Origin of the sequence: Sphingomonas sp. DC1600-2 (assembly GCF_049897605.1) — a bacterium.
Classification (GTDB): Bacteria; Pseudomonadota; Alphaproteobacteria; order Sphingomonadales; family Sphingomonadaceae; genus Sphingomonas.
Map to the genome: position 1 here is coordinate 1 of NZ_JAFCWO010000010.1, position 57,671 is coordinate 57,671.

The following is a 57,671-nucleotide window of genomic DNA, read 5'->3' on the forward strand; positions in this document are numbered from 1 at the left end:
GATCATCACCAAGGCGGTCATTCGAAGCCGTCTGATTATGCCGAACTTCCGCATGGCTGATCCACGGAAAACCACCATTCTGAACGGCCATGCGGCATAACCCTGCGTTCGGCATAATGCCCCAGTTCGTGCAGGGCCGTGCGATGCCAGTTGATGGGTTCGAAATAGGCCTGCGGCGGCGGGACCATGACGAAATCGGGCCCCGGCGCGTAGAAGGCGCGGTTGCCGCCGATACGGAAGTCGATGCCGGTTGCGCGGATGAGCGCCTCGACTCTGGGCTCGATCAATCCGGGCGGCGGAGGCGGCGCAGCAACGGCAACGTCATCGGCGAGGTTTTCGCACTGGGCGGCGTTGAACACCGTGAACCGCTTCAGGAACGGGATCGCCTGGGCTTCCTCGCCGGTTTCACGTGCGCGGCGTTTTTCATCGTCGGGCACGAAGCGGTCAGCGTAGACGACGGTCGTGCCGTGCTCGCCCTTGCGGACATTGCCGCCTAGTGCGAGCGCCTGGCGGAAGGTGAGCCAGGTCTGTGCGGCATAACCGTGTTCGATCACGGCGCCCCAAAGGATCAGCACATTGATGCCTGAGTATTGCCGGCCGGTGGCGGCATTCCTCGGCATGGCGAGCGGCGCCTTTACCGCCGCCGTCCCCCAAGGCTGCACCCATGGGACGCGGCCGGCTTCTAGCTCGGCGACGATTTTGTCGGTGATCTCGTCATAGAGGTTCGCCCGGTCTGAGCCGGCGCGAGCGCTTGCGGTCTTTCTGGACATCGCGGGTCTCCGCGACGGGCGCCGGAGGCCTCTCCTCCAGCCCTCAACCCGTCACGGCAAACCTGTCCGCACTCTTACTCTAAAGGGGGCGTTGCGGGGATCTCCCCGCAGAAGGGGGTGTGCCGGCGACCAAGGCGCCGGCCGGGGGGAAGGCATTCCCCCTCAACCCGTCTTTCCGTATTGCCGCAATTGAGACTTTCCGGCTGAGCACAGAGCCGCTGAGCTAGAATCAACCCGCGTGAGATCCGCGTGGATCAGATTTGGCGAACGGCGCGATCACTACAGGAGGGCTCGTGGCGGAGCTCGGCACTTCGTTTTTGCCACCCCTGATACTGGCGATGGCCACCACGCATCCATCGGGGATCGCGCAGCCAGATTCCCACCGAATGGGTGGAAGATCGATTTGAGCATCTTCAACAATCACCGCGCCAAGGCGCCGCGCCCAGCCGTCCGAAGCGGAGGGCGGCGAGGCGAGGCGACCTATGCCGTGGCCGCCGAATAGCGGCCCCGGACTTCCTGCATCCCGAGAATTTGGCCGCGCACAAGCGCGCGGAAATCGGACGCCGAATGAGTTTAACCGCAGGAAACGGGTGGCCGAGATATCTGGCGAATGTCTATGCTAGAATTATGGATGCACAAACACCGGCACTTCGCGCTCTGATGCGTTTCTATGAGGCGGAAGCCCGTTACTCTGCTTCGGGATTGCCAGCCGATAGAGCTGCACTGCTCGAAACGTTGCATCCCGACATCGTTCTACACCAGCCGGATTCCCTGCCCTATGGAGGCCAATGGAGAGGCCGCGAAGAGTTCGGGCGCTGGATCGACTCGTTCGTCGAGACTTGGGTCGATATCAAACCGACAGACCCCGTCTTCCACACATGCGGCGACGATATCGTCGTCTGCACCGTAACAATGCGGGCCACCGCAAGATCGACCGGAGCGCTGATTGACATGCCGATGTGTCAGGTGATCCGGATCGCGGCAGACCAACCCGTTGAGTGGCGAAACTTCGCCTGGGATACCGCAATAATGCTGAAGGCGCTGGGCGGTTCGGTGTAGGCGATCACTTCTACACGCGCGCGGCGACGCCCGACATTCCCTTGCACACCGATCGATATCGACCGGCTTGGCGAGAAGCATAATTATGCGGCTTTCTCCTGCCGGGCCCGGATATCTGCAATCCACTTCTCCAGTGCATCAATCTCAGCTTCGATGGCCGTCGGTTCGGGTAGCCGCGGATTGAGCTCTCCCGGCTGGCTGTGAAGAAGGGCGGAACAACGCCCAAACGCTAACCGCATCGCGGTGCAGTCGCCATCCGTTAGTACGGTGAGTTTGATCAGTCCCGTGGTGTCGACCTTGCGTGACAAGCGGCGGATCACCGGCCCGACGGCCTCCTCGACGGCGCGCTCCCACGTGGTTCGAAGTTGATCCTGGAACGACGTGACCTCGCGCAGCCATCTCGCCTGGTCGCCGCGTTCATGGTGGATCTTGACGTTTGCGAGGTGCGCTCTCATGCCGTCAATGACCTTGTCGAGCGGCATGACGTTGGCCGGGGGATCCTGATGGCAGTAACCAGCATTTTCGGTGCCGCGGCTGATCAGGCGATACGCCACAGGCGTCGCTTCTCGATCCTTTGTCGTCCGGCAGGCTTCGTCGAGCAAGAGCAGAAACGCCATGTCGTGGGTGAAGACGATCACCTGGCGAGTCTGGCCAGCTTCTGCCAGACGGGCGGCGACCTTGTCTCGATGCAAGTGATCGAGTGACGACACCGGATCGTCGAACACGATCGCCGATTGCGCATCGATGGTCGATAGCTCGGCGAGAAAGGCGGCGAGCGCGACGCAGCGATGCTCGCCTTCGCTGAGGACCTTTCCCACTGGTTCGTTCGGCTTGTTGATCAGCCTGACCTGGAAGAAGGGAACGCCGGCGGTGGTCTTGGCTTGCTGAAGCTCGATCGCGAGGCCGGCGACGCCGAGCTTGTCGACTTCGATTGCGAACCGTCCGCGCAGGCGGTTGGTAACGAGCGCCTGGGCAATACGGGCGCTCTGGGTGGTGATCTTGTTCGTCGCCGTGTCCTTGCTGGCCTTGTCGATCGCTTCGATGGCTTTGAGGCGATCGATTTGGGCGAGCACATCGGTCTTCACAACGCCGAGCCATTTGCGGTCGCTGAGGCCGTCACGTTCAGTGATGAGCATGGCGCGCTCCGGTGAACTGGCGTCGGATTGCAGGGCCTGAATGCGCCCGGCGATGCCGGCCAGCACTGCGCGTAGCGGATCAAGAGAGAGGGCGGCAGCAGGAGGAAGGGCCGGCGGTGTCGCGAGAACGTGGGTGCGCAGGACTGCTCGCAACCGCCATGCGAGGTGGAGCATGTCGCGGCGCAAAGCGCTTGCGAGATCCTCGCGACCGATATCGTCTCGTATCAATGAGACGATTGCAGCGAGATCTTTCATCGAGACTGCCGCGGCCGAGACGCCCTGCAGGGCGTCGTCATAGGAGTCCGCCGCCTCCTGCTCGCGACGTTTGCTTTCGTCCTGCACAAAGGCCTCGAAGCTGCTGAGCCGTCTCGAGGCCTCCTCGCTGAGCGGCTGTTGACATAGGACGCAGTGCGCTTTGCTACCGGTCACCGGGAAAGGCTGTTTGGGATAGGCCGCCGCGCGCGAATAGTCGCGGGCGGCTTCCCACAGGATCTTCCAGACATCCGAGCCGATGTCCGGCAACGGTTCCTTGGAGAACAGGTTGGCGGACGCTGCGGCGGCGGCCATGCGCGCATTCGCAAGGTTCGTGTGGGCATCGCGAAGGGCCGTGCGATTGTCATCCGTGGCGGATGCGGCCAGGCGCTCGAGCTGCGTTATGATGCCGGTGATGCGCGTCTCTTGGCCCTGAAGCTGGCGGATTGTGCGAGCCGGATCGCTCGACAAATCGGCGGTGAGCGTTTGAAGGCGCGTCTCGTCCTCGGCGGTGAGGCCGGCGAGTTTCTCGACGGTTTCTGGCTTCGTCTTGCCCGAGAGACCGGCGATCAGCTTGCCGACCGGAGTGTTCTGCTTGCAGTCCGGCGTCGTCAGGATGGTGGGCGTTTGCTCCTGGAGGGCCTTGATTTCGGCGGCCAGCTTGCTCTTCACGTCCTGGCAGACTTGCGCGAGGCCCGCGAGGATGCGTAGCGGCAGCGGCGTATACGCGAGGTCGTTGGTGTTCTCGACATGGATATTGGCCGTGCGCGAGTCGAAGACGCTGACGGCGGACAGCATGGCGTCTGGCGAGCTGCCCTGCGTCCAAGCGGCATTGCGTTTTTGGGCGCCGATGAAGAACTCGACGCTGGCGGCTGGCGCGCCGCTCGTGGCGGCGTAGATGTTTGGCAGGATCGCGTCGCCCTTTGGCGAGCGCGCCCGGCAGAGCTGCTTCAGGACGCGGGCATAGCCGGATTTGCCGGCTCCGTTGTCGCCGTAGATGATGGTGAGGCCCGCTTTGCCGAAGGACAGCCGTTCGCCGGGAGCGAGGGCGTTGACGTTGGACAGACCGTAAAGGGCGCCGAGCGTCACCACGGCATGGCTCGCGGCGGGATCGCGGATATGGCTGGCGTCGAGTGGGGTGCCCTGATCGAGGCCCTTGCAGATCGCGGCCAACTCCACGACATCCGTGGCTTCCAGTTTAGGTTGGTTACAGAGGCGGCGCAGCGTGTCGCGCTGCCAGGCTGGCAGATCCGCGGACCACTTCAGGATGTCTGCGAGCGCCGTTGCTTCATTCGAAAGATCATCTTCTTGCTTATTCATTTGTGTCCCCCACTTGCCACCCGTCCTAGCGTCATAGGATCAACGCCCGCTTGAGGTCGTCGTGCTCGAAGGCGCTGGCCATACGGGTGATCTCGGTGGCGCGGGCGCACACCGCCTTGGCGGTGTCCCGCCATGTCGCGGTCACGGTCGCAACCTCTTTGATGATCGCGCGCGCCTGCGGCAGTGTGAGCGCGAAATACTCGGAGGCGGCCTCCAGCAGTTCGAGCGAGCACGTGCCTTCGTCGAGATCGATGTTCGTCGTCAGCACCCGCGCCTTGAGATCGGTCGGGACGGGATTGAGATCGTAGGCCGGTGAGAGCGACCAGCCTGCCTTGCCCAGCCACAGGAAGCCGTGATTGCGAAGGTGATCGTCGACATTGGAGATCAGGACGTTGAAGACCACGCGCCGATAAAGGGCATGGGCATCCGTCTTGCCCTGGGCGCCATGTTCGGCAAGAGCGTCGACAATCTCCGGGTAGCTGCCGCGCTCGCCATCCTTCGCGCCCATCATCGCCATTGCCGAAAGGAACGGAATTCGGATGGCGCCCTCGCGATCAAAGCGTCGCGAAAGCATGACGGCCTTACCGGCTACGCTGATCAGCTCGTGTTGAGGAGTCGTGATGCCGGCACGGCCAGCCAGCCGCAGAGCAATCTCCTCCCAGGTCTCCATGCTATAATCGTCCGTCTCCTTCGGGAATTTGGCGATGGAGAGGTGACCGTGCTGGTCGATTACTGATGCTTTGGGGCGTGCGCCGCCGAGGGAGGAGCCGGGAGCGAAGATGAGCTGGAGATCTTCGTCCGTCTCCTCGTCGCGCAGGATGCGCTCGGTGATCTGGAGAAGTCGGCCAAGTTCGATCAAAGCTGGAACGCCGGCGCGGATTGGCGCCTGGAACGCGTCTTCGCCGACCCAGCGGAAGCGAAGCGCGCCGAGCCGGGTTTCGTCGGCGACACCGAGCAAATAATCGCTTTCGACAAGAGTGCGGACGGCACGGCCTTCGCGATCAGCAAGGCGGCGCTCAGCGCGCTGCATGAGGCGGCGTCCCCATGTGTCGGGTGCGGAATCGCCTATCGAGCCGAAGGTGGCAAGGCCGGCTGGCGGCGCGAAGGCGCCGCGGGTCAGCGCCAGAGCGGGCTCCAACGAGAAGCGCTCCGGGTCTTCCAGCCAAGCACCTTCATACTCAAAGAGGATGGTCTCGGCGCCTCGCACACGATTGCTTCTCGCCAATCCGATCAGGCGGGTGCGGCCGTTAAGGTCGATATGAACCTCGAAGTCAGCCATCGCGGGACGATCCCGCCGACCGCTTCAAGTGGATGTGCTTGGGCAGCTCGGCGCTGGCGAGCGCCTGGCCGACGCTGTCGTTGCTGATGTCGGCGATCCGGGTCAGACCGTCGAGCAGGCCGAGGGCTTGAAGCACGCCGGCATAAATGCCGACGCTAACGTTGGTGTCGCCTGCCTCGACCTTCTGCAGGGTCGAGCGCGACGTGAAAGCCCGCTCGGCCACGACCGCCATGGGCAGCTTGCGGCGACGGCGAGCGTCATGGATGTCCGCGCCGAGCTTGCGCAGGGCGCGCCGCACGGCTGCTGGAGGGTTATGGGGAGTGGGCATTTGACACCTTCACACTACATATTGAGCAGATATGTAGCAGGAAGATTACAATTTTCCTAGCTCCCAGCCGCAGGATGCGGCAGTCATCCTACCAGACCGCTTGGAGGCGGGCCGTCCGAAGCCTGAAGACCAAGGCTCCACCTGCAAATGAGTATTATAAGCGCAAGTATCTGATGGGTATCGACTTTTAGATTTTGACTTTGCCGATGTCGCTTCCTATCTCTTCCGCATCGGGGAGTAGCCACCGCTCAGACAGCGGGATCACGCCAACAGGCTCGCGCCATGCGCGTGGTGTGATCAGCCGGTTTTTCACCGGCCCGGCAAGACCGTGGTGAAACTCGCCTTTGTCGGACAGGTGAGGGCCACCCGGTTCAATGTCCGTTTGGTTATCCTGCTATGTCCCCTTTTGCAGTCGTCCTGCTTGCTTTCAGCATGTCCGTCGATGCCTTTGCGGTTTCCGTGGGTAGAGGCGCAGCCCTTGGCCGCCCGCGATATTCAGAAGCGCTACGCAGCGGTGCGGTCTTTGGTGTAGTCGAGGCGATCACGCCTGTTATCGGTTGGGTTGCCGGCGTTGCCGCGAGCAGCTTCGTCCAGGCTGTTGATCACTGGCTCGCCTTTGGCCTGCTCGCTGCGGTTGGTCTTCATATGCTCTATGCGGCCGTATGGAAGAAAGCCGACGCCAAGCCAGTGGGCCGATCGTTTACAGTCTTGATGGCAACCGCAATCGGCACGAGCCTCGATGCAATGGCCGTCGGCGTCTCTTTGGCCTTTCTGAACGTCAACATTGTTGTGGTTGCGACCGCGATTGGCCTTGCGACGTTCCTCATGTCGTCGGGGGGCATGCTTATCGGTCGGCTGATCGGCGAGCACTTCGGCCGCATTGCGGAGGCTGTCGCTGGGATCGCGCTTTTCGGTCTGGGATTGTCAATCCTTATAGAGCACCTGACGGCTTAGAGCGATTTTGCGGACGCCTCTCAGGCTGCATGTTGGGTGGCGCCTTCAACGCCCGAACGGATATTCGGTCTAGATGTCTCTCTTGCCGGCTTGGGGCGCTTCTTGGTTAGCATCGCTCGGACGAATGCATTCCACTTCTTCATGGCTGCCCGCTTCTCGGGCATGTAACTCCAACGATCGTAGCTCTTCGAACTGACATCCTGGAGCGTGTGGTTCTGTATGCGGTCGCGAATTTCTTTGGAGAGGCCGGCCTGACCTGCGAGCGTCTTCCAGGTTCTGCGCAGATCGCGGTTGGTCACGACAGGGATCACCTCGCGCTCGCGCTGACGCCACATGAAAGAGTACAGCGTGCCGTGGCTGACGGGCTTGGTTGGGTCGGTCGCGGAGGGGAAAAACCAGCCGTGTGCGTTGGGCTTGATCGATTCGATTAACTCCGCCGCCACTTCCGGGACCGGAATGGCGTGTGGCTTGCCATTCTTGGTCTTTGACCAGTCGATGATCCGCTCCTTCGCGTCCCACTGATCGACATGCAGGCGGGCGATTTCCTCCACGCGCTGCCCCGTGAGCATGAGAATGCGAACGGCCCGTGTGTAAGGCGGATGCACGGGCGCGTCCGGACATTCAAGCCAACGGTACAGGCGTAGGAATTCTTCTTCATCAAGCCAGCGAGTGCCGACTTTCTTGGGCTCTGTGGGGATGCCGGCGGCGGGATTGTAGACCAGCCGGAAACGCCGCTGCGACGCGTTGCGGTAGTCGTGTTCCGATTTCAGACCCCAGCTATATGCGGATCGGATGTAACTGCGGACGTGATCTGCCATGGAGCGCTTACCGCGGTCATAGATCGGTCGGATGAGATCGGTGATTTCGTCGGGCTCGATGTCGCGAGCGGGCCGATTGCGGCCGAGGGTGTCGGCGATCTTGTTGAGGCCTTTCTCAGCCTCTTTCCAAGATGACTTTTCGGATGCCTTCAGGTGAGCGACATAGGCTTCGAAGAGATCGGCCACGGTGCCGGGACGCGTGTCGCCGGCGATCTTGATGCTGCGGCCCTTCTGGATCATGTCGGCGAAATCGCGTGTGAAAACTTCGCGCGCTTTGCTGAGCGACATGGATGGGTATGAGCCCAGTTTCTTCTTGAAGCGCTTCTGATCGCGCCACTGCTGCGCCATCCAATCGGCGGTGACGCGCGTGGGCATGGGCTTCATGACCAGGACAAGGCGACCGGTGCCATGTCCTTCGCCATCGACCAGGCTTAGCTGTTTGCCGGTCTGCTCCACCTGCTTCAGCGCGCGGCGAATTTCTCCATCGGTAAGGCTTGGCACTGGGCTCTCCCATTGGCTTTCAAGTGGGGTCGCCAGACGGCTAGCAGGGGTCGGCGACTGGGGTCACAAGGGCGATCGATCCCCCTCAAAACCGACCCCAATATGCCACAACGTCCTGCGCTACGACAAGCCTAAAAGTTCAAGTGATTCAACGGTTAGGAGCGTGATCGAGCGTGATGGAAATAGGTTGAGTGGGATGGTTGTGGACCAGAATGATCGCGGCGGAGCCCAGGTCGATCGCACGCCGGATGACTTCGCGCACATACAGCGCTGCCTCGTCGATCGAGCCCTCGCTCATCGCCTCGTCGCGAATCAGCATGTTGCGCGTGTTGAGATGCAGCACGCGGACCCGTTCGTTGGTGCGGTGCGCCATGTCGGCGTGAAGATAGTCGATCAAGGCCTGCCAACTTGCCAGCACCGGCTGCGCGCTGGCCTGAACGCGCAGCAGCCGCAGCGCGGTCGCCTGCACGACCTTGATCGCTGCAACCGATGTATCGCCCATGCCGGGGACGCGCAGCAATGCCTCCGGATCGGCGCTGAACAGGCCGCCGACCCCGCCGAATTCGGCTAGCAGCGCTTTCGCCAGCGGCTTGGTGTCGCGCCGGGGAATCGCCAGCGCCAAAAGATATTCCACCAATTCATGGTCGAGCAGAGCGTCGCCGCCCTGTTCGATCAAGCGCTGGCGCAGTCGTGCGCGGTGTCCGGCATGATCGGGGAGGGGCGTGCTCATCGAAGTAAAGGAGTATCGCGCGCCGAGACGATAGGCAACGCAGAGGGCTGGGCAGAGGGGTGGGCAGCGGTCCGGATCGGCCACAAGAGTTGACACCCCCCGGTCACCTTCCTAAACGGCGCGTGAACGGGGCTCTTTCCCCACGATCCCCGATGTTCACCGTCGCGGTGCCAAAGGCACGGCGGCGTTTTCTTATCAGGATAAGCGCCCCTTGGCCGACGTACACCAGAAGAACGACCTGGATGCCCGCATCGCTTCGGCGAAGGCGGCTGGCCAGGTGCGTGCTGGTGGGGTGTTGCCCCCGGCGAAAGGCTATTCGCAGGGCGCGCGCGTATTGACGCTGCTGCTGGGGGCCTTGTTCGGTGGCGGAGTCATGGGCTGGGCGCTCGACCATTGGTTGGGAACCTCGCCCTGGGCGCTGCTGATCGTCTTGACGCTCGCGGTGATCGGGGCATTCCTTAACATCATCAAGATTTCGAAGGAGCGCGCGGAGTGAGCGCCGGCAAAATCGATCCGATGGAACAGTTCAAGGTCGAGCCCGTATTGGGCCGGCATCTGGACCTGTTCGGCTATGACGTATCCTTCACCAACTCGGCGCTGTTCATGATCGTCGTGTTCGTGTTGCTCGCTGTGTTCATGGCGGGTGGCCTGAAGCGCCAGCTCGTGCCCGGCCGCTGGCAGGTTGCGGCAGAAGATGCGGTCAGCTTCATCGACAATATGGTGACGGTGAACATCGGTTCGGGCGGCAAGAAATTTGCGCCCTACATCTTCTCGCTGTTCTTCTTTATCCTGTTCGCCAATCTCATCGGCGTGCTGCCGCTGGCGATCCTGCCGGGTCTGCATACCTTTGCGGTGACCAGCCACATTACGGTGACGGCGGTACTGGCGTTCCTCTCGTTCGGCATCGTGCTGGTGGTTGGCTTCGCGACGCATGGCCTGAAGTTCTTCAGCCTGTTCGTTCCGCACGGTGCGCCTGCCTGGCTGATGCCGGTCATCATCCCGGTCGAATTCGTCTCGTTCATGGTGCGCCCCTTCTCGCTCGGTCTGCGACTGTTCGTCGCGATGACGGCTGGGCACATCCTGCTCGAAGTGTTCGGCAGCTTCGTGGTGCAGGGCCTCAATGCGGGCGGCGCGCTTGGGCCTATCGTCAGCGTGCTCAGCTTCGTGATGATCGTCGGGGTCAGCGCGCTGGAGTTGCTGGTGTGTGCGATCCAGGCCTATGTGTTTGCGCTGTTGACGTCGCTGTACCTGCACGACGCGGTGCACCTGCACTAATCTTTTCAATACCCTCACTACGCAATTCTCAAGGAGCCTATCATGGATCATACTTCTGCAATGTACATCGGTGCCGGCCTCGCGGCGATCGGCGTTGGTCTGGCCGCGCTCGGCGTGGGCAACGTGTTCGGTTCGTTCCTCGAAGGCGCACTGCGCAACCCGGGTGCCGCAGACGGCCAACAGGGCCGCCTGTTCATCGGCTTCGCGGCTTCGGAACTTCTGGGTCTGATCGCGTTCGTCGTCGCGATTCTCATCCTCTTCGTCGTCAAGTAAGCAAGAGCGAGCGCCACCAATGCCGCAGATTTCCCAGATTGGCGAGATTTACGCCTCGCAGCTGTTCTGGCTCGCGATCGTATTCGCGCTGATCTATTTCGGGATCGGCAAGGCGATGGTCCCCAAGATCGAGGCGACGATCGAAGATCGTAACGGCCGGATTGCGGGGGACATCGCTGCGGCGGAGGCGGCGCGCGCTGCTGCGCTCACCTCCGAGCGCGATTATCAGGCGGGGCTCGAATCCGCGCGTGCCACGGCGGCCGTCGCCCTCGGCGAAGCCAAGGCGCGGGCGGTTGCCGGCACCGAGGCCAAGCTGAAGACCAGCGACGCCGCGCTGGCCGCGCAACTCGATGCCGCCACCGGTCGCATCGGTGCCGCAAAGGTGCAGGCGCTCGCCGAAATCGAGACCAATACGGTGGACGCGGTCGAACAGATTGTCGCCAAGCTTTCGGGCGTGGCGGTCGACCGCACGACCATCGAAACGCAGGTTAAGGCAGAGCTGGCACATGGCTGACGGTCAAGCAGTCAAGACGATGGAGCATACCGGGGCCACCGAGCTGCATCACGAAATGGCGTTCATGGGCATCACCCCGCCGATGTTCGTCGCGCTGTCGATGCTGGTCGTCATCGCGATCATGATCTGGCAAAAAGTGCCAAAGATGGTCGCGGGCATGCTCGACAGCCGTATTGCCACCATCCGTGGCCAGTTGGAGGAAGCCTCCAAGCTGCGCGCGGAAGCCGAGGCACAGCTTGCCGAGGCCAAGGCGCGTAACGCGGCGAGCGCCGGCGATGCCGCCGCTATCGTCGCCCATGCCGAAGCTGAAGCAGCCGCGATGCTGGCCAAGGCTGAGGCCGATCTCGCCGATTTGATCGCACGCCGCCAGACAATGGCCGAAGACAAGATTGCCGGTGCCGAACGCACCGCCATCGCCGAGGTCCGCGCTCGCGCCGCTGACGCGGCCACCCGCGCCGCCGCGACGATCATCGCGCAGCGTCACGGTGCCGATGCCGACAAGGCGCTGGTCGACCGGACCATTGCCGGGCTGGGCAAGCTCAACTGACGGAAATGCGCCTGTTATCGCGGGTGCATTTCGTTTCGCCACTGATCGGGGTATCGTCAGCCTTGCGGTGATTCGCGCCGCTTACCTTTCGAAAGAGGCTGTCCCCATGAAGTCTGTCGTTATCGCCGCGGCCGTCGCCTTTATTGCAGCGCCGCTCGCCGCCCAGACGGCGCCTGCGCCGGCCCCCGCATCGGCTCCCGCCGTCGCTGCACCCGCAACGACCGCAACCGCAACCGGGGCCGCAAAGTTCGATCTCGACACGCCGATCGAGACGATTGCTGCCAACACGGCCGGCAAGACCGTGCTCGACACCGACCTGCAGAACATCACCGCGCACCCGATGTACGATTCGTTCAAGGGTATGTCGCTCAACCAAGTCGCACCGTTGTCGCAGGGCGCGCTGACCGACGCCGCGCTGGCCAAGGTCAAGGCCGATCTCGCCGCGATCAAGTAACCTACTCTAGCGCCTCTATCGGCGGCGGTGGGGCAACCCACCGCCGCTTTTTCGTGTGTGGTGGCGTGCGCAGCAACGAAGCCGTGGCATCCCGGCGCGCGAATGCCTAGATCATCGACAATGTCCGATCCCAACGCCCCGACACGCTTCAACGAAGACAAGGCCACCTTCACCGTCCGCGGCAGCGACACACCCGATCTCGATGCCGGGGTCGCCGCGATCCGCAACGTGCTGGCGACGCTCCCGGCGCGGCCTGGCGTCTATCGTATGCTCGATGCGCGGGGGGACGTGCTGTACGTCGGCAAGGCGCGCGCGCTCAAAAACCGCGTCACCAATTACACGCAGGTCGAGCGCCTTTCGCGGCGTTTGCAGCGCATGGTGGCGCAAACGCGCGCGATGACGATCGTCACGACCAATAACGAGGCGGAGGCGCTGCTGCTCGAGGCGCAACTCATCAAACGCTACCGCCCAGCCTACAACGTGCTGCTGCGCGATGATAAATCCTTTCCTTTCATCCTGTTACGTGCCGATCAGGATTTTCCGCGGATCCAGAAACATCGCGGCGCGCGGCGCGCCAAGGGCAATTATTACGGCCCCTTCGCCAGCGCCGGTGCGGTCAACAACACCTTGAACGCACTGCAAAAACTGTTCCTGCTGCGCAGCTGCACCGACGGTTTCTTCAAGAACCGCGACCGGCCGTGCCTGCTCTACCAGATCAAGCGCTGCTCCGCCCCCTGTGTCGGCCGTATCGATGCGGCGGGTTATGCCGAACTCGTCGGCGACGCCAAGGCGTTCCTCGCTGGCAAATCGACCGAAGTGCAGGCCAAACTCGGCGGCCAAATGCAGGAAGCCGCCGAGGCGATGGACTTTGAACTCGCCGCGATCCTGCGCGATCGTCTGCGCGCGCTGACCTTCATCCAGGGCAGCCAGGCGATCAATGCCGAGGGGCTGGGCGATGCCGATATCTTTGCGATGGCCAACAAGAATGGGGTGATCGGCATCCAGGCCTTCTTCATTCGCGGCGGGCAGAATTGGGGGCATCGCAGCTTCTTCCCTGCGCACACCGCCGATGTGCCCGAGGATGAAATCCTGGCCGGCTTCCTCGCGCAATTTTACGAAGAAGTCCCCCCGCCGCGCACCGTATTGCTCGACCGCGAGCTGGACGAGGCGGTGCTACTCGGCGAGGCGCTGGGCGGGCAGGCGGGGTTCAAGGTCACGCTGTCGATGCCGCAGCGGGGCACGCGCCGCAAATTGCTCGATCAGGCCAAGCGCAATGCCGAGGAAGCGCTCGACCGGCGGCTGGCCGAGAGCACCACGCAGGCGAAGCTGCTGCGCGAAGTGGCAGAACTTTTCGATTTGCCCGAGCCGCCCGACCGGATCGAGATTTACGACAACAGCCATATCCAAGGCACCAATGCACTCGGCGCGATGGTCGTCGCTGGCCCGGAGGGCTTCCGCAAGGGCCAGTATCGCAAGTTCAACATCAAGAACCCCGACACCATTCCGGGCGACGATTTCGGCATGATGCGCGAAGTGTTCGCACGGCGTTTCGCGCGCGCGCAGAATGAGGATCCCGATCGCGACGCGGGCGACTGGCCCGATTTGGTGCTGATCGACGGCGGGCGCGGGCAGCTCAATGCGGTGAAGGGCGTGCTGGAGGAATTGGGGATCGAGGACGTGTGTCTGGTCGGCATCGCCAAGGGCCCACACCATGGGCGCGACGGGCGCGAAGTGTTCCACATGCTCGATGGGCGCGAGTTTCAGCTCCCGGTCAATGCGCCGGTGCTATTCTACCTCCAGCGGCTGCGCGACGAAGTCCATCGCTTCGCGATCGGCGCGCATCGCGCCAAGCGGGCGAAAGCGATCGGTGCGTCACCGCTGGATGACGTGCCCGGCATCGGCCCGGCGCGGAAGAAGGCGTTGCTGATGCACTTCGGCACGGCTCGGGCGGTCCGCAACGCGAGCCTTGAAGATCTGCAAAAGGCCCCCGGCGTCAGCGCGGCGGTCGCGCAACAGCTTTACGACTTTTTTCACGCGCGCTGACGCTACGTCTCCCCGTTCGTTTCGAGCATCGTCGAGAAACCGGGCACAGCGGGTGTGGCTGTTTCCCGACTTCGCTCGAAACGAACGGAGCGGGGGATCTCGCGTGACGCGATCCCGATCAGCCCTCGGCAGGAGGTGCGAACGACAGCTCTTCGTCGGCGAGCGTCGCGGCGATGCTTCGGTTGGTGACGAGGCGGAAGATCCCGTAAAGCAGGACCAGAGCCGGGAGGATATTGAGGTAATCGGGCGCACTCACGATGTGCAAAGCCGAAAACAAGACAAGTGCGGCACCAACGATAAACGACCCAGCACGGTCCATCATCACTCTCCTCGATTTTTTATTCTTGACGACAAGCTGCAATGCACCGTGACGGTCGTCAATCGGAAAGTTGACGGGCGGCGCGCGCTGATGTCGAGCGGTGATGGACGTGTCGATTGCGATCCCTTGTGCAGCGTTGCGCACAACCGCAACATCGGTCGAGCGTCGCGCTTGGCTTGTCCGCTATTTCGGCTGGGCCACCCATAAGGACCAAGCAATGTCGAAGCGCCCAACCAATCCAGCACGCTATCATTCGCGGATGCAGCGGGTGCTGGCCTATATCGACCGTCATCTCGACGAAGATGTGGGATTGGAGACGTTGAGCGCCGTGGCGGCGTTCTCACCCTATCATTTCCATCGGCAGTTCAGTGCCATTTTCGGGTTGTCGCTGCATCGCTACGTGCAATTGGCGCGGATGAAACGGGCGTCTTGGCGGCTTGCCTATCGCAGCGCGGATTCGGTCACGGAGATTGCATTGGATGCTGGCTATGAGGCACCGGACAGCTTTGCCCGCGCCTTTCGCCAACGGATGGGGCAAGCGCCGACGGCATTTCGCGAGGATCCGGACTGGGCGGCATGGGCAGCGGCAATGGTGCCACTGGCCGAAGCACGGAGCCTGATGATGACGCAGAATTTCTCGATCGATACTGTGGTGGTGCGGGAGGAAGCCGACATTCCCGTGGCGTTCCTGACGCATAAGGGGGCACCGGAACGGCTGGGAGAGACGATCCGCCGCTTCATCGATTGGCGCAAGGCGAGTGGCGTGCGTGCTGCAAGCCATGCCACCTACACCATTTTCCACAATGACCCAGACAGCGTGGCACCAGAGGACTATCAGATCGACCTTGCCGCCGCCACCGACCGGACGATCACCGCTGCCGATGGTGGCATCGAGGCGGGGCTTATTCCGGCCGGGCGGTGCGCCGTATTGCGCATCGTCGGCGCAAGCGACAATCTGCGACCCGCCGCCGCGTTTCTCTATGGAACATGGCTACCGGCGAGCGGGGAAGAGCTCCGCGACTTTCCCCTTTATGCCCAGCGCGTTCGGTTTTTCCCCGATGTGCCCGAGCATGAAGCGATCACCGACCTGTTCTTGCCGCTTCAATAGCGCTTAAGACCACCGGAACGGGCACCGACAAGATCGTGGCTCGTTCCGGCGGGGATGAGCAAAGAGCGCTCAGGCCCAGCCTTCCAGCACCTGATCGGGCGGGCGGTGACCGTCGGCCCACATGCGGATGTTGGCGATAACTTTCTCGCCCGTCGCCAGCCGTCCCTCGAAGGTGGCGGAGCCCATGTGAGGAGTCATCACGACATTGGGCAAGGCGAGCAGGCGCGGGTCGATTTGCGGCTCGTGCTGCCATACATCGAGCCCGGCCCCGGCCAGCCGTCCGCCTTCCAGCGCCACGATCAGCGCGCCTTCGTCGACGATCCCGCCGCGTGAGGTGTTGATAACATAGACATGCGGCCGCAACAGCGCGATCCGGCCAGCGTCGATCAGCCCTTCGCTATCGGGGTTGCGCGGGGTGTGGATGGTCAGGATGTCGATCGCCGACAGCATCTCGTCGAGATTGGGGTGCCACTGCGCCTGCAGTTCAGCTTCTACCACCTTGGGCAGGCGGTGGCGATTGTGATAATGGATCGTCAGCCCAAAGGCGCGCGCCCGCCTTGCGACCGCCTGGCCGATTCGCCCCATGCCGAGAATCCCGAGCGCCTTGCCGCCAATGCGGTGGCCGAGCATCCCGCCCGGCGTCCAGCCCTTCCATTCGCCCGAACGCACCAGCTTCTCGCCCTCGGCCAGGCGGCGCGGCACCGACAGGATCAACGCCATCGTCATGTCGGCGGTGTCCTCGGTCAGTACGCCGGGGGTGTTGGTGACGATGATGCCGCGCGCCCGCGCCGCCTTCAGGTCGATATGGTTCACGCCCGCGCCGAAATTTGCGATCAGCTTCAACGCGGGACCCGCGCTTGCGATCAGCCCGGCATCGATTTCGTCGGTGACTGTGGGCACCAGCACATCGCATTCCGCCATGGCGGCGGCGAGTTCGTCGCGAGTAAGGGCGGCGGGGCCGCGGTGGATAGTGGTGTGGAACAATTGCTCCATGCGGTCCATTACCGCATCGGGCAATTCGCGGGTCACCCAAACCTTCGGGTTGGGCACTCTCGGGTTCGCGGCACGTGTCATTTCGGGCATGGCCAAGGCTTGGCGGAGGTGTCTGGCGGCGTCAACGGTGTTGAAGCGCGCCGTGCTTCCACTGTAAACGGCGACGGATTTTGTGGGGGATTGAGATGCGGTTGCGAGCCAGAGTTTTGCTGGCGGTGTTGGGGGGGGCGCTGGCGGTGCCGTCGGTGGCGGGGCTGGTGCAGAAGAAGCCGCCCTATTTCGCCTCGATCGGCGCGGGCAAGGCGCGGATGCGCACCGGCCCGGCACGCACCTATCCGTCGAGCTGGCTGTATCAGCGGGCCGATCTGCCGGTGAAGGTGCTCGACATTTATGGTCGTGGGCAATGGTATAAGGTCGAAGATCCGGACGGCACGCAAGGCTGGATGATGGGCACGTTGATCCGGGAGACGCGGACGGCGCTGGTGATGGGCACCGTCGCCGAGCTGCGCGATTCGCCGCGCGATGCCGGACGGGTGCTGTGGCGCGCGGCTCCGGGTGTGGTCGGACGGATCAGCAAATGCGCGCAGGGCTGGTGCTATTTTGATGTGCGCGGTCGCGGCGGTTTCGTCGAGGCGGTGCATTTGTGGGGCGTGGAGCCGGGCGAGACGCTGAATTGAGCGGCAGCGCGGCAGGCTGGCGGATCATCCGGGATGATCTTACGCATCCCGATGTCGTCGCGCTGGTCCAACTGCATTTGCGCGCGGCGCACGAAAATTCGCCGCCGGGCAGCGTCTTCGCGCTCGACCTCAGCGGGTTGCGCGATCCTCGGGTGACGCTGTGGACGGCATGGGAGAAAGAGACCCTGCTCGGCATGGCGGCGCTGAAGGAGCTCGATGCGACGCACGGCGAAGTGAAGTCGATGCGCACTGCGCCGGAGCAGGTGCGGCGAGGCGTCGCGGCCCACCTACTGGACCATGTGATCGAGGTCGCGCGACAGCGCGGTTATGGGCGATTGAGCCTGGAGACGGGCTCCAACGCTCCGTTTGCAGCGGCACGTGCGCTCTATGCACGCGCTGGCTTTACACCGTGCGGGCCGTTCAACGGGTATAGCGACGTCGCCTTCTCCACCTATTTCACCCGAGCGCTGTGAGCATGGAGTCCGGCGACCGGCGCGGGCGTCGAGGCCCGGCCACCGTGCCCGAATCCGCCACCTTCCCATGACCGACTGGCTTTGGCTTTTGGCATTGGCAGCCTTGGGCGCAATCGTCGGAAGCTTTCTGGCCACGATCGTTGTGCGCTGGCCGGAGGGGCGATCGGTCGCGCGTGGACGGTCGCGGTGCGATGCGTGCGGGGTCACGCTGGCCCCGCGCGATCTGATCCCGTTGCTGAGTGCGGCGCTGTCGCGAGGGCGGTGTCGCGCGTGTAGTGCCGCTATCGACCCGCGACACTGGCAGATCGAGCTGGGCTGTGTGGCGATCGGGCTGTTGGCGGGGCTCGCCGTGCCGGGGCCGACGGGGCTGGCCGGGGCGGTGTTTGGCTGGTTGCTGCTAACGCTGGCGGCACTCGACATTGCTGAATTCTGGTTGCCCGATGCGCTGACCGCGACGCTGGCAGGGGCGGGGCTTGCGACCGGCCTGTTGGGGGTTGAGCCGACGCTTACCGAACGCGTGATCGGTGGCGTCGGCGGATTTGCCGCCTTGTGGATGGTCGGGGCGGGTTACAAGGCGCTGCGCCACCGCGACGGGCTGGGTGGCGGCGACCCCAAGCTGCTCGGCGCGATCGGGCTGTGGCTTGGCTGGCGGATGTTGCCGGTGGTGGTGTTGCTCGCGGCGCTGACCGGGCTGACGGTGGTGTTGTTCGGGATGATGCGCGGGCGCGCCGCATCGCTTGGCGATCGGTTGCCGTTCGGCGCGCTGCTGGCGATCGCGGCTTACCCGGCGTGGCTGTTCCTGTTAGGTTTGGCCGCATGAAAGCGCTTCTCCCGCTCGCGCCGTTGCTGCTCGCTGCCGCTCCGCAAAGCGCGCCGACGCCGACTCCGCTGCCGTCCTCGATCGATGGTCTGCCGCTTGGGGCCATTCCTCGGCAGGATCTCCCGGCCAAGGGCTGCGCCGCCTATCTATGGACGGCGAGCGGCACGCGTGCGCTGGTGGCGATGGCGCAGGCCGATCCGGCGCGCCTGCGTCTGTCGATCGGCGGGACGATCACCGATCTCGATCGCAATGGCGAGACCGGGGCGGGCGGCTTCGGCTTTGGCGAGAGCAATGACTATGGTGCCGCCGGGATATCTGCGAAGCTGACGATGAAGATCGAGACGCGCGAATCGATCAGCGGTGGCGCGGTGGTGACCGAAGGCTTGTTGCAGCTCGATCGCGCCGGGCAGGATACGGTAGTGGTTCCGGTCGGAGGTTTGATCGGCTGCGCGACGTGATACGATAACACTCCAAAAGGGGATGAGGATGACGATGCAGGATGTGCTGGCGCGGCAACGCGCGGCGTTCATGGCCGAACTCCCGGTTGGTCTGGCGGTCCGCAAGGATCGCCTCGCGCGTGCGGCGGCGATGATCGCCGACAATGCCGCTGCCTTTTGCGATGCGCTGAGCGAGGATTTCGGGCATCGCAGCCGCGAGCAATCGATGCTGACCGATATCGCGGCATCGATCGCTCCGATCAAACACGCCATCAAATCGCTCGATCGCTGGACGCGGCGCGACAATCGCGCGGTGCAATTTCCGCTGGGGCTGCTCGGCGCGCGCGCCTGGGTCGAATATCAGCCCAAGGGCGTGGTCGGGGTGATCGCGCCATGGAATTTCCCGGTCAATCTGGTGATGGGGCCGATCGCTGGCATTTTCGCGGCCGGCAACCGCGCGATGGTCAAGACCAGCGAATTCACCGCGCGCACAGCGGCCTCGTTCGAAGAGGTGAGCCCCAAATATTTCGCGATCGAGGAACTGGCGTTCTTCAGCGGCGGGCCGGAGGTGGGCAAGGCTTTTTCCGAATTGCCCTTCGACCATCTGATCTTCACCGGCGCGACCGGGATCGGGCGGCATATCCTCCACGCCGCTGCCGACAATCTGACGCCGGTGACGCTGGAACTGGGCGGCAAATCGCCCGTTATCATTGGCAAGGACGCCGACATCGCGCGCGCAACCGAGCGCGTGGCGATCGGCAAGATGCTCAACGCCGGGCAAATCTGCTTGGCGCCCGATTACATGCTGGTGCCCGAGGCGCAGGAGCAAGCCGTGGTCGACGGGCTGAAAGCGGCGGTGTCGAGCATGTACCCGACTTTGCTCGCCAACCCCGATTACACCGCCATCATCAACGACCGCCACCACCAGCGCCTGCAGGACTGGGTCGCCGATGCCCGCGCCAAGGGCGCGACGGTGGAGACGGTCAACCCCGCCAATGAGGATTTCGCCGGGTCCAACGCGCGCAAGATGCCGCTCCACATCGTCCGCAACGCAACCGACGACATGATCGTGATGCAGGAGGAACTGTTCGGACCGATCCTGCCGGTGCGGCGCTATACTAACATCGACAGCGCGATCGCCGAGGTCAATCGCCGCGACCGTCCGCTCGGCCTCTATTATTTCGGGCCAGATGAGAGCGAGCGTCGCACGGTCCTCGATCGTACTATTTCCGGCGGTGTGACGCTCGACGACGTGGTCTTCCATGTCTCGATGGAAGAGCTACCCTTTGGCGGCATCGGGCCATCGGGCATGGGCTCATATCACGGCTTTGACGGCTTCAAGACCTTCAGCCACGGCAAAGCGGTGTTCAAACAAGCCAAGCTCGACGTCGCGAAACTCGCCGGGCTCAAGCCGCCCTACGGCAAGGCGACGATGGCCAGCGTCAAGCGGCAGATGAAGTGACGGAAGCCGTGTCCACCCGGTAGTGGATCGGTTTGAAGCTTCCGCCATTGCTCGCAGGGGCCGAGCAGGCGGTGAGGCCGACGACCAGGTCCATCGCCGCGCGGAACACGATATGGTCGCCCGCCTGGCTGATCGGCGGCAGCACTTCGAGCTTCCCTGTGGCACCGTCGACCGGCACGTTCATGAAGCAATTGAACGCCACCGGGATGCGATCGGGCGTGATGCCATAGGGTGCCAGCGCTTCGGCAAGATTGCCGAAGCAACCGCGATGCGTTGGCAGGTCAGGGTAGAAATGGGCGAAGGTGTCGTGCGAACACGGCGTCAGCAGGAAGTCATGCCGCCCGACCGTATCCGCGACGATCTCCAACATCGGTTGCGAGCGATTGGAATAGAGCATGTGCCCGGTGGTCAGATAGATCGTCTCGGCATAATCGAGGGTCCGTCCCGACGAGATCACCTCGTCGAGGTCGCTAGCGTTAAAGGCGAGCAGATCGGCCACCTGACGCCCGCGCGGATCGATCACCGTCAGAGTGTCACCTTTGGCAAGACGGAAAGCCGTGCCGCTGCGCTCGGGGATTTCGATCGTGGCGCTCATTCGGGCGATCCCGAATAATGGAATGGACACTTCCAGCCATCCTCCACCGCGCGCCCGCTATATTGCCGCGCCTCGCTCGCGTCGCCGTGCCGCGCGAGCATTGGGTTGCGCGATCCGGCCAAGGCTTCGTCCCGAACCAGGATCTTCTCGCGCATGCCTTCATAGCGGCCTTGCGCCCGCAGCGTCTCGAACTGGTCGTGCAGGTTGAACACCATGGTCGGCCGCGCAAAGCGGCGCGCCGGGCGGCTGGCGCGCGGGTGCAGCCCGACGATGAAGAACGCTTCGCCGCCAAAGCTCAGCGAGAAATGCGCGCTTTCCGGATCGGCGCTTACCGCGCGATCATAGCCCTGGCCGCGCCAGACGTCCTTATCCGACAAGGATTGCGCACGCTCCCACAGTGCCGCTTCGAACGCTTCCTCGGATAGAGTGTCGGGTCCGTCGAAGATCACCGCGAAGCTGCGAAACAGGCTTGGCTGCTCGCGATAGGCCTTGGCAAAATGCAGCAACCCATCATGGATGCGCAAATCGTCCCATGCACTGTCGATCCGGTCGCACGCCAGCACCGACAGAGTGCCCTTGGCGAGCGCCGCTTTTGCGCCGACACAGGGAAAATCCGCCGCCGCGACATGCGCGTCGAGCAGAGCCTGAAAGTCGCCCTGCGCGCGGTGCTGCCAGGGAAATAGGGGGGTGATGGGCGTTGGCATGTTCGTCAAGACGAGCAAACCTCCCGCTAAGTTCCCGAAAATGCTACTGATCGGGATCAAGTCATCAGGGAAGTATCGCCTTGGGAAAGCCGCCCCACGCCGCATCATAATCGGCATCGAGCGCGCTGGTCTCGAGCGCAAAGTCGGTCGGTCGGAACACCCAGCGACTTTCGACCATGAACGCCATCGTGTCGCTGAGCTTCTGGGGAATGAGATGGGCTGCGCTCGCGCCTTGCCAACTCGCAACATCCGGCCCGTGCCCACTCATCTGATTGTGCAGCGACAGTGCCCCCGGAACGAAGCCGCCGACCTTGGCATCATACGCGCCGCGCAGCAGCCCCATGCACTCGCTCATCGTGTTGCGATGGAACCAGGGCGGGCGGAAGGTGTCCTCCGCCACCAGCCAGCGCGGCGGGAAGATCACGAAATCGACATTGGCCGTGCCGGGCATGTCGCTGGGCGAGGTCAGCACGGTGAAGATCGAGGGGTCGGGGTGATCGAAGCTGATGCTGCCGATCGTGTTGAAGTGCGCCAGATCATATTTCCACGGCGCGTAATTGCCGTGCCATGCCACCACGTCGAGCGGCGATCGGCCGAGATTGGTCTCCCACAGCGTCCCGAGGAATTTCTGAACGAGCTGATAGTCGCCCTCGACATCCTCATACCAGGCGACCGGCGTTTCGAAATCGCGCGGATTGGCTAGGCCGTTGGCACCGATCGGCCCGAGATCGGGCAGGCGGAACGGTGCCCCGTAATTCTCGGCGACATAGCCGCGTGCGGAGCCATCGGGCAGGGTAACGCGGAAGCGCACGCCGCGCGGAATCAGCGCGATCTCGCCCGGCTTGACGTCGATCCGCCCCAATTCGGTCAGCAGCGTTAGCGCGCCCTGTTCGGGCAGGATCAGCACTTCGCCATCGGCCGAAACGAAGGCCCGGTTCACCATGTCCTTGGTGCAGCGATAGAGGTGCATCGCGACGCCGGTCTGCGTGCGCGCGCCATCGCCCGCGACCATCATGGTGGTGAGCGAATCGAGCCAGTCGGCATCCACGCCGTCGAGTGGCCCCCAGCGCAAGCGATTGGGCGCTAGCGGGGCGTCCGATGGGGCTGCGGTGAACAACGGCGCGCCGTCATAGCGCGTGAACGCCGGATGTGCGGCGGACGGCCGCAAGCGATAGAGCCACGACCGGCGATTTTCGTGGCGCGGCGCGGTGAAGGCGGTGCCGCTCAACTGCTCGGCATAGAGGCCGAACGCCGGGCGTTGCGGCGAATTGCGGCCAAGGGGGAGGGCACCGGGCACGGCCTCGGTGGCGAAATGGTTGCCGAAGCCGGTCATGTAGTGGGTCATCATCTCCCTTTCTCCCTCGCCCTGGCGGGGAGAGGGTAGCGCAGCTTGGCAGCTTGCTGCCTAGCGAAGCTCGGGAGAGGGGCGGCAAAGTGTGCGGCCTCGCGCGATCGACCCCTCTCCCAACCTTCGCTAGGCCCCGCTGAAGAAGCGGGACCAAGCTGCGGTATCCCTCGCCCCTGTCCAGGGGCGAGGGAGAAAGTTTTACGCCTCGACCTTGCCCGGCACCACGCCGCGGCGGATCTGGTCGAGTTCGATACTCTCGAACAGCGCCTTGAAATTGCCCTCGCCAAAGCCGTCATTGCCCTTGCGCTGGATGATCTCGAAGAAGATCGGGCCGACCATATTCTCGGTGAAGATCTGCAGCAGCAGCCCGCCACCCGTTTCGGGCGCGCCGTCGATCAGGATGTCGCGTTTGCGCATTTCGGCGACGTCATGGCCGTGGCCTGGCAAGCGCTTGTCGATCAGGTCGAAATAGGTCTGCGGCGTCGTCTGGAAGCGGATGCCATTGGCGCGCAGTGCATCGACCGTGGCGAAGATGTCGTCGGTCGCCAGCGCCAGATGCTGGATGCCTTCGCCCTTATAATCCTTGATGAATTCCTCGATCTGCGAATGCTCGTCCTGGCTTTCGTTGAGCGGGATGCGGATCTTGTCGTCGGGCGCGGTCATCGCTTTCGAGAACAGGCCCGTCGCCTGGCCTTCGATGTCGAAATAGCGGATCTGGCGGAAGTTGAAGATACGCTCGTAATAGTTCGCCCAATAGTCCATCCGCCCGCGCTGCAGATTGTGCGTCAGGTGGTCGAGCGTGTGCAGGCCAACGCTATGGTCGTCGGCGGTCTCCCCGGTCGGGACGAAATCGGTGTCGTAGATCGTCTCGCCGCCATGCTTGTCGACCAGATAGAGGTTGGCCCCGCCAATCCCCTCAATCGCCGGAATGTCGAGCTCGCCGGGACCGTGCGCGCCGGTAACCGCCGTCGCGCCGCGCTCCAGCGCCAGCTTCAAGGCGGCGTCGGCGTCGGCAACGCGGAAGGCCATCGCATTGGCCGAGGGGCCGTGCGCGTTGCGGAAACCCGCGACCTGGCCCGCATCCTCCATATTCAGCAGAAAGTTGATGTCGCCCTGCGCATAGCGCCGGACATTCTTCGATTTGTGCGTACCGACATGGGTAAAGCCCATCTTCACGAACAAGTCGGCCAGCGCCTCCGGATCGGGCGAGGTGAATTCGACGAATTCGAAGCCGTTAAGGCCCATCGGGTTTTCAGGCTTGGTCGCATGGGTCGTCATCGGTCTGTGCTCCGGCGAAACTGGTAACAAATGAAACTATACCTGTGATCGCGACGAACGTCCAGCGGGGGATGACGGGGCCGCGTTGGCCCGATACACAAAGCCGGTGATCCGTTACGATGCCCGCCAACGCAGCTTTGCCGTCTGCCTGTCCGCCCTGGCGGGCTTTGTCGATGCGATCGGGTTTATCGCGACTGGCGGCTTTTTCGTGTCGTTCATGAGCGGCAATTCGACCCGGCTTGCGGTCGGCGTTGCGCAGCATCACGCGGCGGCGCTGTTTGCACTGCAATTGATCGCGACCTTTGTCGGCGGTGTGGTGATCGGGTCGATGATCGGTCGCATGGCGGGGCGGTATCGTCACCCGCTGATTTTGGCTTGGATGGCGCTCTTGCTCGCGCTTGCCGGAACGGCAGGGCAATTCGGTGCGGTCTGGAGCGCGGCCGGCCTCATGGCGCTGGCGATGGGCGCGGAGAATACCGTGTTTGAAGAGGATGGCGAGGTGCGGCTCGGCTTGACCTATATGACGGGAACGCTGGTCAAACTGGGGCAAAGGTTGGCGGCGGCGGTGCTTGGCGGCCCGCGCTGGGTGTGGCTGCCGCATTTCTATTTGTGGATCGGATTGGTCGGGGGGGCGATCACGGGGGCAGCAACCTTCCCGCTGCTTGGCTTTGGTGGATTGTGGATCGCATCGGCGGTCCTGGTCGTGCTGGCGGTTTTTACGCTTTTCCACGGCGAGGTGCTGTTCGGGGTGCCGATCGCCGAGGACGCGGCGTGACCGGCCTGAAGCTCGACCAATTCCTGCCCTATCGGTTGTCGATCGCCTCCAACCGCGTATCGGCGGCAATTGCGAGTGCATATCAGGCGTTGTTTGGTCTCAAGATTCCGGAGTGGCGGCTGATTGCGATCATCGCCGAGCATGACGGCATTACCCAACAAGCGCTGGGGGTGGCGACGCGGATGGACAAGGTGACGGTCAGCCGCGCTGCGACCGCGCTGGTCGAGCGCGGACTGGTCGCGCGGAAGCCCAATCCGGGCGACCAGCGCTCGCATCTGCTGATGCTGACCAGCACCGGGCGGGCGCTGTACGAGGATGTCGCGCCCAAGGCGCTCGAGTTGGAAGCGCAAGTCTTTGAAGGCTTTTCCGCGAAAGAAATCGCCAGTTTTCGCGAGATGCTTGACCGGATCGAGGCGTCGGCGGCTCCCTTCGATGCGGATCGCGGTTGAACGATGGGGGTTGAAGGGCGGGGGGCTGGTGGCCTAAGCGCCGGATAGCCCTCCCCAGGCCGTGCTGCTTTTCAGGAGGATGTTCCCATGACCGCTACGCCTGTCCCCGCCATGCTCGACCGCGCCGGACTCTCGGTCGCAGCGCCGCTGGCTGGTTTCATCGAGGAGCGCGTACTTCCCGGGCTCGGAATCGAGCCTGGTGGCTGGTGGCAGGGCGTGGCGGCGATTTACGATGCGTTTGCCCCGCAAAACCGCGCCCTGCTTGGCGTGCGCGATGTACTGCAGGCGCAGATCGACGCGCGCTATCAGGCGGGCGAACCGGTGGACGAGGCGTTCCTGCGCGAGATCGGCTATCTCGTGCCCGAACCTGCGCCGTTCACGATCGGCACCGAAAATGTCGACGCCGAGGTGGCGACGATGGCCGGGCCGCAACTGGTCGTGCCAATCCTGAATGCGCGCTTCCTGCTCAACGCCGCCAATGCGCGCTGGGGCAGCCTGTACGATGCCTTTTACGGCACCGATGCTCTGCCGGGCATGGCGGTGCCGGGCGGCTACGATCCGGTGCGCGGTCGCCAAGTGGTCGCAGCGGTCAAGGCGTTTCTCGATGAGGCTGTGCCGCTGGCGGCTGGCTCCTGGGCGGATTTGCACGAGGCCGAGCCGGTCTTGCGCGATCCGGCGCAATTGGTCGGGCGCAAGGGCGCATCGTGGTTGTTCGTAAACCACGGGCTGCATATCGAAGTGGTGGTCGATCGTAATCATCCGATCGGGCGCGAGGACCGGGCCGGGATTGCTGACGTCATCCTCGAATCCGCGCTGACCACGATTTGCGATCTGGAGGATTCGGTCGCGGCGGTTGATGCCGAGGACAAGGTTGCGGCCTATGCCAATTGGCTTGGGCTGATGAAGGGCGATCTGGCGGAGGCGTTCGAAAAGGGCGGCAAGACCGTCACGCGGCGGCTCAACCCCGATCGCGTCTATGATGACGGGCTGGTGCTCCCCGGGCGCAGCCTGTTGTTCGTGCGCAATGTCGGGCATTTGATGACCACGCCCGCGATCCGCCTCGCCGATGGCGGCGATGCGCCCGAGGGGATCCTCGACGCGATCGTCACCAGCACGATCGCACTCTACGATCTGCGTGGGCTGGGCGCGTTCCGCAACAGCCGCGCGGGATCGGTCTATATCGTCAAGCCCAAGATGCACGGGCCGACCGAATGCAGCTTCACCAACGCCTTGTTCGATGCGGTCGAGGATCTGCTGGGCCTGACGCGGCACACGATCAAGGTTGGCGTGATGGACGAGGAGCGCCGCACCTCCGCCAATCTCGCCGCCTGTATCGCAGCGGTGAAGGACCGGATCGTCTTCATCAACACCGGCTTCCTCGATCGCACCGGCGACGAAATGCACACCGCGATGCGCGCAGGGCCAATGATCCCCAAGGCCGAGATGAAATCGAGCGACTGGATCAAGGCCTATGAGGATCGCAACGTCCGCATCGGGCTGGCGGCGGGGCTGAGCGGCAGGGCGCAGATCGGCAAGGGCATGTGGGCCGCGCCGGATCGCATGGCGGATATGATGGCGCAGAAGATCGGCCATCCTATGGCCGGGGCGAATACTGCCTGGGTGCCGTCGCCGACGGCGGCCACACTGCACGCAATGCACTATCACAAGGTCGATGTGTTTGCGCGGCAGCGCGAGATCGCCAGGGAAGCGGTGCCGGGGCTGACGCCGCTGCTGACCGTACCGGTCGCGGTCGGTCGTAACTGGACGCCCGAGGAAGTCCGTGCCGAGCTGGACAATAATGCGCAGGGCATTCTCGGCTATGTCGTGCGCTGGATCGATCAGGGGGTGGGGTGTTCGAAGGTGCCCGACATCCACGATATCGGCCTGATGGAGGATCGCGCGACGCTGCGGATTTCCTCACAACACATCGCCAACTGGCTGTTGCACGGCGTTGCGACGACCGAAGACGTCGATGCCGCCTTTGCGCGCATGGCGGCGAAGGTCGATGCGCAAAATGCCGATGATCCACTGTACCGCCCGATGAGCGGACACCCTGAAAGCCTCGCCTGGCAGGCGGCGCGTGCGTTGGTGTTCGAAGGGATTTCCCAGCCCAACGGGTATACCGAGCCGTTGCTCCACGCCTATCGGTTGCGGGCGAAGGCGGTTTAGGGAAACCTATTCCGCTTGGCGCGTTAGACGGGAAAGCGGGGGCTGGATTCGCGAGACCCTCTGACATGAAGCGGGGAAGCGCGGGTTTTGGGTTTGCTGTTATTTTCAACGGGACTGATTGCTGTAGCCGCTGGCGGCGTGCAGCAGGCGCAGCCCGCAATCCCTGTTCCGACCCCGAAGATGGGCACGCCCCCGTCGACCGAGCCACCGATCGTCGCTGACGACACGTTCGACAAGGCGCTGCCGCCGCTGTCGAGCGATATCAATGCGCCGTTGGAGCCGCTTGCCCCGATCGTCCCGCCGACTGCGCCAATGGTGCCCGCGGAAACGGTGCCGCCAGAATTGACGCAGCCGCTGCCGGCGTTGCAGGTGTTCGATTCGACGCCGCTCGTCGACGTGACCGTCAAGGACACGAAGGCTCCCGACATCCGCTACGACACCGTCGTGCGTGGGCTGGATACGTTGGGGCTCGCGGGTAAGTTCAACAGCCTGTCGGCGCTCAAAGGCGGCGATGGCAAGGCGGCCAATGCCACCGTCGTCTCGGCGCGCGGGCGCGAGGACGAAGATCTCGCGGTCCGCTTGATGAAGTCGCTCGGATATTATGACGGCACCGCGATTTCGACGATCGAGCAAATTCCCGGAGACACCGCACGGGTCCGCGCAATCGTTTCGGCAACACCGGGCAAGCAATATAAGTTTGGCTCGATCGCTGTGCAGGCGGCACCCACGGTTCCGCCCGGATTGGTTGAGAGTTTGCTCCCGCTGCACAGCGGTGAAGCAATCGAGGCCGAGCGGGTGCAGGGCGCGGAAGCCAATGTCGCGCTGGTCCTGCCGCAGCGTGGTTATCCCTTTGCCAAGGTCGGGCAGCGCGACATCCTGCTCGATGACGTTGCTGGAACCGGTGACTACACCTTGCCGGTCGATGTCGGTCCGCGATCCTCGTTCGGCACCTTCACTACCGAGGGGCGGCTGGCGTTCGGCGCGGCGCATGTCGGGGTGCTGACTCGCTTCAAGCCCGGCGAGTTGTACGACAATCGCAAGGTCGACGATTTGCGCGCGGCGCTGGTGGCGACAGGTTTGTTCTCAACCGTTTCGGTGGAGCCGGTCCGCACCGGCAATATCAACCCCGATGGCACCGAGGCAGTCAACCTGCTGGTGCAGCAGGAACGGGGACCGCCGCGCTCGGTGGCGGTCAGCGGAGGTTACAGCACAGGGCAGGGCATCCGACTGGAAGGATCGTTCACCCATCGCAACCTGTTCCCACCCGAAGGCGCGCTGATCGTGACGGCGGTGGCGGGCACGCAGGAGCAAGGGGCCACCGCCACCTTCCGCCGCTCAAACGCCGGACGGCGCGACCGGACGGTGACCTTCACGGCTGGGGCCGACCATTCCAATTATGACGCCTTCGACGCCTTCACGACCACGTTTTCTGGGCGGATTTCGTATGACTCCACGCCGATCTGGCAGAAGAAGTTCACCTACGCTTATGGGTTCGAACTGACTGGCACCAACGAAAGCGTCTATGATTTCGGGCGCGGTGCGCGGCGCCGCGCGACCTATTTTATCGCGGCGCTGCCCGGGCAGGTGGAATTCGACCGGTCGGACAGCTTGCTCAACCCGACCAAGGGGTATCGCCTGAAGCTCAACCTCAGTCCGGAAACTTCGGTGCGGGGTGCGGTGCGGCCGTATGCGCGGACGCTTGTAGAAGCGAGCGGCTATTATCCGATCGGCGACAGCATCGTGCTGGCGGGGCGCGTCCGCGCCGGGTCGATCGTCGGGACGGATCGGGACGATCTTGCCCCGTCGCGGCGCTATTATGGCGGCGGCGGGGGATCGGTGCGCGGCTATGGCTATCAACGGCTCGGGCCACTCGATCCCAATGGCGATCCGGTCGGCGGTCGATCGATCAACGAATTCGCGCTGGAGGCACGCTATCGCTTCGGCAATTTCGGCATCGTGCCCTTCCTCGATGGCGGCAATGCCTATGAGAGCGTGTTGCCCAAGGCGACGGACTTGCGCTTCGGGGCCGGGATTGGCGGGCGCTTCTACACCAATTTCGGGCCGCTGCGCGTCGACGTCGCGACGCCGCTCAACCCGCGCAAGGGCGATGGCAAGATCGCGCTCTACATTTCCATCGGGCAGGCTTTCTGATGACCGAAGAGACAGTCGTCATCGCCCGTCCTCCCTTGTGGCAGCGAGCCCTTAAATGGGTTGGGCTTGCGCTGCTGGGGGTGGTCGTGCTGGCCGGGGTGCTGGTGCTTGGGCTCAACACCGCACCTGGGCGCAGGATCATCGCCAATTCGCTGGGCGGCTACACCACGGCCTCTGGCCTCAACATCAAGGTCGGGCGGATCGAGGGATCGCTGTACGGCGCGATGGTGTTGACCGATGTACGGGTGAGCGACCCCAAGGGCGTGTTCCTGACCGCGCCGCGCATCGCGGTCGATTGGCGACCGTTCGCCTATCTCAGCAACCATATCGATGTGCGCTCGGCGCAGGCGGCGCTGGTGACGATGCAACGCTCCCCGGCGTTCAAGGCGGTGCCGAGCGACCCCAATGCGCCAATCCTGCCCGATCTGGACATCGATATCGGGCGCTTGACCGTCGCGCGGATGGTGCTCGCGCAACCGGTGACGGGGGCGGTGCATATCCTCAAGATCGACGGCGCAACCCACATTGCCGAGCGGCGTGCGCAAGTGACCGCCAGCGTCGTCGCGCTGGCCGGGCGCGGTATTGCGGGCGGCGATCGGCTGAACTTTAAGCTCGATGCCGTGCCCGATGCGAACCGGCTCGACCTCGATGCGCATCTGGTTGCCCCGGCAACGGGGGTGGTCGCCAGCATGAGCGGGCTGAAGGCACCGCTCGATTTCAGCATTGGCGGCAAGGGTAGCTGGAAGGCATGGCAGGGCAAGGCGACTGGCACGCTGGGCGGCGCGTCGTTCACCGATCTCGCGCTGACCGCGAACAGCGGCACCTTCACCGTGCGCGGCTTCGCCAATCCGGGCCTGTATCCCGGCGGCGCACCCAAGACCGAGGCGAGTGCGATCAACCCGCTGGCCCGGCTGACCGCGCCGCGCGTGCAGGTCTCGCTCAACGCCACGCTCGACCAGCGACGGGTGACGCTGTCGGGGGCGCTGCGCTCCGATGCGCTGGCGCTGAATGCCAAGGGCTTGCTCGACCTTGCCGAGAGTCGTTTCGGCCAATTCGCGGTCGATGCGAAGTTGCTGACCCCCGGCGCAATCGCCCCCAATCTGCGCGGGCGCGATGTCGCGGCGCGCGTGGTGCTCGACGGCAAATTCGCCACGCCGACGGTCAATTATGTCGTGACGGCGGGTGTGCTGGGCTTTGGCGAGACGCAGGTCGAGCGGCTCTACGCGTCGGGGCTTGCGCGGGTGAATGCTGACCATATCATCGTCCCGCTCGCCGCCCGCGCCGCGCGCGTCACAGGGCTCAATGCGGCGGCGGGTGGCCTGCTCGACAATGTCGCGATCAACGGCGATATCGCCGTCACCGGCAACACGCTGCTGTCCGACAATTTGCGGATTCGCTCGAACAAGATCGACGCGACTGCCTTGGTCGTCGCCAATCTCAAGACCGGACTGTATCGCGGTGCTCTTAACGGGCGGGTCAATAATTACCGGATCGATGGCGTCGGCATCGTGTCGCTGCGCACCGATGCCAAATTGGTAACGGTAGCGAGCGGCGGGTTTGGGATCACCGGCCACGTCGCCGCCAGGACATCGCAAATCTTCAACGAAGGCGCGCGCAGTTTCCTCGGTGGAAATGCGGTGGTGACGGCGGACGTCGGCTACGACCCGAACGGCATCGTCACTTTTCGCAACCTGCATTTGGCCGCGCCGCAGTTCCGCGTGACGCGTGGGCAGGGGCGCTATGATCCAAAGGGCCCGTTGCTGGTCGAAGCGGATGCGTATTCGGCCCAATATGGCCCGCTCTTCGCCCGCGTCACGGGCACCGCGACCAAGCCGGTCGTGCTGCTGCGCGCGCCGCGCCCCGGCGTTGGGGTGGGACTGGTCGATCTGGAGGCGACCGTGCGCGGGACGGGATCGTCTTATGCCGTGCTCGCCAAGGGGGGCACGCAATACGGCCCGTTCACCGCCGACCTCAACGTAACCCCCGGCACCCAATTGGCGATCGACATCCGCAAGGCACGCTTCGCGGGGGTCGATGTTACCGGCAAGCTGCAGCAACTTCCCGCCGGGCCGTTTGCCGGGCGCGTCCAGTTTGCCGGATCGGGGATCAGCGGTGCCGCGCTGCTTGGCGCGCAGGGCAAGGTGCAGCGCGTCGACGTCGCCGCCCGCGCGAGCAACGCCAAGGTTCCGGGCGCGGTCGATTTCACCATCGGGCGCGCGATTGTCAACGCACAGGCGATCCTCTATCCGAATGCGCCGCAGATTATCGCCGACGCGCAAGTCGCCGATTTGCGCTACGGCGCGGCGGTGCTGTCGAGCGCGCGCGCGAAGATCCATTACGTCAATGGCAACGGGACCGCTCAGGCGGTGGCTTCGGGCTCGAACGGCGTGCCGTTCCATATTGCGGCCAATGCGCGGCTGAGCCCAACCTTGTGGCTGGTCGCGGCGCAGGGCCAGGCCAACGGCATCGGTTTCAAGACCGGCACGCCCGCGCGGATCGCGATCGAGCGCGGGACCTATCATCTCCAGCCGACGCGGATCGATTTCGACAAGGGCAGCGCGCGCATTGCTGCCGATTATGGCGCGGGGCTGGTTGCCAAACTGCGGCTCGATGCGCTGGACCTGTCGGTCGCCAATGCCATCGTGCCGGATCTCGGTCTCGGCGGTTCCGCAACGGGCTCGCTCGATTATACCCAGCCGCGCGGGGCCGCAGTGCCGACCATCGCCGGGCAATTCCGCGTCGCGCGGTTTACCCGGTCGAGCTTGGCGAGCGTATCCGAACCCGTCGATCTGATCACGCAAATTGGCCTGAACGGCAATGGCGGCGATATTCGTGCGCTCGTGCAGCGGGGCGGCACCACGATCGGGCGCTTGGTGGTTACGCTCGGATCGCTCGGTGGCGGTAGTGACTGGACGCAGCGGCTGATGGCGGCCTCCTTGTCGGGTGGAATCCGCTACAATGGCCCCTCGGGCGTGCTCTTCTCCTTTGCCGGCCTGTCGCGCCAGCAACTGTCGGGGCCAATTGCGGTCGCGGCCGATTTTGCGGGCAGGGTGGATGCACCACAACTGACCGGTCTGCTCCGCGCGGATTCGCTGACCTATGACAACGAAGTCTATGGCACGCGGCTCACGCAGATGAAGCTCGCGGGTCGCTTCACCAATGATCGGCTGGAGATAACCCAATTGTCGGCGCGGGCGGGCGAGGGGACCGTGCAGGGGCAGGGATCGGTCGGATTTTCCGCGGCAGCGGGCTTCCCGATCGACGTGCGCGCGACGCTCAACAACGCGCGGCTCGCCAGTAGCGATGCGCTGGGCGCGACCGCGACCGGCACCATCGCGATCACCAATAGCAAGGCGAATGGCGGGCTGATCAAGGGCGATTTGCGCATCCCGAATGCACGCTACGAGATCATCCGTCAGGGGCAGGCCGACGTCGCGGAATTGACCGGCGTCCGCCGCAAGAGCGACATCACCAAGGCCAATGCCCAGGCAACCGCGCCCGCCGAACCGGTCGGGCTGTTTAAGCTCGATCTACGTGTGCGTGCCGACAACCAGTTGTTCGTCTCTGGCATGGGGCTGGAATCCGAATGGCAGGCGGATTTGCGCGTCGTCGGCACCTCGCTGGCCCCGCGCGTAACCGGCAATCTCGAAATCGTTCGCGGCACCTATTCCTTCGCCGGCAAGCGCTTCGACGTTACCAAGGGCGATGTCCGCTTCGACGGCGGCGCTTTGATCGATCCGCAAATTGCGCTGAGTGCCACGACCACCACCAACGGCATCACCGTGGTGATCGATGTCTCGGGCACGGGCCAGAAGCCGCAAATCGCGTTCAACTCCACCCCCGCTTTGCCACAGGACGAGGTGCTCAGCCGGTTGCTGTTCGGCAGTTCGGTCACCAATCTATCGGCGATCCAGGCAATCCAGCTTGCCGCTGCGCTCAATTCGTTGCGCGGGTCGGGCGGCGGGCTCAATCCGCTTGGCAAGCTGCGCTCGGTGGCGGGGATCGACCGCTTGCGCATTCTCGGGGCGGACAGCGCTACCGGGCGCAGCACGTCGCTCGCTGCGGGCAAATACATCACCAACAACATCTATGTGGAGGTGATTACCGATGCACGCGGCTTCACCGCCACGCAGTTGGAGGTGTCGTTGACCAAGGCGCTCAGCGTGCTGTCGCAAGCTGGCTCGTTTGGCGGGTCGAACATCACGGTGCGCTACAAGAAAGATTTCTGATCGCAACGCATCTCTTTCCGTCGGCCCGAAAATCGAATATCGGGTATCCTACGGAGAGCGATCATGAGCATGGAACATTTCGACGTCGTCGTTGTCGGTGCGGGAATTTCCGGGATCGGCGCGGGCTATCATTTGCAAACGCAATGCCCCGACCGAAGCTATGTGATTCTCGAAGGGCGAGCGGCATTGGGCGGGACGTGGGACCTGTTTCGCTATCCCGGCATCCGTTCGGATTCGGACATGTTCACGCTGGGCTATGCGTTCAAGCCGTGGACCGAGGCGAAGGCGATCGCCGATGGTCCCTCGATTTTGAAGTATGTCAGCGATACCGCGCGCGACTATGGTATCGATCGTCACATTCGCTTTGGTCATCACGTAAAACGCGCCGCCTGGTCGACGGCAGACGCGCGCTGGACCGTCGAGGCGGACGGGCCGGACGGGCCGGTCGCTTTCACCTGCAATTTCCTCTTTATGTGCAGCGGCTATTACAATTACGCGCGCGGCCATTCGCCCGAGTGGCCGGGCATGGAGGATTTCGGCGGGCGGATCGTCCATCCGCAATTCTGGCCCGCCGACCTCGATTATAGTGGCAAGAAGGTGGTGGTGATCGGCAGCGGGGCAACCGCGGTGACGCTGGTGCCCGCCATGGCGGAGAGTGCCGCGCACGTCACGATGCTGCAACGCTCGCCGACCTATGTCGTGTCGCGACCGGCCGAAGACGCGACGGCCAATTGGCTGCGCGCCAAATTGCCCGCAAAACTGGCGTATGGTCTCGTGCGCTGGCGCAATGTGCTGTTCCAGATGTTCTTCTTCAACCTCGCCCGCAAACGCCCGGAAAAGACCAAGGAGCGTTTGATCGAAATGGTGCGGGGCGAGCTTGGTGCCGATTACGACGTCGCGACGCATTTCACGCCGCGCTACAATCCGTGGGACCAGCGGCTGTGTCTGGTGCCGGACGCCGATCTGTTCGCGGTGATCAAGAGTGGCAAGGCTTCGGTGGTCACCGACACGATCGCGCATTTCACCCATGACGGGATCGCCCTGCAATCGGGCGCGGAACTGCCCGCCGACGTGGTGGTGACGGCGACCGGGCTGGAGCTGCAATTGTTGAGCGACGTAACGTTCAGCGTCGACGGTGCCCCGGTCGATCTTTCGAAAACCTTCAATTACAAAGGCATGATGTTTTCCGACGTGCCCAACATGGCGACCTCGTTCGGCTATACCAACGCATCCTGGACGCTGAAGGCGGATCTGACGTGCGCCTATGTCTGTCGGCTGCTCAACACGATGAAGAAGCGCGGGTTGCGACAGGCAACCCCGCGCGTTGGCGACGCTGCGTTGACGCCAGCGCCGTTCCTGGACTTCAGCTCGGGCTATGTGACCCGTGCGATGGAAAAGTTCCCGAAACAGGGCAGCAAGACACCTTGGCGGGTTCATCAAAACTACGCGCGAGACCTGCTGGCGCTGCGCTATGGATCGGTCGATGACGGGATGGAGTTTTCCAATCCTGCGACTCCTGAGGCCACCCGTGCGGCGCAGAGCCGAATAACCGCCTGAGCCGCGCAACCTGAGGCGCGCAGAGGCGTTTTTGCGGCGCTGCACAATTTGCCGATTGCCTTGTTCGTTCGAACGAACTATCGACCAACTGTGGTTCAACAGCGCCTTCTTGAAATCGCGATCGCGGAGTTCGCCACCAAGGGGTTGGAAGGCGCGAGCACGCGCAGCATCGCCGCCGCCGCGGGCACGGCCATGTCATCGATCACCTATCACTTTGGCGGCAAGGAAGGGCTGTATCTGGCCGCCGCCGACCATATCGCTGCGCAAATGGGCGATACTCTCTCGCATCTGGCGGGCGGCGGGGTGCCCGAAGCGATTACGCCAGCGGCCGCCCGTGCGCTGATCCACGCCATCGTTGCGAGCTTGATCGACAAGATGACGGGCCAGAAAAACACGTCTTACTCGCTGTTCATCATGCGCGAGCAGATGGAGCCGACCGCGGCGTTCGAGCGCATCTACGGCGGGATGATGGGGACGATGCTCCAAACGCTCGTTAATCTCGTTCAGATCGCAACCGGGCGGGACGAGGGCGACACCGCGCGCGTGGCTGTGATCACCGTGATTGGGCAGGTGGTCACGCTGCGTGCCTCCCGTGCGACAGTCCTTAAGCTGATGCAGCGCGCCGATCTGGACGCTTCCGCGATTGCCGCGCTCGGCGCGCGGATCGCAGCCAATACCGATGCCATTCTCGACCGGCTGATCGCCGAACGACAGGAGCTTTCATGAGCGATACGCCCCAACCCGACGCCAAGGCCGATCAGGATAACTCGGCGGCCGCAGCACCTGCGAAGCCGTCGATTTTTCGCAAGCCGCTGTTCTGGGTCATCGTCATTCCGGTGGTCGGGGTGATCGTGGTCGCAGCGGTGCTCTATTATCTGGACGCGCGGCAGTATGAATCGACCGACGATGCCTTTGTCGACGCTCATATCGTTCGGATCGCGCCGAAGGTCGCGGGCACGCTAAAGGCGGTTGCCGATATCGATAACCGTCACGTCCAACGCGGCCAGTTGCTGGCGGTGATCGAGCCGTCCGGGCCAGAGGCGCAGGTTGCCGAAGCCGAGGCCAACGCAAAGCAGGCGGAAGCCCAGTTCGAGCAGGCGCGCGCGCAAGTCGTGGCAAGCCAGGCAACGCATGACCAGGCCGTCGCGCAGGCACGAGCCCCGCTCGCCAGCGCCGCCAAGGCGGAGCAGGATCTCGCGCGCTATGAAGCGCTGCGCCGGATTGATCCGGCGGCGGTCGCCGGGCAGCAGCTCGATGCGGCGCGGGCGACCGCGCGCTCCACTGCAGCGGAAGCGGCTGCGGCACGCCAGCAGATCGATAGCGCCAGCGCCAATATCGCGGTGGCGCGCCGTCAGGTCGCCGCCGCCCGTGCGGTGATCGAGGCGCGGCAGGCATCGGTACGGCAGGCCAATGTTACGCTGGGCGACAACCGGCTGGTCGCGCCGGTAGCCGGGCAAGTGGTCAACCGTCAGGTCAATATCGGCTCTTATGTCGGGCCGGGAACGCAATTGATGGCGATCGTGCCCGATCACATCTGGATCACCGCGAACTTCAAGGAAACCCAGCTGCGCGACATGACCGCGGGCAAGCCGGTCGATATCAAGGTCGACGCTTATCCCAACGTCAAGTTCAAGGGCCATGTCGACTCGATCCAGCGCGGCGCGGGCCAAGCATTTGCCTTGCTGCCGCCGCAGAATGCGACCGGAAACTACGTCAAAGTGGTGCAGCGCGTGCCGGTGCGGATCGAGTTCGATACCAAGAACGCGCCCGATCCCCGCAAATATCCGCTGGGGCCTGGCATGTCGGTAATCCCCACGGTCAAGGTTCGCTAAGATGGCGAGCGCCGCAGCGCGCGCGGACGGATGGGATCCGACCCGGTCCGCAGCGGGCAGTTTGAGCCCGTGGCTGATCGTCGCGATCATCTCCATCCCGACCTTCATGGAGGTGCTCGACACATCGATCGCGAACGTCGCGCTCGATCATATCGCGGGCGGCCTGTCGGTTTCGAACGATCAGGCAACCTGGGTGCTGACCAGTTACCTTGTCGCCAACGCGATCATCATCCCGATCAGTGGCTGGCTGTCCGATGTGATCGGGCGGAAGCGCTATTTCATGATCTCGATAGCGCTGTTCACGCTGTCCTCGCTCATGTGTGGTCTGGCACCCAATCTCTCGACGCTCGTCATAGCGCGCGTCTTGCAAGGTATTGGGGGCGGTGGACTGGCCCCTGTCGAGCAATCGATGCTTGCCGATACCTTCCCGCCGCGATTGCGCGGAATGGCCTTTGCGGCGTTTGCGATCGTCGTCGTGGTCGGGCCGGTACTCGGGCCGACGCTGGGCGGCTATATTACCGAAAATTCCAGCTGGCATTGGGTGTTTCTCATCAACGTGCCGATCGGCATCGTGTCGCTGTTTCTCGTCAACGTGTTTGTCGACGAACCCAAGGCGATCAAGGATGATCGCGCGAAATTGCTTCAGCGCGGTATCAGGGTCGACTATATCGGCATCATCCTCATCGCACTCGGCCTGGGGTTCTTCGAACTCACGCTCGATCGCGGCGAGCGGGAGGACTGGTTCGCGAGCAGCCTGATCATCGCGACCACGACGATTTCGGCGGTATCCCTGATCGCGCTCGGCTTTTGGGAAACGCATCATTCCGAGCCTGTGCTCGACCTCAAGCTCCTTAAAAGCCGGAATTTCTCGTTGACGTTGCTGGTCATGGGCGTGACCGGGATGATCCTGTTCGGCACCACCCAGTTGATCCCGCAAATGTTGCAGCAGGTGCTTGGCTATACCTCGTTCCAGGCCGGGTTGGCGCTGACCTTCGGCGGGGTGGCGACGCTGGTCGCGGTGCCGTTTGCCGGACGGCTGTCGGGGGTGGTCGATGTCCGGCTGTTGCTGTTTCCGGCATTGCTCGTTCAGGCCTTCGCCTTGTGGAACATGACGCATCTCAACGCCGACATCACCTTCCTCGATGCCGGGGTGGCGCGCCTGTATCAGGCAATGGGGCTGCCCTTCCTGTTCGTGCCGATCAGCGCAGTGGCCTATGTCGGCTTGCCGCAGAACAAGACCGCGCAAGCGTCGAGCATGCTCAACGTGGCACGCAATCTTGGCGGATCGATCGGCATTTCGGCGTCGCAGACGATGCTGGCATCGGGCCTGCAGCGGCATCAGTCGGATCTGGTTAACGGCCTTAATCCGCTGAACCCGAATTATAATGACTGGCTGGCCAAGGCCGGGAGCGCGTTTGGCGGGCCGGGGGACACCATTACGCCGCTCGCCGTGCTCTACAGCCAGGTGCAGCGGCAGGCGGCGATGCTTGCCTTTCTCGACGTGTTTCACTCGTTGATGGTCGTGGTGCTGTGCGTCGCGCCCGTCGTTTTCTTTATGCGCTCCGGCAAATCCGGTGGCGGTGGTGGAGGCATGGCCCATTGACCCGCTCTCTCGTTACGGCGGCGCTGCTCGGCGCGACCTTGCTTGGCGGTTGTACCGTCGGCCCCAATTATCATGCGCCGACGATGCCCGTCCCTGCTGCCTTTGCCGAGCTGCAGACCGGTGTGCCGGGCGCGACGATCGACCCCGCCCATTGGTGGACGGCCTTTGGCGATTCCACGCTGACGACGCTGGTCGAACGGGCGCTGAAGGACAGCCCGACGATCGCGATCGCGGCGTCGCGCGTGCGGCAGGCGCGCCTGGATGAGATCGCGGCGCATGCCGTGGGCAAGCCCACCGTCGATGCCACGGGCAATGTGACGCATGTCGAATTCAGCAAGAATGCCGGATTCTCGTCCCTCGCCAGCCTCTTTTCCGGCGGTGGCAGCAACAGCGGCAGTTCGAGTGGCGGCATTGCGCTGCCCGGTAGCGGGATCACCACCTATGCCGCCGGCTTCGATGCGAGTTGGGAGATCGATTTGTTCGGCGGCGGGCGACGCGGCGTCGAGGGGGCCCTGGCACGGACCGACGCGGCGATCTGGTCGCAGCGCGATGCCGCCGTCACCTTGGGAGCCGAGGTCGCCCAGGCGTATTTCGCGCTACGGCTTGATCAGGCACAGATTGCCGTGGTCGAGGACGAACTCGGGCAGCAGCGGCGTGCACTGGAGATAGCGAACAACGTTGCCAGAGTCGGGTTGAGCCCACAGATCGACGTGAAACGGCAGCAGCAATCGATCTCCAGCATCGAGGCCCGGTTGGAGCCGCTACGAGCGGATGTCCGGGTCCGGATTCATGCACTCGGCATCCTGCTTGGCACCGAGCCGGGAAGCCTCACGGCGGAGTTGACCGGGCCGCTTCCCGCGTTGCCGACGGCTCCGGTCGTTCCGGCCGGGTTGCCGTCGGATCTGTTGCGCCGCCGCCCCGACATTCGGGCGGCCGAGCGCCAATTGGCGGCATCAACCGCAGACATTGGCGTGGCGGTGGCGGACCTCTACCCGAAATTCAAGCTGACCGGGATGGCGCAACTGATCTCGACCTCGCTCGGATCGCTCGTGTCGGGCGATAGCATCCAGGCGACGGGGGTAGGGGGGATAACCTTTCCCTTGCTGGATTGGGGGCGGCGCAAGGCAACAGTGGGCCTGCGCAAGGAAGACCGGGAACAGGCGTATCTGCGCTATCGCACGACCGTGCTTGGCGCGTTGCGCGATGTCGAGGATCCGCTCGCCCGCATCGACGCCGAGCGTCGTCGTAACGCCGCGTTGCGGCGTGCGGTCACGGACGCACAAGCGACAGCGCGGGCGGTCGAGGCGCAGTACCGCACCGGCTTCGTCGCGCAGAACAGCTTGATCGATGCGCAGGTCGCGGTGCTCAGCGCGCGCGAGCAACTGGTCGCCAGCGATGCGCAACTGCGGCAGGACAGTGCGGCGCTGTTCAAGGCGATTGGCGGCGGATGGGAGGATGCCGCAGCCGGGTGATTGGCAAGCACGTACGGGCGCGCCTAAGGTGCGTGATATGACCACGAGCGATGACCTGAAAAGCGCCGGTTTGCGGCATCTGGAAGCGCTGATCGGTTTCGACACGACCTCGCGTGATTCGAATCTTGCGCTGATCGGGTATGTTGAGAATGTCCTTCGCCGTCACGGCGTGCCCAGCCGACGCGTCTCAAATGCCGACCAGACCAAGGCCAATCTCTATGCGACGATTGGCCCGGCGGTGGCGGGTGGCGTGGTGCTCTCCGGCCATACCGACGTCGTCCCTGTCGACGGACAGGCATGGACCAGCGATCCGTTCATACTGACCCAGCGCGGTGAGCGGCTTTACGGTCGCGGGACGTGCGACATGAAGGCTTTCCTTGCGCTTGCGCTGGCGGTGGTGCCACGCTTCGCCAACGGAAATGTAGCGCGGCCGTTGCATCTGGCCTTCTCTTACGACGAAGAAGTTGGGTGCCTGGGTGCCCCGTCGATGATTCGCGAACTCGTCTCCGAGTTGCCCGCACCGCTTGCCGTGATTGTGGGCGAGCCGACCAATATGGAGGTGGTCAGCGGTCACAAAGGTATTTCGACCTGGCGAGTGACGGTGAAGGGGCATGAAGCGCATTCCAGCCTGACGCACCTTGGCGTGTCGGCCAACATGGTTGCGGTGGGGCTCATGGCGCAACTGCGGGACCTGGCAGAGTCGCTCGAACGACATGACAACCCCGCATCGCTCTATCACCCGCCGCACGCGACCCTTACGATCGGGCTGATGCAGGGCGGGACGGCGGTCAATATCCTCGCCCGCGAATGCAGCTTTGTGTTCGATCTGCGCACACCGCCGGGGCAGGATCCGGACACGATCATGGCACCTTTTCTGGAGGCATGCGCACGGGAGGACGGTGCGTTGCGCGCGCGCTTCGCGGATGCGGGTGTGTCGGTCGTGCGGCGGTCCGCAACGCCCTCCTTCGCGCCCGAGGCGGAAGGGGCCGCGGAAACGCTCGCGCGACGCCTGGCTGGCGACAATGGGCCGGCGCGAGCTGTACCGTACGCGGCCGAAGCCGGCCAATTTCAAGGTGCGGGATTTTCTACGGTGATTTGTGGCCCGGGCTCAATCGAGCAAGCGCACCAGCCGGACGAATATCTGGAGGTGGCGCAATTTGAACGGGGTGCGGCGTTCATGGCACGGCTGGTTGAGGCGATGTCGTAGCGACCAACCTGCAACGATGTTCCAGCGTTGTCATTTATTTTTGCGGTTTGTCTCGAACGGTTCGCACCGCGCACATGCATTCCCGAATCGGGACACATTGCGGACATCGCGGCCAGCGCACATTGCGATGGCGTTTCAGGCAATCTTTGCAAAAATATCGACCCGATACTGAGTTAACCTACTCAAATATCGAACGGATCAATCCCGCATCGGGTCGACGGAACGATTTACCAGGGGCGGCTGCCCTCGCCGTAAACCACATCAAGGATGAAGCTCAACATCACATTTTCTCCCTTACACACCCAGTTGGGTGCTTCGGGTTATTAATTGAATCTTAACGATAATGCAATCGCGTTTCCGCGAAGGGTGCGACGGAAGCGGGACGTTTAACGGTTCGTTTATTGCTCACGTTTACCTCGAAATCCATGGTGCGTGCCGTGCAACCCCCTTATCCGCCGCGTCGCCCTCCGGGGCGGCGAAAAAGTGCGTCAGACGCACCTGGTGGCCTCGTGCAATCGGGCATCGACATCGCCCCCCGCGGCGATCCTTCAAACACGTGGCAAATCGTGTGCCTCGTCGAGATCGCGAACTTCTCCGCCCTTCGTCGTAAGTTCGGGCGTGTGGGGGCGGATAGTCTCGCCCTGGATCTCGAGCGTCGGATCGCGGCGGTTCTACCCGATAGCTCGACCATGATCGTCAGCCGCACGTCTATCGAGGTGTCGCTCGAGCGCGCAAGTTTCGCTGCTCTCGGGGTTGCAGTGGACGTTTTGCGGGGTGTTGCGGAGATCCCGCTCGATTTGGATGGGGAGGCGCACGCCCTTCAAATCGAGATTGGGGGGGCGGCAGCGCCGCTCGCGACGATCGAAACCGTGCGGTTGATCGAAGAGGCCGAAGGCGCGCTGGAAGACGCGCGTTCGACGCATCAGCCCGTGCTGCGCGATCTATCGGTGTGTACCCCGACCTTCGACCGGCAGACCCTGACGCGCGAGATGCCGGCGGCGATCGCGAATGGCGAGATGTTCTTGCAATATCAGCCAAAAGTGCATGTGCGCGAGCAACGGATCTCCAGCGCGGAAGCGCTGGTGCGTTGGCAGCACCCCAATCGTGGCCTGATTCTCCCAGGGGATTTCATCACCGTTGCGGAGCAGGCGCAGCAAATTTCCGCGCTCACCCTTTGGACGCTCGACGAAGTGATCCGGGATCAAAAAGTCCTGGCGGCAGATGGACACGATCTGACGATATTCATCAATATTTCGGGTCAGCTTCTCAGCGACAAACATTTTGTAGAAGCGGCATGCGCTAAGACTCACAATTGTGGGGCAAAAATCGGTTTTGAAATTACCGAAACGGCTGTGATCCGCGATCCCGAATGCGCGATCTCCAATCTTCAGATTTTTGCAGATCGCGGTATCGTCATTGCGATCGACGATTACGGTGCCGGCTTGTCCTCGCTTGCCTATCTCAAGCAGCTCCCTGCACGCGAACTCAAGATCGACAAGATGTTCGTGCTTCAGCTGACCAGCAGCAATCGTGACCCGCTGATCGTACGCTCCACCATCGATCTCGCCCATGCTCTGGATATGGAGGTGACGGCGGAGGGCGTGGAGACCCAGGCAGCGATGGCGCTGCTTTCGGTCATGGGGTGTGACATGGTGCAGGGATATTTGATCAGCCGCCCGATATCGATCGATGCCTTTCGGTGTTTCCTGCACGAATATCGCGCGCGCCCCGCAGAGGATGACCGGCAATCGATGTTTAAGCGGCCTGCTACGTTTTGGAAAAGCGCTTAAGAACGCGATTTTCGGTCAGTTAGTGCGAATTTAAGGACTGTTCTGACAGTAAGGGTGCGATGAGGCACCTTATGTTCCGTTTGATCCTGGCGCTATCCCTGATGGCGGTCGGCGCGTGGGAGCTCGATCGGCCGGCCGTTGCGCAGAGCTTGGCGCAATGGGATGTCCGCTACGACGCGCTGGTGGCGGATGCCAAGGCACAAATGTTCGGCGACCCGTTGATCGCGATTGAACGCGCGAGAGCGGCGGAGGGCGTCGCGTCGCGTCTCGCGATGGCGCGGCGCAATACGGCCGTGGCGACCGCGCAATGGCTTCAGGGCGAAGCATATCTGCGCCTGAACGACACAGCGCGGGCGGAGCCGCTCATCGAACGCGCGATTTCACTTGTCGCGAAACCCGCTTCGCCAACAAAACTCTATGGCGATCTATTGCTGTCGCGTGGCGGCTTGAGGTTGGCAAAAGCAGATGTCGCGGGGGCTCTGTCGGCGTATCAACAGGCGCATAACATCTTTCGAGATATTGGCGACGCGCGCAGCCGCGCTATCGCCATCGTCAGTATCGGTTTTCTCTACCAGGAGGCCGGTGACTTTAAAACGGCTCTACGATATTTTGATCAGTCGGCCGATATATATCACGGAGACCAGCGGCTTCTATTTTCAATTTATACGAACCGCGGCATTTGCTTGATGGATTTCAATAAAATTATCCAGGCGCAAACTGCCTTTCGAAAGGCGCTGGCGCTGGCGCACGATTTGAAAATGCCGGCACTGGAGGCGAGTACGCTTCGGAATATCGCGCGGGCGCAATTGTTCGCGGGTCAGCGCGCGGCCGCCGAGCACAGCATCGCGCTTGGGTTACAAGCCGATCGCGGAACGGATGCCGCAACCTCCCGCAATCATTTCCTGGTGTTATCGGCTTGGGCAGCGCGATTGCGCGGTAACCTTGCCGAGGCCCAACGTCTGATTGAGCGGGCTTTTGTCAACGTCGATGGGAACACTTCGACGCTCGACCTGCGCGAGGGCCATCTGGTCGCATACGACATTTACAAAAAGACCCACAATCAAGCTCAGGCGTTGGTCCATCTGGAAGCTCTGAAAGAAGTCGACGATAAAACCTCCAAGCTCGCCGCGTCTGCCAATACCGCGCTCGCCGCTGCCCGGTTCGATTTTGCGAACCAGGAACTGAAAATTGAGAAGCTGAAGCGCGCGCAGTTGCTGCGCAACATCGAAGATGCCCGAAACCGCGCACGCACCCAGCAAACCATCTTTGGCGGGCTCGCCGTGGCGACCGTCATCATCGTGTCGATGCTTGCCTTTGGCTTGGTCACGATCCGTCGCAGCCGCAACGAAGTCCGAGCTGCAAACGTCGATTTGGCAAAAACCAACGAAGCGCTTGGCCGGGCATTGGCCGCCAAGACGGAGTTCCTTGCGACGACCAGTCATGAAATTCGCACGCCGCTCAACGGGATCCTGGGCATGACTCAGGTTATGCTGGCCGATCGCGGCCTGGAGGAACACCTGCGCGACCGGATCGGCGTGGTTCACAGTGCCGGCGTGACGATGCGGGCGCTGGTGGATGACATTCTCGATGTCGCGAAGATGGAGACGGGCAACCTTACGATCGAACATGTGCCCTTTGACCTCAAGGGCATGTTGCGCGACGTTTCGCGGCTTTGGGAAGAGCAGGCGCGGGGGAAGGGGCTGGATTTTGTTCTCGATCTCCAATCTTGCCCCGAGTTCATCGAAGGCGATCCGGCAAGGATGCGGCAAATTGCCTTCAATCTGCTCTCTAACGCCCTGAAATTTACCGAGAGCGGCCAGATCACCGTCCGCGCCGCCGCCGAGGGGACGACCCTCCGGATCGGTGTCAGCGACACGGGGATCGGTATCCCAGCGGAGAAAATTGGCATTATCTTCGAATCGTTTCGTCAAGTCGATGCCGGCACGACGCGCAAATATGGCGGTACCGGGCTTGGGTTGACCATCTGTCAGAACCTCGCCCGTGCAATGGGCGGCGATGTGACCGTGGAGAGCGTGCCGGGTGCAGGTACGACGTTCACGCTTTCGCTGCCATTGGCGCTGGCAGCGGCTCCGACGATCGAGACGGCCTCGGCCGCTGCCACGCCAGAAGCGTTGCTGATCCTCGATCGCAATCCGATCTCGCGCAGTATGTTGCGCGCAGTCCTGGAAGCGCGCGCGGGCACGGTGCTGTTTGCAGCAAGCGTGGAGGAAGCGGTCGCCCGGATCGCGCAAGGCGGGGTCACCCGTGTTCTGATCGACGATGCGACGGTGCAGGCGGAGAGCGATGTCGACCTGGGCCTGGCAGCGCTGGGGGCGACCGGGGCGGTCACGACGTTGCTATGGCGCGCGCCGGATATCGAAGATTGCACACGCTTTGCGTCGGCGGGTATTGACCGCGTCATTGCCAAGCCTATCGCGGGTGCGGCGCTGGCGGCCGCGATGTTTGGAAATGCCGCGCCATCGGACGTTTCCGCATCGGAGGTGCTTGTAACGCAAGCGGCATGAAACGATAGAGATGCACACCATGGCGTATTTTTACTCTCGTGATTCCGTAGTGGAGTGCTCCCGGTGAACATTCTGTTCATCGAAGATGACCCGATGAATCGGCGCGTCGTGAAGGACATGCTCGATGTCGCTGGTGCGACGATGACCGGTGCGGAGAGCGGAGAAATTGGACTGGCGCTGATCGAGGCGCAGGATTTCGAGATCGTCCTGCTCGATCGCGTATTCTTCGAACGGCTGATTGTCCGGACGAGGGAAGGGGTTCCGACATGGATAATTCGCCCGATGCCTCTGTTACTGGTCGACGGGTCGCGTTCTTCGCGGTTCCGCAGCGTGAAGGCTGCGGGCGCTCGGCGGTCGAGTGGCGATTTGGGGAAGCGCGGTGGCGATAGAGCTGAATTTCGTCAATAACTCCAACGATGCGAACAAGTCCGCCGTTGTTCTCTTCCAGAAGAACCTTGCGAGCATGGCGGACGACGCGCCGATCGCCTGGAAGGTGATTGCGGACTGTGCGCCGGGCCGAACACATCGTTTTATTTTCCCCCCTGCCATAGAAGTCGTCGCAACCGATGAAGCCGGGGTGCCGGCCGGTCCGGTGTCGGGCTGGGACGCGCAATATTTTGTGGTCGGCCACAATAGCTCCGACTGTGCGGTTGCGCTCGGGGCTGCGGAAGCCGCACCTGGCGAAGTTCATGTTCGCAACGCGTTACCGTATGCCCGTATTACCGCCAATGTCTTACGCGATGGCCGACTGCTCGCCATCAAGGCAGGCGTTCAGCCGCAGCAGATGGCGGTCTTCCAGCTCAAGCCGTCGCTGTGGGTGGGTACGGCGTCGGCGGTTTCGGAAGGGCAAGCGATCGATCCGCAAGTGCTTTCCACCGTTAAAACTGAACTGTCCTTGCTCGGCTTGGCCAGCGCGGACATTGTGATGAGCGGCGGCGGCGGCGATGCCACTTCCACCCCGTTTCGCTTTTCCCTGCAAAACGTCGTCATGGCTTAAGTGGCGATGCAGGATCCTCGGGCGGAAAGGGATTGTCGTTGCTTCGCAACATGACCCGCTTCTGGACCGCCAACGACGGTCGCCTCGTATTCGAAATCATTTTCGACCGTGCGTGGCGCGCGGGGGATCTCGATCCGCCCGCTGTCGCGATTGTGCGATGTGCCTCGTCGCTCGACGAGCGCCACGAGGTCGCGATTTACGAAGATCGGCCAAGCTGGTTCGCCGTCGACTTCTCATCGGGCTACCATGTTCACGGCACGCTGCGGCAAATGGGGGACGTTTTGATCGAGGGGACGCCGTGTCTCACGATTTTTGCCGACATCCATTATCGGCAGCCAGGGCACGAACACCTGTTCCATTTTGACGGCGGCATGGTCGCCTGCCCAAGTGCTGCGCTGAATGAGCAGGGTACGCGTCACCGGCGGTATCCGGGGGAAGGTCGACCGGCATTCGCAGACTCACGTCGCGGAGACGCCAAAACAGTGTCTTCTGCCAAAAATCCGCGGTTCCAATCCATATGACAATATACGTCGAAGTACGTTGGTAGATTTAATGATGTGATTTTGGGTATTTCAAATGCATTATAGTGATATTCAATTTGTGTCGTACGTTACGAATACGGTTCGATCCGATCCCGGCGAGGACGATTTTCAGAATATAGCCTTGGATGGCACTTCTCTCGATGTTGAGGCGCGATGCGCGTTGATGGCGCGTGCTATGGAAACCGCGCGTGAGGCGCTGGCTGCGACGTCCTCGACGTGCGCGGGACCGGTGCTCAAAGTCTTCATGGCACCTGAATGTTTCTTCTACAGCCCGCGGCAGGCCTATCGAACGGACGATGTCCAGCGCACGATCGCGCGGTTGCAAGCGATAGCCGCGGGCGGTGAGTGGTCCGACTGGATTTTCAGCTTCGGCACGATCGTCGGCACCTCCGCGCCAACGGTCAACGGCGCGCCAGGTGCATTCTATAATTTCGCCTTGATCCAGGAAGGGGGCGGTGCCGGTGCCGGGCCGGCTGGCGCTCGTATCCTGGCAAAACCGCTGATCCGCCGCACGGAAGCGGACGTGGGCGATCACCATGCAGGCGGGGAGGCGACCAAAGGACTGCCGAAAGGGCCGCGAGAGCAGCAGCTCTCTGTTTATGACGGAGCCGGAATTTTCACAATGCGGGGGCTGACTTGGGCGGCGGACGTCTGTCAGGACGCGTCGCGTGGCCTGGTGGTTCGTGCGCCGCAATTGCCGGGGGAGCCGCAGGTTCAGATTCAGTTGCATCCTTCGGCGGGGTCGAGGGTTTCGCCGGATGGGATTGTCGCGGTCCCGGGCGGATTCGTGTTCAATGTCGACGGGGCAGGGCAAGACACGGTATTGCGGCAGGTGGGCACCCCGGATCCGATCGCGCCATGCGTACGTGTCGGGGTCTCCGACGATGTTCTGGCGCTGTCGGCGGAGACGATAGCGGTCGATCGTCTCTATCCGCAGGGGCCGGGCGAGATCGTTATTTTCGATCCGCAGCCGCTTCCGCCAGCGACCGATGTTCAAGGCATGCGGCAGAGCCTGCTGTGGCGCGCAAGCGACAGTTATCAGTTTGTTTTCGATCTAATCTATGACGAATATGGCCGCTTCTCGACCATACTGGTCGCGCCTCGTCGCCTGCCGATCGATATGTTCCATGGGAACAGCTATTTTCTGCCGCTCGATATCGTGACCTGCGACCCTCTCGATCAGCAGGTCGAGATCACCATGTACCTCGGCGGCGGTCGCGATGGCTATGATTTCGCGCTGTGGTGCAAGATCGCGGTCCCGGGATTTGTGTTCGAGGGGGTAGCGTTTCAGTTCGGTCTGGATTGGGCCGGTCCCGCACCGCAGACCATCTGGTGACGATGGGGGCCGCCCCGCCGGTTCGTGAATCGGCGTTATCGCTCGCCCGCCGGGTCGTAGCCGCCAGGTATTGTGCCAGCGGGGCTGCTGACGGGGCCGTCGGGAGCCGGTAGCGGTTGGATCAGGGGTGGCACCTTCAGCAATTGCCAGCCCGGCGGTAGATAGTCGACCGACATATAGAAATAGAAGACGCAAGAGCCGTCGCCGCGATAGCTCGCGCCCTTCAGCACGCCGAGCGCGGTGGTGCCGCTGAATACGGGCGATCCGCTATCGCCGCCCTTGCAGGTCGGGCCGGCGACGGTGACCCAGGTCGGAAGGCACGCCCCGCCGCACAGATCCCCCGCCGGGGCGAAGTCGGTCAGTTGCACCAACGCGCAGCTATAGCCCGTGCGTTCCCCGCGGTGGCAGACGAAATCGCCCGCGCGCGTGCTGGCGCGCCCGCGCTCGCCGGTAACAGGGCGAAGACGGGTGCGCGCCGTATCGGCATAGAAGGTCGGGGGTAGCGGCGCGTCGGCGGCATTGATCTGCACGTCGCGATAGCCCCAGCCCCATTGGCCGACAAAGGGCAGCGGTGTCGAACCCGCCTGCGGATCGCGATAGACCAGGTCGTCGACGCAGTGCGCGGCGGTGGTGACACCGTAGCGGATGCCGTCGGTAACCGTGAAACCCGTCGTACAGAGATACCGCCGCCCATCGGCCGGGCTGACGCCCTCGACTCGCGAGCCGCCTTCGGGCGCGAGATTGACATCGACATGGTTGAGCACGCGGACCTGAACCGGCACCCCCGCAATCGCTTCCAGTCGGGTCTTGAGCGCGGCGGTGCCTGCAGGTGCGTCGGCGCTGCCGATCAGGATCGCGAGTTCGCCCGTGCGCGGATCGAGTCCCATGCCCGGCGGCGTCCGCAGCGCGGCGCGCAACGCCGCTTGATGGTTGGTCATCGCCCAGATGACCTGCTCGCGGGTGACGCGTGCGCCGGTGCGAAAGACGATCGGCAGCGTGATGCCGCCCGCAATGATGCTCTGCGCGGGAACCGGTGTCGCGCCGGTCAGCGAGACCAGGATGCGATACGCCGGGCGGTGTTCGATCGCGATGCCGGCCAATCGGTCGCGATAGTGCTCGGCGATCGCGTCGGTTACGGGGATGCTTGCATTTTGCGCGGTGAGACGTGCGATCGCTTCGGGTTGGGATACGCCGAACTGCCGCGCATATTCGGCAGCATCCTCGGCCATCGCCTCCGCCTCGGTCTCGAGCCGCGCCGTGACGGCGAGCGGTGCTGGCGGGGCCGCGACAGTCGGCACCGCGACGGGCTGCACGGCCCGATCGGCAGGACCGGGGGCGGGGGGAACGGCTTGCGCGCGGGCCTCGATCGGTGACAGGATCAGCGCGGCGGCAAGGAAAAGGATACGCACCAAAGCGCGATACCAGCTTTGCCCGGCCGCCGCGAGCGGTCTCAGTGTGTCCAGGCTTCGAACGGCAAGGCGAGCGCTTCGGCGACCGCCTGATGGCGGATTTTGCCGCCGGACACGTTCAGACCATTGGCGAGGTGCGGGTCGGCCGCCATCGCCGCTTCCGCTCCGTGCGCGGCGAGCTTCAGCACGAACGGCAGCGTGGCATTGTTGAGCGCGAAGGCCGAGGTGCGTGCGACCGCGCCCGGCATGTTGGCGACGCAATAATGGATGACGCCGTCGACTTCGAACACCGGGTTTTCATGCGTGGTGGCATGGCTGGTTTCGAAGCAACCGCCCTGGTCGATCGCGATGTCGACCATCACCGCGCCGCGCTTCATCGTCTTGACCATGTCGCGCGTCACCAGCTTGGGCGCTGCAGCCCCGGGCACCAGCACCGCGCCGATCACCAGATGTGCGTTCTTCACCGCTGCCGCGATCGCCGCCTTGCTGGCGTAAGCGGTCTTGATCTGGCTGCCGAAGAACATATCGAGCTCGGCCAAGCGTGCGTTCGATATGTCGTAGATGGTGACGTCGGCGCGCATGCCGACCGCCATTTGCGCGGCGTTGACGCCCGACACACCGCCGCCGAGAATCGCTACCTTGGCCGGGGCCACACCCGGCACGCCGCCGAGCAGGATGCCGCGACCGCCTTGTTCCTTTTCGAGATAATGCGCGCCGACTTGCACCGCCATGCGCCCGGCCACTTCGGACATCGGCTTGAGCAGCGGGAGCGACCGATCGTTGGCGGTGACCGTCTCATAGGCGATGCAGGTCGCACCCGAGCGCATCAGCCCTTCGGCCTGCGGCTTGTCGGCGGCGAGATGGAGGTAGGTGAACAGCAAATGGCGCGGCTCCAGCAACGCGATTTCGCTCGGCTGCGGTTCCTTGACCTTCACGATCATGTCCGACTGCGCGAAAACGCTGGCGGCGTCGGGCAGGATCGTCGCGCCCGCCGCGACATAGTCGGCATCGCTGAAATCGATGCCGAGGCCCGCGCCGGTCTGCACCGCTACGCTGTGGCCCGCGGCAACAAGCTCGGCCACCGATGGTGGGGTCAGGCCGACACGATACTCATGATTCTTGATTTCCTTGGGTACGCCGATCCGCATCTATCTTCTCCTTGTTGGGGGCAGTGTACAGGAGGCGTGGCGTAATGTGCTTGCAAAGATCGCGCGTTCGGCTGCGGAAATGCAATGCTGTTGCGAAGCAGCGCATTTGTACACAATATGATCCCATATGGACAGTATTGACCGCAACATCGTCGCGCAGCTCGGCCTGGAATCGGGCCTCACCAGTGAGGAGCTAGGCGCAAGAGTCGGCCTGTCGCCATCCGCCGCGCACCGCCGGGTGAAGGCGCTGGAGCAGCACGGGATGATTCTTGGCTATCGCGCGCGGCTGTCGCGCGCGGCGCGGGGCAACCCCTCGACGGTGTTTGTGTCGGTTACGCTCACCGATCAGCGGCAGGCGACGATGCTGGCGTTCGAACAGGCGCTCGCGCAGACCACCCAAGTCGGCGAAGCCCATCTGATGAGCGGCGAATCGGACTATTTGCTCAAGGTGCTGGTGCGTGAAGACGACAGCTACGAGCGAATCCACCGCGAAGTGCTCTCGACCCTGCCCGGCGTGCATCGGCTGGTGACACAGTTCACCATTCGTACATTGGCGAGCGAGGAATGATGTACGTTTGGCCGTGGCGCGTGCCGTTGCGGGGGGCGGGGACGCGTGCTATTGCGCCGCACCATTGGGGCGTTTGAACAAGTGCCGTCATCCATGATTTCTCGATATGACATCCGGGCAAGAACAGCCTTCGCGTGAGCACTGATCAGGCCAGCGCGGGCAATTTGCCTGCTGCACCCGACTCGGTTGACGTCGGGCTTCACCCACACGGCAGAGACGGCGTCGCCAAGCTTGCGCTTGGTGCGATCGGCATCGTGTTCGGCGATATCGGCACCAGCCCGATCTACGCCTTCCGCGAGACGTTTTCCGGCCATCACAAGCTCGCGCTCGATACTGTCCACATCATGGGGGTGGTCAGCCTGATCTTCTGGTCGATGATGATCGTGGTGACCTTCAAATATGTCACCGTCATCATGCGTGCCGACAATAAAGGGGAGGGCGGCAGCCTGGCCCTGCTGGCGCTGGTCAACGGCCGCACCAAGAACAAGCGCTGGTCGCGCGGGATCGTGCTGCTTGGTGTGTTCGCCACGGCGCTGTTCTACGGCGATTCGATGATTACCCCGGCCGTGTCGGTGTTGTCGGCGATCGAGGGCGTCGCGATCGCGTCGCCTGGGCTCGGCAAGTTGGTGCTGCCGCTGGCAATGGCGATCATCATCGGTCTGTTCTCGATCCAGCGCAGCGGAACCGCGCGCGTTGGGCTGTTTTTCGGGCCCATCATGCTGCTATATTTCGCGGTGATCGCGACGCTTGGTCTCATCAGCATCGCGCATACCCCGCAAATCCTGTGGGCGTTCTCGCCGCATTACGCGCTGGAATTCTTCGCGCTCGATCCGGCGCGCGCCTTTTTGGCGCTGGGCTCGGTGGTGCTGGCGGTGACGGGCGCGGAAGCGCTCTACGCCGATATGGGGCATTTCGGCCGCAACCCGATCCGGGTGTCGTGGCTGTTTGTCGTGCTGCCGGCGCTGATGTTGAATTATATGGGCCAGGGTGCGTTGCTGTCGCGCATGGGGACGGCGGCGTTGGAAAGTCCGTTCTATCTGCTCGCGTCCGAGCATTTGCGGCTGCCGCTGGTGGCGCTGGCGACGGCGGCGGCGGTGATTGCGTCGCAAGCGGTGATTTCGGGCGCGTTTTCGGTGACGCAGCAAGCAATCCAGCTCGGCTTTGTGCCGCGCTTGCGGATCGAGCATACCAGCGCCGCGACCGCGGGGCAGATCTACATTCCGCTGGTCAACTGGCTGCTGGGCGTGATGGTCCTGCTGCTCGTCATTTTCTTCCGCACCTCGTCCAACCTCACCTCGGCTTATGGCATCGCGGTTACGGGCGCGATGTTGATCGACACCTGCCTACTGACGGTGGTGCTGTTCCGCCTGTGGAATTGGCCGGTTTATTATTCGGTTCCACTGCTTTCGCTGTTCTTCATCGTCGACGGTGCCTATTTTACCGCCAACCTGACCAAGGTGCCGTCGGGCGGCTGGTTCCCGCTGCTGGTCGGCTTCATCATTTTCACCATCCTGACGACCTGGTCGAAGGGGCGGCAATTGATGATCGACCGGATGCGCGAATCGGCAATGCCGATCAAGATTTTCATCCAGTCCGCCGCCACCTCGGCCACGCGCGTGCCGGGCACGGCGGTGTTTATGACCGCCTCGCCCGAGGGCGTGCCGCACGCGTTGCTGCACAACCTCAAACACAACAAGGTGCTGCACGAGCGGATCATCCTGCTCACCGTCAAGATCGCGGACGTGCCCTATATCGCCGAGGGCGAGCGCTGCTCGCTGGAGGATCTGGGCGCGGGCTTTCATCGCATGATCCTGCGCTATGGTTTTATCGATGAGCCCGACGTGCCGCTGGCGCTTGCCAATGTGCATCGTTGCGGCGCTGATTTCCGGATGATCGACACCAGCTTCTTCCTGGCGCGGCAGAGCCTGTTGCCGTCGTCGCATCCGGGGATGATGATCTGGCGTGAAAAGCTGTTCGCATGGATGCTCCGCAATGCCGAGAGCGCGATGGAGTTCTTCCGCTTGCCGACCAATCGCGTAGTCGAGCTGGGCAGCCAGCTCGAGATTTGAGCCAGGTCGCGCCCATTATCGTCACCGCGCTGTTCGGGCGCAGCGATGCGGCGTGGTTCGACGATTTGCGGACGCGCCATTTTCCGCCCGAACGCAATCAGCTGTCGGCGCATCTGACGATGTTCCATCATCTTGCGCCAAGCCTAGAGCGCGAGCTGAAGCAGCGTTTGGCAGGAGAAACGCGGCAGGTGGCGGCCCCGGATGCGCGAATCGCCGGCGTGATGTCGCTCGGCGGTGGGGTGGCCTTCCGAATCGACTGTCCGTCGCTGGAGGATATCCGCGATCGCCTGGCCGATGCCTTTGCTCCGGTGCTGACGCCGCAGGACCGCGCGCCGTGGCGTCCGCATGTGACCGTGCAGAACAAGGTCGACCCGCCCGTCGCCAAGGCCTTGCAGGCCGAATTGTCGCGCGATTTCCGTCCGCGGCCCGTTCGAATCGCGGGGTTGGCGGCATGGTGGTATCGTGGTGGCCCGTGGGAAATGCTGTCGCGCCATATGTTCGCTTGACCGCTTCGCCGCGCATTCCTATAGCCCGCGCCTCGCGAGTGATTAGCGCCTGCGCATGGCGAAGTAGCTCAGTTGGTTAGAGCACGGGAATCATAATCCTGGGGTCGGGGGTTCAAGTCCCTCCTTCGCTACCACTCGCGACCTATTCCGCCTCGATCGATGATTTCCCAACCGGAACGAATGCGCTAGCTGCAGCCGTGACGCCGCCGATCAAGCGCGGCGCAGCCTGGGAAAGGGAGCAGCTATGTTTAGCCACATCATGATCGGATCGAATGATCTCGAGGCATCGCGTAAATTCTACGATGCCACGCTCGGCGCACTGGGTGCGCGGGCGGGTTCCGACAATCACGGTCGTATTTTCTATATGCACAATGGCGGGATTTTGCTGGTCACCAAGCCGATCAACGGCGAACCTGCATGCCACGCCAATGGCGGCACGATCGGGTTCGCGGCATCCTCGCCGGAGCAGGCCGACGCGTGGCATGCGGCGGGCGTCGCCGCCGGTGGTACGCCGATCGAGGACGATCCGGGTATCCGCGAAAACGGTGGGATGAAGCTCTATCTCGCATATCTGCGGGATCCCGCAGGCAACAAGGTCTGCGCGATGTATCGCTACGCTGCCTGATGTTGGCGGTGACGGGCCTCTTGCGCACCGTTATCGATCCACCATGTTGCCAGTCGGCCCGTCGCTGCCCTAGAGGCGGCGGGCCGACAGGACGAAAGCGACCATGACCACCCACAAGACGCGCATGTTGATTCTGGGCTCCGGCCCGGCCGGCCTTTCCGCTGCCATTTATGGCGCGCGGGCCGGCATGAAGCCGATTCTCGTGCAGGGCATACAGCCCGGCGGCCAGTTGATGACCACCACTGATGTGGAAAATTACCCCGGCTTCGCCGACGTCATCCAGGGGCCCTGGCTGATGGAGCAGATGCAGAAGCAGGCCGAGCATGTCGGCACGACCCTGATGTACGACACCGTGGTGGAGGTCGATTTCAGCCAGCGTCCGTTCCGCCTGATCGGCGATAGCGGTGACATTTACGAAGGCGATGTGCTCATTATCGCGACGGGCGCACAGGCCAAGTGGCTTGGGCTGGACAGCGAAGACGCGCTGAAAGGCAAGGGCGTCAGCGCGTGCGCGACGTGCGACGGCTTCTTCTATCGCGGCAAGAAGGTTGCGGTGATCGGCGGTGGAAACACTGCGGTCGAGGAAGCGCTGTACCTCACCAACCATTCGCCCGACGTGACGCTAATCCATCGTCGCGATTCATTCCGCGCCGAGAAGATTCTTCAGGAGCGGCTGTTCGCGCACAAGGGCATCACGGTCCTGTGGAACAAGGAAGTCGCCGAATTCGTCGACGGTGGCGGCACTGCCGGGCTCGTCGCGCTGGAACTGATCGACACCGTGACGGGCGAGCGGTCGCGTCTGGAGACCGAGGGCGGGTTCGTCGCGATCGGCCATCATCCGGCGACCGAATTGTTCCGCGGGCATTTGAAGCTGGATGCCGATCATTACATCTGGGTCGAGACGGGCTCGACGCGCACCAGCGTGCCCGGCGTGTTCGCCTGCGGCGACGTTATGGACAAAGTGTACCGGCAGGCGGTCACGGCGGCTGGCACGGGCTGCATGGCGGCGCTGGACGCCGAGCGCTTCCTTGCCGAGGCCGAGTTCGAAATGGTGGCAGAGGCGGCGGAGTAAGGCTCTCCGCTCAGGCCGTTTTGGCCGGGCGGGACAGCGCCGCGACGATCTGCTGCTCCAGCCACTCCGCGTCGTGGGGGTGGGCGAAGCTGTGGCTGGCGGTCTCACAGACGTGGATCGACAGCGGCAGTTTGCTGGCGCGGGCGGCTTCGGCAAAGGCAAGCGCGGTGTTGTCGTGGCGCGCGAGGAGGATCGTGGTGCAACCACGCCATGCGGCAAGCGCGCCGAACAGCTCCATTGCGAGTGGGTTGGCAACCTTGGTTTGATTGCGAGCAATTTTCCTCAAGCCATTGAATAAGTATCGAAGATTTACGCCTCCGCGAGCCAGTCGGACCCACTCCCGCGGATTTTTGAGCTTGGTCGCATAGTGAGCGCGGATCGCCGCGGCAGGAGGAAGGGCGTCGTTCTGTTCGATCAGCCACGGATTGGCGAGGATCAGCGCATCGATCCCCGCTGACGCCCCGAATAGCGCGAGCGCGGTGGCCGCATCGCAATTGCCGAAGGCCACCAACCGTTCGACTCCGGTTGCCGCGCGGAAGGCGGTGGCGGCGCTGGCGATGTCGAGGCCCGAGGTGCGGAATCCGTTATTGTCGCCGGTCGAGTCGCCAATGCCGCGCCGGTCGAAGCGGAACACCGGCACCCCGCGCGCGGCGAGTCGCTGCGCGAGCAACGCCATGCCACGATGCGCGCCGATGCGGATTTCATTGCCACCCGATACAATGAGCAGCCCGGTCTCGCCCGTCGCGGTGTCGAGCGTGCCAACCAGCGTTTCGCCCGCGCATGCGAAGGCCGTTACCGTTCGCATGCGGCGATCCAGTCGGCGATGTCGTCGGCAAGCAACTGGGCGAGGGGCAAATCGTTACCTGGCTCCGCGCGTCGCCACAGCGGTGTGCCGGGAACATGGCGGTCGGCAGCCGCAGGATCGGTGTCGAGCCGGACAGTGCGTACTATGCCGCCGTCTTCGGATGTCCACGGAGTAGAGCGCGAAAGGTCGGTCAGCAGTGCGGTGGAGATCAGGTTGCCGGCGATTTCGACCGGAGGGGCCGGCTGGTCGTCGGGTGCTTTCGGGTCGAAATACCAGTCCGTCTCCGCCAGCTTGATATGCGGCTGCGACGCCTGCTTGATCCGCTTCAGGTCGCGCATCAGGCTGGGGCCGTTCTGCGGCGCGAAATG

52 protein-coding genes, 1 tRNA gene, 1 pseudogene and 1 riboswitch (1 of these 55 running past the window's edge) are annotated in these 57,671 nt (G+C 63.4%); of the genes and pseudogenes, 38 read left to right on the forward strand and 16 right to left on the reverse strand.

Annotation, left to right across the window (positions count from 1 at the left end):
* Positions 1–116 precede the first annotated feature (116 nt).
* Positions 117–770: pseudogene (locus ACP7BL_RS14880) on the reverse strand (ArdC family protein); the annotation flags it as partial.
* A 627-nt stretch (positions 771–1,397) separates the two neighbouring features.
* Between ACP7BL_RS14880 and ACP7BL_RS14885 the strand changes: the two are divergent.
* Positions 1,398–1,829 (forward strand): nuclear transport factor 2 family protein, encoded by a 432-nt coding sequence (locus ACP7BL_RS14885; RefSeq protein ID WP_012047157.1) that lies wholly within the window; start codon positions 1,398–1,400, stop codon positions 1,827–1,829.
* Positions 1,830–1,912: 83 nt separating this feature from the next.
* Here ACP7BL_RS14885 and ACP7BL_RS14890 read toward each other — a convergent pair whose 3' ends face one another.
* The 3 genes from ACP7BL_RS14890 to ACP7BL_RS14900 are packed head-to-tail and all read right to left on the reverse strand — an operon-like array spanning position 1,913 to position 6,144.
* A complete protein-coding gene (locus tag ACP7BL_RS14890) occupies positions 1,913–4,537 on the reverse strand; it encodes an AAA family ATPase (protein ID WP_012047156.1) in 2,625 nt (874 codons plus the stop codon).
* A gap of 31 nt (positions 4,538–4,568) precedes the next feature.
* The gene (locus tag ACP7BL_RS14895) at positions 4,569–5,816 is read right to left on the reverse strand and encodes a type II toxin-antitoxin system HipA family toxin (protein ID WP_012047155.1); all 1,248 of its coding nucleotides are present in this window, start codon (positions 5,814–5,816) and stop codon (positions 4,569–4,571) included.
* On the reverse strand, positions 5,809–6,144 hold the full coding sequence (locus ACP7BL_RS14900) for a helix-turn-helix domain-containing protein (RefSeq protein WP_041751084.1): 336 nt from the start codon (positions 6,142–6,144) through the stop codon (positions 5,809–5,811). The genes ACP7BL_RS14895 and ACP7BL_RS14900 overlap by 8 nt, the downstream gene beginning before the upstream one ends.
* 220 nt (positions 6,145–6,364) lie before the next feature.
* Positions 6,365–6,517: riboswitch (yybP-ykoY riboswitch) on the forward strand.
* Positions 6,518–6,576: 59 nt separating this feature from the next.
* On the opposite strand from ACP7BL_RS14900, the gene ACP7BL_RS14905 reads away from it, so the two are divergent.
* Positions 6,577–7,098, forward strand: coding sequence for a manganese efflux pump MntP family protein (locus ACP7BL_RS14905; RefSeq protein WP_310304185.1), 522 nt, complete (start codon positions 6,577–6,579; stop codon positions 7,096–7,098).
* A 20-nt stretch (positions 7,099–7,118) separates the two neighbouring features.
* Here ACP7BL_RS14905 and ACP7BL_RS14910 read toward each other — a convergent pair whose 3' ends face one another.
* Positions 7,119–8,417 (reverse strand): site-specific integrase, encoded by a 1,299-nt coding sequence (locus tag ACP7BL_RS14910; protein WP_012047152.1) that lies wholly within the window; start codon positions 8,415–8,417, stop codon positions 7,119–7,121.
* A 148-nt stretch (positions 8,418–8,565) separates the two neighbouring features.
* On the reverse strand, positions 8,566–9,147 hold the full coding sequence (locus ACP7BL_RS14915; RefSeq protein WP_426258708.1) for a JAB domain-containing protein: 582 nt from the start codon (positions 9,145–9,147) through the stop codon (positions 8,566–8,568).
* A 211-nt stretch (positions 9,148–9,358) separates the two neighbouring features.
* Between ACP7BL_RS14915 and ACP7BL_RS14920 the strand changes: the two genes are divergently transcribed.
* The 7 genes from ACP7BL_RS14920 (at position 9,359) to uvrC (ending at position 14,253) form a co-directional block, all read left to right on the forward strand.
* Complete coding sequence (locus tag ACP7BL_RS14920; RefSeq protein ID WP_426258709.1) at positions 9,359–9,643, forward strand: AtpZ/AtpI family protein; 285 nt, start codon at positions 9,359–9,361, stop codon at positions 9,641–9,643.
* Between the two features lie 20 nt (positions 9,644–9,663).
* The gene (locus tag ACP7BL_RS14925) at positions 9,664–10,422 is read left to right on the forward strand and encodes a F0F1 ATP synthase subunit A (protein ID WP_426258739.1); all 759 of its coding nucleotides are present in this window, start codon (positions 9,664–9,666) and stop codon (positions 10,420–10,422) included.
* 42 nt (positions 10,423–10,464) lie between these two features.
* Positions 10,465–10,695, forward strand: a complete 231-nt coding sequence (locus ACP7BL_RS14930; RefSeq protein WP_029622390.1) for a F0F1 ATP synthase subunit C — start codon at positions 10,465–10,467, stop codon at positions 10,693–10,695.
* A 19-nt stretch (positions 10,696–10,714) separates the two neighbouring features.
* The gene (locus ACP7BL_RS14935) at positions 10,715–11,209 is read left to right on the forward strand and encodes an ATPase (protein WP_426258710.1); all 495 of its coding nucleotides are present in this window, start codon (positions 10,715–10,717) and stop codon (positions 11,207–11,209) included.
* Entirely contained in the window at positions 11,202–11,756 is a 555-nt protein-coding gene (locus tag ACP7BL_RS14940; protein WP_010403080.1) for an ATP synthase subunit B, read from the forward strand. Before ACP7BL_RS14935 ends, ACP7BL_RS14940 begins: the two co-directional genes overlap by 8 nt.
* Positions 11,757–11,862: 106 nt before the next feature.
* The gene (locus ACP7BL_RS14945; RefSeq protein WP_426258711.1) at positions 11,863–12,210 is read left to right on the forward strand and encodes a hypothetical protein; all 348 of its coding nucleotides are present in this window, start codon (positions 11,863–11,865) and stop codon (positions 12,208–12,210) included.
* Positions 12,211–12,330: 120 nt separating this feature from the next.
* Positions 12,331–14,253, forward strand: a complete 1,923-nt coding sequence (uvrC, locus tag ACP7BL_RS14950) for an excinuclease ABC subunit UvrC (protein ID WP_426258712.1) — start codon at positions 12,331–12,333, stop codon at positions 14,251–14,253.
* A 118-nt stretch (positions 14,254–14,371) separates the two neighbouring features.
* Here uvrC and ACP7BL_RS14955 read toward each other — a convergent pair whose 3' ends face one another.
* The gene (locus tag ACP7BL_RS14955) at positions 14,372–14,716 is read right to left on the reverse strand and encodes a hypothetical protein (RefSeq protein WP_426258713.1); all 345 of its coding nucleotides are present in this window, start codon (positions 14,714–14,716) and stop codon (positions 14,372–14,374) included.
* A gap of 73 nt (positions 14,717–14,789) precedes the next feature.
* Between ACP7BL_RS14955 and ACP7BL_RS14960 the strand changes: the two genes are divergently transcribed.
* Positions 14,790–15,680 (forward strand): AraC family transcriptional regulator, encoded by an 891-nt coding sequence (locus tag ACP7BL_RS14960; protein WP_426258714.1) that lies wholly within the window; start codon positions 14,790–14,792, stop codon positions 15,678–15,680.
* Positions 15,681–15,749: 69 nt separating this feature from the next.
* On the opposite strand, the gene ACP7BL_RS14965 is transcribed toward ACP7BL_RS14960, so the two are convergent.
* Complete coding sequence (locus ACP7BL_RS14965; protein ID WP_426258740.1) at positions 15,750–16,754, reverse strand: 2-hydroxyacid dehydrogenase; 1,005 nt, start codon at positions 16,752–16,754, stop codon at positions 15,750–15,752.
* A gap of 104 nt (positions 16,755–16,858) precedes the next feature.
* Here ACP7BL_RS14965 and ACP7BL_RS14970 point away from each other — a divergent pair, with 104 nt between their 5' ends.
* The 5 genes from ACP7BL_RS14970 to ACP7BL_RS14990 all read left to right on the forward strand — a co-directional run bounded on the left by ACP7BL_RS14970 (position 16,859) and on the right by ACP7BL_RS14990 (position 20,542).
* Positions 16,859–17,350 (forward strand): SH3 domain-containing protein, encoded by a 492-nt coding sequence (locus ACP7BL_RS14970; protein WP_033964189.1) that lies wholly within the window; start codon positions 16,859–16,861, stop codon positions 17,348–17,350.
* Positions 17,347–17,823, forward strand: coding sequence for a GNAT family N-acetyltransferase (locus tag ACP7BL_RS14975; protein ID WP_052192240.1), 477 nt, complete (start codon positions 17,347–17,349; stop codon positions 17,821–17,823). The genes ACP7BL_RS14970 and ACP7BL_RS14975 overlap by 4 nt, the downstream gene beginning before the upstream one ends.
* 67 nt (positions 17,824–17,890) lie before the next feature.
* On the forward strand, positions 17,891–18,643 hold the full coding sequence (locus tag ACP7BL_RS14980) for a prepilin peptidase (protein WP_426258715.1): 753 nt from the start codon (positions 17,891–17,893) through the stop codon (positions 18,641–18,643).
* Positions 18,640–19,101, forward strand: coding sequence for a hypothetical protein (locus ACP7BL_RS14985; RefSeq protein ID WP_426258716.1), 462 nt, complete (start codon positions 18,640–18,642; stop codon positions 19,099–19,101). The genes ACP7BL_RS14980 and ACP7BL_RS14985 overlap by 4 nt, the downstream gene beginning before the upstream one ends.
* Before the next feature lie 22 nt (positions 19,102–19,123).
* Positions 19,124–20,542, forward strand: a complete 1,419-nt coding sequence (locus ACP7BL_RS14990; RefSeq protein WP_426258717.1) for a coniferyl aldehyde dehydrogenase — start codon at positions 19,124–19,126, stop codon at positions 20,540–20,542.
* On the opposite strand, the gene ACP7BL_RS14995 is transcribed toward ACP7BL_RS14990, so the two are convergent.
* From ACP7BL_RS14995 to hppD, 4 genes are all read right to left on the reverse strand, one after another.
* On the reverse strand, positions 20,523–21,137 hold the full coding sequence (locus ACP7BL_RS14995; RefSeq protein ID WP_033964184.1) for a DUF1989 domain-containing protein: 615 nt from the start codon (positions 21,135–21,137) through the stop codon (positions 20,523–20,525). The genes ACP7BL_RS14990 and ACP7BL_RS14995 overlap by 20 nt on opposite strands.
* On the reverse strand, positions 21,134–21,841 hold the full coding sequence (gntA, locus tag ACP7BL_RS15000) for a guanitoxin biosynthesis heme-dependent pre-guanitoxin N-hydroxylase GntA (RefSeq protein WP_033964225.1): 708 nt from the start codon (positions 21,839–21,841) through the stop codon (positions 21,134–21,136). The genes ACP7BL_RS14995 and gntA overlap by 4 nt, the downstream gene beginning before the upstream one ends.
* 64 nt (positions 21,842–21,905) lie before the next feature.
* Positions 21,906–23,186, reverse strand: coding sequence for a homogentisate 1,2-dioxygenase (gene hmgA, locus ACP7BL_RS15005; RefSeq protein WP_426258741.1), 1,281 nt, complete (start codon positions 23,184–23,186; stop codon positions 21,906–21,908).
* Between the two features lie 201 nt (positions 23,187–23,387).
* A complete protein-coding gene (gene hppD / locus ACP7BL_RS15010) occupies positions 23,388–24,467 on the reverse strand; it encodes a 4-hydroxyphenylpyruvate dioxygenase (protein WP_426258718.1) in 1,080 nt (359 codons plus the stop codon).
* 85 nt (positions 24,468–24,552) lie between these two features.
* Here hppD and ACP7BL_RS15015 point away from each other — a divergent pair, with 85 nt between their 5' ends.
* The 17 genes from ACP7BL_RS15015 to ACP7BL_RS15095 all read left to right on the forward strand — a co-directional run bounded on the left by ACP7BL_RS15015 (position 24,553) and on the right by ACP7BL_RS15095 (position 49,101).
* Positions 24,553–25,242, forward strand: coding sequence for a YoaK family protein (locus ACP7BL_RS15015; RefSeq protein WP_426258719.1), 690 nt, complete (start codon positions 24,553–24,555; stop codon positions 25,240–25,242).
* Positions 25,239–25,691 carry a MarR family winged helix-turn-helix transcriptional regulator gene (locus ACP7BL_RS15020; RefSeq protein WP_033962964.1) on the forward strand — a complete coding sequence of 151 codons (453 nt, stop codon included), beginning with the start codon at positions 25,239–25,241 and terminating at the stop codon, positions 25,689–25,691. The genes ACP7BL_RS15015 and ACP7BL_RS15020 overlap by 4 nt, the downstream gene beginning before the upstream one ends.
* Before the next feature lie 87 nt (positions 25,692–25,778).
* Positions 25,779–27,860, forward strand: coding sequence for a malate synthase G (locus ACP7BL_RS15025; RefSeq protein ID WP_426258720.1), 2,082 nt, complete (start codon positions 25,779–25,781; stop codon positions 27,858–27,860).
* Positions 27,861–28,040: 180 nt separating this feature from the next.
* Positions 28,041–30,011: an autotransporter assembly complex protein TamA gene (locus ACP7BL_RS15030; protein ID WP_426258721.1), complete on the forward strand. Its 1,971-nt coding sequence runs from the start codon at positions 28,041–28,043 to the stop codon at positions 30,009–30,011.
* Positions 30,011–34,240 carry a translocation/assembly module TamB domain-containing protein gene (locus ACP7BL_RS15035; protein ID WP_426258722.1) on the forward strand — a complete coding sequence of 1,410 codons (4,230 nt, stop codon included), beginning with the start codon at positions 30,011–30,013 and terminating at the stop codon, positions 34,238–34,240. The genes ACP7BL_RS15030 and ACP7BL_RS15035 overlap by 1 nt, the downstream gene beginning before the upstream one ends.
* 63 nt (positions 34,241–34,303) lie before the next feature.
* Positions 34,304–35,797, forward strand: a complete 1,494-nt coding sequence (locus ACP7BL_RS15040; RefSeq protein ID WP_426258723.1) for a flavin-containing monooxygenase — start codon at positions 34,304–34,306, stop codon at positions 35,795–35,797.
* Between the two features lie 90 nt (positions 35,798–35,887).
* Complete coding sequence (locus tag ACP7BL_RS15045; protein WP_426258724.1) at positions 35,888–36,523, forward strand: CerR family C-terminal domain-containing protein; 636 nt, start codon at positions 35,888–35,890, stop codon at positions 36,521–36,523.
* Positions 36,520–37,629, forward strand: a complete 1,110-nt coding sequence (locus tag ACP7BL_RS15050; RefSeq protein ID WP_426258725.1) for an HlyD family secretion protein — start codon at positions 36,520–36,522, stop codon at positions 37,627–37,629. The genes ACP7BL_RS15045 and ACP7BL_RS15050 overlap by 4 nt, the downstream gene beginning before the upstream one ends.
* 1 nt (position 37,630) lies before the next feature.
* Positions 37,631–39,232 (forward strand): DHA2 family efflux MFS transporter permease subunit, encoded by a 1,602-nt coding sequence (locus ACP7BL_RS15055; RefSeq protein WP_426258726.1) that lies wholly within the window; start codon positions 37,631–37,633, stop codon positions 39,230–39,232.
* Positions 39,229–40,704 (forward strand): efflux transporter outer membrane subunit, encoded by a 1,476-nt coding sequence (locus tag ACP7BL_RS15060; protein ID WP_126845610.1) that lies wholly within the window; start codon positions 39,229–39,231, stop codon positions 40,702–40,704. Before ACP7BL_RS15055 ends, ACP7BL_RS15060 begins: the two co-directional genes overlap by 4 nt.
* 37 nt (positions 40,705–40,741) lie before the next feature.
* On the forward strand, positions 40,742–41,911 hold the full coding sequence (gene argE / locus ACP7BL_RS15065; protein WP_426258727.1) for an acetylornithine deacetylase: 1,170 nt from the start codon (positions 40,742–40,744) through the stop codon (positions 41,909–41,911).
* A gap of 509 nt (positions 41,912–42,420) precedes the next feature.
* Positions 42,421–43,701: an EAL domain-containing protein gene (locus ACP7BL_RS15070; RefSeq protein WP_231564793.1), complete on the forward strand. Its 1,281-nt coding sequence runs from the start codon at positions 42,421–42,423 to the stop codon at positions 43,699–43,701.
* Positions 43,702–43,772: 71 nt separating this feature from the next.
* Positions 43,773–46,226, forward strand: a complete 2,454-nt coding sequence (locus tag ACP7BL_RS15075) for an ATP-binding protein (protein WP_426258728.1) — start codon at positions 43,773–43,775, stop codon at positions 46,224–46,226.
* A 63-nt stretch (positions 46,227–46,289) separates the two neighbouring features.
* The gene (locus ACP7BL_RS15080; protein WP_426258729.1) at positions 46,290–46,634 is read left to right on the forward strand and encodes a response regulator; all 345 of its coding nucleotides are present in this window, start codon (positions 46,290–46,292) and stop codon (positions 46,632–46,634) included.
* Positions 46,606–47,223 carry a hypothetical protein gene (locus ACP7BL_RS15085; protein WP_426258730.1) on the forward strand — a complete coding sequence of 206 codons (618 nt, stop codon included), beginning with the start codon at positions 46,606–46,608 and terminating at the stop codon, positions 47,221–47,223. The genes ACP7BL_RS15080 and ACP7BL_RS15085 overlap by 29 nt, the downstream gene beginning before the upstream one ends.
* Before the next feature lie 38 nt (positions 47,224–47,261).
* A complete protein-coding gene (locus ACP7BL_RS15090) occupies positions 47,262–47,744 on the forward strand; it encodes a hypothetical protein (protein WP_126846210.1) in 483 nt (160 codons plus the stop codon).
* 55 nt (positions 47,745–47,799) lie between these two features.
* The gene (locus ACP7BL_RS15095; protein ID WP_426258731.1) at positions 47,800–49,101 is read left to right on the forward strand and encodes a hypothetical protein; all 1,302 of its coding nucleotides are present in this window, start codon (positions 47,800–47,802) and stop codon (positions 49,099–49,101) included.
* A gap of 35 nt (positions 49,102–49,136) precedes the next feature.
* Here the strand turns inward: ACP7BL_RS15095 and ACP7BL_RS15100 are convergent, their stop codons facing one another.
* The gene (locus ACP7BL_RS15100) at positions 49,137–50,510 is read right to left on the reverse strand and encodes a S1 family peptidase (RefSeq protein WP_426258732.1); all 1,374 of its coding nucleotides are present in this window, start codon (positions 50,508–50,510) and stop codon (positions 49,137–49,139) included.
* Positions 50,511–50,551: 41 nt separating this feature from the next.
* Positions 50,552–51,658 (reverse strand): alanine dehydrogenase, encoded by a 1,107-nt coding sequence (gene ald / locus ACP7BL_RS15105; protein ID WP_033962942.1) that lies wholly within the window; start codon positions 51,656–51,658, stop codon positions 50,552–50,554.
* Positions 51,659–51,785: 127 nt separating this feature from the next.
* Here ald and ACP7BL_RS15110 point away from each other — a divergent pair, with 127 nt between their 5' ends.
* The 6 genes from ACP7BL_RS15110 to trxB all read left to right on the forward strand — a co-directional run bounded on the left by ACP7BL_RS15110 (position 51,786) and on the right by trxB (position 56,498).
* Positions 51,786–52,226: an Lrp/AsnC family transcriptional regulator gene (locus tag ACP7BL_RS15110; RefSeq protein WP_033962939.1), complete on the forward strand. Its 441-nt coding sequence runs from the start codon at positions 51,786–51,788 to the stop codon at positions 52,224–52,226.
* A 134-nt stretch (positions 52,227–52,360) separates the two neighbouring features.
* Positions 52,361–54,295, forward strand: coding sequence for a potassium transporter Kup (locus ACP7BL_RS15115; protein ID WP_033962934.1), 1,935 nt, complete (start codon positions 52,361–52,363; stop codon positions 54,293–54,295).
* Positions 54,292–54,801 carry a 2'-5' RNA ligase family protein gene (locus ACP7BL_RS15120; RefSeq protein ID WP_033962932.1) on the forward strand — a complete coding sequence of 170 codons (510 nt, stop codon included), beginning with the start codon at positions 54,292–54,294 and terminating at the stop codon, positions 54,799–54,801. Before ACP7BL_RS15115 ends, ACP7BL_RS15120 begins: the two co-directional genes overlap by 4 nt.
* A gap of 57 nt (positions 54,802–54,858) precedes the next feature.
* Positions 54,859–54,935: transfer RNA gene (locus ACP7BL_RS15125), tRNA-Met, on the forward strand.
* Positions 54,936–55,045: 110 nt separating this feature from the next.
* Positions 55,046–55,426 carry a VOC family protein gene (locus ACP7BL_RS15130; protein ID WP_126846214.1) on the forward strand — a complete coding sequence of 127 codons (381 nt, stop codon included), beginning with the start codon at positions 55,046–55,048 and terminating at the stop codon, positions 55,424–55,426.
* 103 nt (positions 55,427–55,529) lie between these two features.
* Entirely contained in the window at positions 55,530–56,498 is a 969-nt protein-coding gene (gene trxB / locus ACP7BL_RS15135; protein ID WP_426258733.1) for a thioredoxin-disulfide reductase, read from the forward strand.
* Between the two features lie 10 nt (positions 56,499–56,508).
* Here the strand turns inward: trxB and ACP7BL_RS15140 are convergent, their stop codons facing one another.
* A complete protein-coding gene (locus ACP7BL_RS15140; protein WP_033962929.1) occupies positions 56,509–57,303 on the reverse strand; it encodes a hydrolase 1, exosortase A system-associated in 795 nt (264 codons plus the stop codon).
* A protein-coding gene (locus ACP7BL_RS15145; RefSeq protein WP_171010449.1) for a hypothetical protein crosses the window boundary here: on the reverse strand, positions 57,291–57,671 show its 3' portion. The gene runs 315 nt beyond the window's last position; 381 of the gene's 696 nt are visible here — the last part of the coding sequence; the start codon falls outside the window, past its right edge; the stop codon is at positions 57,291–57,293. The genes ACP7BL_RS15140 and ACP7BL_RS15145 overlap by 13 nt, the downstream gene beginning before the upstream one ends.

Coding starts and splice junctions, on each gene's coding strand:
- ACP7BL_RS14885 (WP_012047157.1), top strand. CDS start 1,398: ATGGATGCACAAACACCGGCACTTCGCGCTCTGATGCGTTTCTATGAG.
- ACP7BL_RS14890 (WP_012047156.1), bottom strand. CDS start 4,537: ATGAATAAGCAAGAAGATGATCTTTCGAATGAAGCAACGGCGCTCGCA.
- ACP7BL_RS14895 (WP_012047155.1), bottom strand. CDS start 5,816: ATGGCTGACTTCGAGGTTCATATCGACCTTAACGGCCGCACCCGCCTG.
- ACP7BL_RS14900 (WP_041751084.1), bottom strand. CDS start 6,144: ATGCCCACTCCCCATAACCCTCCAGCAGCCGTGCGGCGCGCCCTGCGC.
- ACP7BL_RS14905 (WP_310304185.1), top strand. CDS start 6,577: ATGTCCGTCGATGCCTTTGCGGTTTCCGTGGGTAGAGGCGCAGCCCTT.
- ACP7BL_RS14915 (WP_426258708.1), bottom strand. CDS start 9,147: ATGAGCACGCCCCTCCCCGATCATGCCGGACACCGCGCACGACTGCGC.
- ACP7BL_RS14925 (WP_426258739.1), top strand. CDS start 9,664: ATGGAACAGTTCAAGGTCGAGCCCGTATTGGGCCGGCATCTGGACCTG.
- ACP7BL_RS14930 (WP_029622390.1), top strand. CDS start 10,465: ATGGATCATACTTCTGCAATGTACATCGGTGCCGGCCTCGCGGCGATC.
- ACP7BL_RS14935 (WP_426258710.1), top strand. CDS start 10,715: ATGCCGCAGATTTCCCAGATTGGCGAGATTTACGCCTCGCAGCTGTTC.
- ACP7BL_RS14940 (WP_010403080.1), top strand. CDS start 11,202: ATGGCTGACGGTCAAGCAGTCAAGACGATGGAGCATACCGGGGCCACC.
- ACP7BL_RS14945 (WP_426258711.1), top strand. CDS start 11,863: ATGAAGTCTGTCGTTATCGCCGCGGCCGTCGCCTTTATTGCAGCGCCG.
- uvrC (WP_426258712.1), top strand. CDS start 12,331: ATGTCCGATCCCAACGCCCCGACACGCTTCAACGAAGACAAGGCCACC.
- ACP7BL_RS14960 (WP_426258714.1), top strand. CDS start 14,790: ATGTCGAAGCGCCCAACCAATCCAGCACGCTATCATTCGCGGATGCAG.
- ACP7BL_RS14965 (WP_426258740.1), bottom strand. CDS start 16,754: ATGACACGTGCCGCGAACCCGAGAGTGCCCAACCCGAAGGTTTGGGTG.
- ACP7BL_RS14970 (WP_033964189.1), top strand. CDS start 16,859: ATGCGGTTGCGAGCCAGAGTTTTGCTGGCGGTGTTGGGGGGGGCGCTG.
- ACP7BL_RS14980 (WP_426258715.1), top strand. CDS start 17,891: ATGACCGACTGGCTTTGGCTTTTGGCATTGGCAGCCTTGGGCGCAATC.
- ACP7BL_RS14985 (WP_426258716.1), top strand. CDS start 18,640: ATGAAAGCGCTTCTCCCGCTCGCGCCGTTGCTGCTCGCTGCCGCTCCG.
- ACP7BL_RS14990 (WP_426258717.1), top strand. CDS start 19,124: ATGAGGATGACGATGCAGGATGTGCTGGCGCGGCAACGCGCGGCGTTC.
- ACP7BL_RS14995 (WP_033964184.1), bottom strand. CDS start 21,137: ATGAGCGCCACGATCGAAATCCCCGAGCGCAGCGGCACGGCTTTCCGT.
- gntA (WP_033964225.1), bottom strand. CDS start 21,841: ATGCCAACGCCCATCACCCCCCTATTTCCCTGGCAGCACCGCGCGCAG.
- hmgA (WP_426258741.1), bottom strand. CDS start 23,186: ATGACCCACTACATGACCGGCTTCGGCAACCATTTCGCCACCGAGGCC.
- hppD (WP_426258718.1), bottom strand. CDS start 24,467: ATGACGACCCATGCGACCAAGCCTGAAAACCCGATGGGCCTTAACGGC.
- ACP7BL_RS15025 (WP_426258720.1), top strand. CDS start 25,779: ATGACCGCTACGCCTGTCCCCGCCATGCTCGACCGCGCCGGACTCTCG.
- ACP7BL_RS15030 (WP_426258721.1), top strand. CDS start 28,041: ATGGGCACGCCCCCGTCGACCGAGCCACCGATCGTCGCTGACGACACG.
- ACP7BL_RS15035 (WP_426258722.1), top strand. CDS start 30,011: ATGACCGAAGAGACAGTCGTCATCGCCCGTCCTCCCTTGTGGCAGCGA.
- ACP7BL_RS15040 (WP_426258723.1), top strand. CDS start 34,304: ATGAGCATGGAACATTTCGACGTCGTCGTTGTCGGTGCGGGAATTTCC.
- ACP7BL_RS15050 (WP_426258725.1), top strand. CDS start 36,520: ATGAGCGATACGCCCCAACCCGACGCCAAGGCCGATCAGGATAACTCG.
- ACP7BL_RS15055 (WP_426258726.1), top strand. CDS start 37,631: ATGGCGAGCGCCGCAGCGCGCGCGGACGGATGGGATCCGACCCGGTCC.
- argE (WP_426258727.1), top strand. CDS start 40,742: ATGACCACGAGCGATGACCTGAAAAGCGCCGGTTTGCGGCATCTGGAA.
- ACP7BL_RS15075 (WP_426258728.1), top strand. CDS start 43,773: ATGTTCCGTTTGATCCTGGCGCTATCCCTGATGGCGGTCGGCGCGTGG.
- ACP7BL_RS15095 (WP_426258731.1), top strand. CDS start 47,800: ATGCATTATAGTGATATTCAATTTGTGTCGTACGTTACGAATACGGTT.
- ald (WP_033962942.1), bottom strand. CDS start 51,658: ATGCGGATCGGCGTACCCAAGGAAATCAAGAATCATGAGTATCGTGTC.
- ACP7BL_RS15110 (WP_033962939.1), top strand. CDS start 51,786: ATGGACAGTATTGACCGCAACATCGTCGCGCAGCTCGGCCTGGAATCG.
- ACP7BL_RS15130 (WP_126846214.1), top strand. CDS start 55,046: ATGTTTAGCCACATCATGATCGGATCGAATGATCTCGAGGCATCGCGT.
- trxB (WP_426258733.1), top strand. CDS start 55,530: ATGACCACCCACAAGACGCGCATGTTGATTCTGGGCTCCGGCCCGGCC.
- ACP7BL_RS15140 (WP_033962929.1), bottom strand. CDS start 57,303: ATGCGAACGGTAACGGCCTTCGCATGCGCGGGCGAAACGCTGGTTGGC.